The organism is Paracidovorax konjaci (assembly GCF_900112675.1).
Taxonomy (GTDB): domain Bacteria; phylum Pseudomonadota; class Gammaproteobacteria; order Burkholderiales; family Burkholderiaceae_C; genus Paracidovorax; species Paracidovorax konjaci.
On the sequence record NZ_FOMQ01000005.1, the window covers coordinates 111,093 to 167,703 of the forward strand.

Here is a 56,611-nt window from a genome sequence, read left to right on the forward strand (position 1 = left end):
CAGCATGTTCTTGGAGCGGGCGAGGCCGCCGTAGAACAGGGCCAGGCCCGGGATGGTCATGAGGATCACGAGCAGCGTGGAAGTGAGCATCCACGCGGTGTCGCCGGAATCGAGCTTGGGCGCCGGTGCGGCGGCGGGGGCGGCCGGCTCGGAGGCGGCTGCGGCCGCAGGCGCTGCGGCGGCCACGGGGGCAGGGGCCGCCGCAGCGGGTGCCTCGGGCGCCGACGCCGTGGCGGCGGCCGGTTCGGAAGCCGCGGGCGCCTGGGCCAGCGCGGCGGTGCCGGTGGCCAGCAGGCTCATCCCCAGCAGGAAGGAAGCAAGCAGTTTTTTCATGGTTGTGTCTCTCGGAATGCGTTGATCCGTTGGGCTGCTCGAAGCCGCTCCCTCAGAGGGCTTCCTTGCCGGTTTCACCGGTGCGGATGCGCACCACCTGCTCCAGGTGGCCGACGAAGATCTTGCCGTCGCCGATCTTGCCGGTGCGCGCGGCGCCTTCGATGGCTTCGATGACGCGCTCGACCAGGTCATCGGAGACAGCGGCCTCGATCTTCACCTTGGGCAGGAAATCGACGACGTACTCGGCGCCGCGGTACAGCTCGGTGTGGCCCTTCTGGCGCCCGAAGCCCTTGACCTCGGTCACCGTGATGCCCTGCACACCGATGTCCGACAGGGCTTCGCGCACCTCGTCGAGCTTGAAGGGTTTGATGATGGCTGTCACCATTTTCATGTTCGGATCTCCGTAGTGGGCGCCCCTCGGCCCCCGTTGCTGTTGTGGTGGTTCAAAGGGTTTTGGTGAGCGTGACGATCAGCCGGTTCTTGTTCACCGGGCCGAAGAATTCCTTCTTGTTGGCGCCCGTCACCGCCGCGGTGAGCGACAGCCCGGAGCCGAAGTCGTAGGCACCGCCCACGCTGTAATCGACATAGTTGGGCACGCCCAGGTCCTTGATGTCGCTCGCGAAGCGCGTGAAGCCCACCGACGCCTTGAGCGTGGTGTTGGGCGCCACTTCCTGCGCGAACGCCACGTTCAGGTAGCCCGTGTTGCGGCCGCGGTTGCCGGAGGTCTTGGCGCCTGCCCAGCCGAAATAGTCCTTGGAGACGGTGTGCGAGTACTTCGCCGTCACCGGCCCGAAGGTCGCGGCGCCGTACAGCTCGGTAGTGTTGCCGGTGGTGTTGCCCGGGTAGACGTAGGTCAGCGCGCCCACGTCCAGGTCCATGCCGCCGGCCTTGAATTTGTAGCCGCCGTAGAAATCCATCTCGACCGAATTGCCGGGCAGCCAGTCCACGGTGGAGTTCCAGTTGCCCAGGTAGAAACCGCTGTCGCCGAAGCTGTAGTCGATCCCGCCCTGCACGGCAGGCTTGAACGCCCGCACCTTGCTCGTGTCCTGGTCCTGGCCACGGAACTTGTAGTTGCTGGTCAGGCTGATGTTGCCCGTGAGCTGGGCGCTGGCCCAGAGGGGGGTGGCAGCCAACAGGCCGAGGCACAGGGACTTCAGAGCACGGTTCATGGGGAATTCCTCCAGAAGAAACCAACGATGCGGGTGGGTTTGCCCTAGCGCAAAGCAGGGAACGTGCCATGTGCGCTGCCGCCCGGCGTGGGTACGCTCCGAATGGGTGCGCGCGGTACATTCCATCCCCAACGATCGTTACAACACTGACGCGCCGAAGCATGATGCACCCGAATGGTGCATCTTTCCCGGGTATTCCGCAGCCCGGCAGCGCACCCAAGTGGGGAGGAGGGATTCATGAGTCTTGCATTGGTGCAAAGCCGCGCATTGCTGGGCCTGCAGGCGCCGGCCGTCACGGTGGAGGTGCATCTGGCCAACGGGTTGCCGAGCTTCACGCTCGTGGGCCTGGCGGATGTGGAGGTGAAGGAGGCGCGCGAGCGCGTGCGTTCGGCGCTGTTGAACGCCGGCCTGGAGTTTCCGCACAACAAGAAAATCATCGTCAACCTGGCGCCGGCCGACCTGCCCAAGGATTCGGGCCGGTTCGACCTGCCCATCGCGCTGGGCATCCTCGCGGCGAGCGGGCAGATCGACGCGGCGCGGCTGGCGGGCTACGAGTTCGCGGGCGAGCTGTCGCTGTCGGGCGGGCTGCGGCCCGTGCGCGGCGCGCTGGCCACCACGCTCGCGCTGCGGTCGGCCGGCGAATCCACCCGCATGGTGCTGCCGCCGGGCAGCGCCGAAGAGGCCGCGCTGGTGCCCGGCACCGAGGTCTACCGCGCCCGGCACCTGCTGGATGTGGTGGCGCGCTTCCTGCCCCCGCAGAGCAACGAGGCCGATGCCGATGCCGGCGATGGCTGGTGCCGCGTGCAGGCCGCGCCGCCGGCAGCCGGCGCGCCGGCCGACGACCTGGCGGACGTGAAGGGCCAGGCCGCCGCGAAGCGGGCGCTGGAGATCGCCGCCGCGGGCGGCCATGGCCTGCTGATGGTGGGGCCGCCCGGCTCCGGCAAATCGATGCTCGCGCACCGCTTTGCGGGCCTGTTGCCGGCCATGTCGGTGGACGAGGCGCTGGAGAGCGCGGCGGTGGCCAGCCTGGCGGGGCGGTTCACGCCGGCATCGTGGGCCGTCCGTCCGACGAGCAGCCCGCACCACACGTGCAGCGCGGTGGCACTGGTCGGAGGCGGCTCTCCTCCGCGGCCCGGAGAGATTTCGCTCGCCCACCACGGGGTCCTTTTTCTGGATGAGTTCCCGGAATACGCCCGCAGCGCGCTGGAAGCGCTGCGCGAGCCGCTGGAGACGGGGCGCATCGCCATCGCACGGGCCGCCCGGCGCGCGGATTTTCCGGCGCGCTTCCAGCTCCTGGCGGCGATGAACCCCTGCCCCTGCGGCTACCTGGGCTCCAACCAGCGCGCCTGCCGCTGCTCGCCCGATCAGGTCGCCCGCTACCAGGGCAAGCTGAGCGGCCCGCTGCTGGACCGCATCGACCTGCACGTGGAGGTGCCCGCCCTGCCGGCCGATGAGCTGCTCGCCACCGCACCCGGCGAAGCCTCCGCCGCCGTGCGCGGCCGCGTCGCCGCCGCCCGCGAGCGGGCCGTGGCGCGCCAGGGCAAACCCAACCAGGCGCTGCAGGGCCGCGAGATCGACGAGCAGTCGGGCCTGGACGATGCGGCAGCCCGGTTCCTGCAGGCCGCGGCCACGCGCCTGGGCTGGTCGGCGCGCAGCACGCACCGGGCCCTCAAGGTGGCCCGCACCATCGCCGACCTGGCGGGCGAGGAGCGCATCGGGCCGGCGCAGGTGGCGGAGGCGGTGCAGTACCGGCGGGTGCTGCGCAGCGCCGCCTGAGTGCGCACGGGGCCCCTGTCGCCAGGCTCATCCCGCGGCACGTCCGCGGGACGGGTCCATCCCGGTCCGGGAAGCACCAAAGGAGAACAGTGCGTCATAGAGGATCGGGATCAGGCCCAAAGTGACCAGCGTGCCCAGCGCCAGCCCCCCGATCATCGTGATCGCCATGCCCGTCCACAGCGGGCCGGCGAACAGCATCAGCGGAATCAGCCCGACGATGCAGGTCAGCTTGGTCATCACGATGGGCCGCAGGCGCTTGACCGCCGCCGAGACCACCGCCTCGCGCCGGGCCAGGCCCGCGGCCAGCTCGGCCTCGATCCGCTCCAGCAGGAGCACCGCGTTGTTGACGATGATGCCGGCCAGCGCCAGCAGCCCGAAGGTCGCCATGAAGCCGAACGGGTAGCCCGTGATCCAGAGCGCCGCGGCTGCGCCGATGAGCACGAACGGGATGCTGGCGATCACGATGAACAGCTTGCGGAACGAATTGAACTGCCAGATGAAGAGCAGCAATATGGCGCCCAGCGCATGGGGCATGTACTGCAGCAGGGCCTGATTGGCTTCGGCGGAGTCTTCGATCTCGCCGCCCAGCTCGATGCGGTAGCCCGGCGGAAGGGTGATCTGCGCCACCCTGGTCCGCAACGCCGCCACGATCTCACCGGTGGTCAGCGAGGCGTTGTGGCCCGTGACCGTCAAGGCGCGTCCCAAGTTGCGCCGAACGATGGCGGAGGGTTCGCTGGCGCCGCTCACCTGGGCGATCGCCGAGAGCGGCACGGGTGCGCCGCCACCCGGTGGATATACCAGGGTGTCCGCCAGCGTACCGCGGGCGTCGCGGTCGGCCGCGTCGCCACGCAACACGATCGGCGCAGAGGCGCCGTCGTCGCGGATGGCCGAAGCGGTGATTCCGCCATATCGCCACTGCAGTGTCTGCGCGACGTCCTCGCTGCTCAAGCCGGCGCGGCGTGCACGCAGCGGATCCACCTGCACGACGTAGCGCGGCACACGGGCCATCCAGTCGTCATACACGTCCCCTGCGCCAGGCAGGCTGGCCAGCGCCTGGGCGATCTGCCCGCCGACGCTGCGCAGCGTCGCTTCGTCGGGGCCGACCACCCGGTAGATGGCCACGCCGGCCTCCGTGGTGCCCAGGGAGAAGCGCTTGGGCTCCGCCCGGACATGGGGAAACGCTTCGCGCAGATGCTGGCGCGTGCGCGCGATCACCTGGTCGATGTCGGTACCGGGGCGCACGCTGACCGTGAAATACGCGATGTTCGCCGCCGGCAGCGGGGGCGCCAGGCCCAGCACGATGCGCGGGCCGCCGTCGGCGACGTAGCCGATGCTGTCCACGACTTCCGGGTTGGCGCGCGTGTCGGCGAACCAGCGGCCCATCTGCCCCACGGTGCGAAGCGTCTCGCGCGAGTCGCTGCCCGGCTGCAGGGTCACGGGCATCTGGAACTGCAGGCGATCAGACCGCGGCAGGAAGTCATACGGAATCGAGGCCAGGATGGCCACCGCACCCGCCAGCAGGACAAGCATGCTGCCGACGAAGAGCGCCTTGTGCTGCAGCAAGCGGGAGATGACGGCGCGGTAACCCCGGTAGAAGGCAGAGTCGTAGTGGCCTTCGCCTTCGGCATGGCCCGCGTGGGGCCGGGCGAAATGGAAGCACAGCAGCGGCGTCACCGTGATGCTGAGCAGCCAGGACCCGAGCAGGGTCACGGCCAGCACGATCGCCAGCGAACGCAGGTACTCGTTGGTCGATGTCTGACCGAAGAAGAAGGGCGAGAAGGCCAGCACGATCACCAGCGAGGAGGTCAGCAACGGCACCGCCAGCGTGCGCCCGGCCTCGATGCAGGCATGCCGGCGCTCTTCGCCGCTGGCGAGGCGCCGCTCCATGTCCTCCGCGATCACGATGCCGTTGTCCACCAGGAGGCCCAGCGCCAGGATGATCGCGGCGATCGACACGGTCTGCAGCTCCACGCCCAGCCCCCGCATGGCGATGAGCGAGCCGAGGATCGTGAGCGGCACGATGGCGCCCACGATCAGGCCGGTGCGCCACCCCAGGAACAGCATCACCACGGCCATGACGATGACCACCGTCTCGCCCATCACGTGGTGCATCTTGTCCATCTCGCGCTCGACGACATCGGGCTGGAACGTGACCACGTGCTGCTCGAAGCCGACCGGCAGCATCCGCCCGGTCTCCTGCAGTCTGGCGCGCAGCGCCTGGCCGAAAGCCCCGATGTTGTAGCCCTTGGCCATCGACACGGCCACGACCACCGCGGGCTGGCCCTGGTATATGGCCGCGCTTTCCGGCGGGTCGGCGGGCATCACCTGCACGCGGGCCAAATCGCCCAGCGGCATCTCGCGCGTGCCGCCCGCGGCGGGAACCGAGACCAGCGTCTGGCGCAGGTCTTCGGCACTGCGGATCTCGCCCGACGTGGCGACCGTCATGGCCAGCCCGGAGGCGGACACGAGCCCGCCCGGGGTGACGACGTTCTGCGCCTGCAGTTGCTGCACCAGAGCCGCCGGCGCGAGACCCGCCGCGGCCAGGCGGGCGCGGTCGAAGGACACGTAGACCCGGTCTTCCTGCAGGCCGTGGATGCTCACTTTTTCCACGCCGGGAAGCGTGTAGAGCTGCTCGCGCAGGTTTCGGATGGGGCCGCGCATCTCGCTCATCGAGAAGCCCGGCGCGGTGACCGCGACAGAAGCCACGGCCACGCGGCCGAAGTCATCGTCGACGAACGGCCCGAGCGTTCTTGTAGGCAGCGCTGCGCCGGCCTCGCCGGACTTGGCGCGCACGCGCTGCCACAGTCCGGGCAGATCCTTCACGTCGTCATAGGCCGTCAACTGCAGGATGGCGCTGCCCGGACGCACGGTGGTCACGATCTTCTTCAGGCCGGCCACCTCTCGCAAACGCTCTTCCAGCGGCTTGGCGAGCAGGGTTTCGACCTGTTCGGCAGGCATGCCCGCCATGGCGACGGACACCAGGGCATCCCGCACGGTGACCGAGGGCTCTTCCTGCGAAGGGAAATGGAGGAAGGTGAAGACACCGCCCAACAGCAGCAGCACGGCTGCAAAAAAGGTGAGGCGGCTGGCGCCCATGGCAGTGCGGGTCAGGTTCACGAGCCACCTCCATCGGCCAGGCGCGATTCGGACCGGAAGGGCTGCACCTTCTGGCCGTCGGCCAGGAACGCCGCGCCCGCCACCACGACCCGGTCGCCCTTCTTCACGCCCGCGGCCAGTTGCACGCGCTCGCCCTCCACGGGACCGAGTTCCACGGCCTGTTGCCGGACCGTTCCGGCCTGGGGGTCGTAGAGGTAGACGGCACCACGGCCCTGCGCAGGCTGGGGAAGCACGGCCGCCAGCGGCACGGAAAGGGGCCGCTCCGGGCCCGCCAACGCCAGCAGCAGGCTGTCTCCGCTGCGAAGGGGCCCCGCCGCCCGTGCGATGTCGAAGAGCACCTGCACGCTCCCCGCGGTGTCCAGCCGCTCGGAGACGCTGCGCACGCGTAGAACGATGGGCCGCGGGGTCTCGGCGCGTTGCGCCGGGACTTCCTGCCCGGGGGCCAGCGTCCGGGCGGTGTCCTGCGGCAGATAGGCCGTGGCCTGCGGCCGGCCCTGCCCTTCGATCTGCAGCACCGCCTGGCCGGCAGCGGCATCTGCCGCCGGCTGCAGCAGCCGGGCCACGACGCTGCCGTCGAACGGCGCGCGCAGTGCGGCCTGGCCCAGCGCCCGCTGTGCCAGCGCACGGTCTGCGCCGTCCGCCTCCCACTGGGCCTGGGCCGTGTCCAGCGCCACGCGGGCGCTCGTGAGCGTGGCCTGGGAGATGGCGCCGTCAGCGAACATCGCCTGCTGCTGGTCGAGCTGGGAGAGGCGCTCGGCACGCTGCGCCGCAGCGGAACGGAGGCTGGCCTCCGCCTGCTGGAGCCGCAGGCGGATCGGCTGCTCGTCCAGACGGGCCAGCACCTGCCCTTGCCGGACCCGGTCACCGACTTCCACGCCGATGGCGGCAACGCGGCCCCCGGCCTCGAAAGCCAGCGAAGCGCGCTGCTCCTGGCGCACGCTCGCCACGAAGCGGGCCTGTGACTGGCCGGCGAGACCGATGGTTTCGAGCTTGACCGCGCGCGGGCTATCGACCGGTGGCAGGGCGCGCTCGCCGCAGCCGGTCAGCCAGGCCGCCGTGCAGAGGCCGGCAGCACAAAGAAAAAGGTGGAGTTTCACGGGGAATCCTGGGCGTGCGCCGATCAGTACGAATAGGTCAGCGCCGCGGTCGCGGCCACGGTGTTGTCCTGCTTCACGACCGGGCTCCGGGCGGCGTTGTCGAGATAGTGGGTTCCCACCACCTGCAGCGTGCCGGCCCAGTGCGGCGCGAAGCGGTGCTCCCACTGCATGCCCACCGAACCCGCATACAGGCCCGCTCCGGTCGTGAAGGCCTGCAAGCCGGTACGGCCGGCCTGTGCCGCGGTAACGCCGAAGTACGCCTGGTTGAAGCGGCGATCGCCGCCATGGGCATCCAGCGACGCCGAGACAGTGTCGCTGCCGGTCTGGAGCAACTGCACCTCCATGCCCACGCGGTAGCGGTTGCGCCGCGCTGTGTCTCGCAGCGCGAACTCGGCCTCCGCGCTGAGGGACAGCCGCGAGCCGATCTGCTGCACCAGCAAAGTGCGCGCGGTCACCGATCCGGGAACGCGGCCCATCCCCAGCAGCTTGACCGATCCGGGCCGCCAGTTGCTGTCGCGCTCCTGCCGCCCCAGGTCGTAGTGGATCGACTGGGAGAGGTACAGGCCGGAATCGAACTGGTACTGCAGTCCCAGCCCGCGCGAGGTGTCGGCGAACAGGATGCCGCGCTGCACCGACAGGACGGGCACGGGGAGCATGCGCGCATCGCCGGAGCCGGCGTAGCGCGGCGCCCAGGCCGCACCAGCACCGATCGCCAGCTCCGTCTTATCGCCGAATAGCGAATCCTGTGCAGCCAGGGCAGGGCCTGCCGTCGCCAGCAGGGCCAGCACCACCGAACCGGCATGACCGATCCGGGCGGAACGAAGAAGGAACAAGGGTGGCATGGGGAGGACTCCTGGGACGGTTTAGAGGGAAGAAGGAAGGGGCACGCCATAGAAGGCACGAAACAAGTCGATGCGGTTCAGCGCCAGGCTGCGCTGGGCCTGCAGCCGGGACATCGCCGATTGCTCCGCGGCGATGCGCTCCGACAGCAGTTCGGTGCGGTCGGCCTGCTGCGCCTGGGTGCGCCGCGCCCAGCGATCCACGCGGCTTTGCACCCGCGCGTCCTGGTCCGTCTGGCGGCGCAGGGCCTCCACCAGCGTGGTGTGCGCATCGAGCGCATCGGCGACTTCACGGAAGGCCACCTGCACCGCTCTCTCGTACTCGGCCACACCGGCCTGCTGCCGGGTCCACGCCAGGTCGAGGTTCGCGCGGTTGCGGCCGCCATCGAAGATCGGCAGCGCCAGTTGCGGCATGAACGACCACACCCCCGTGCCGCTGCCGAACAGGCCGCCCAGGCTCTGGCTGGCCGTGCCCGCCGAGGTGGTCAACCGGATGGACGGGAAGAACGCTGCCCGCGCGGCGCCAATGTCGGCATGGGCCGCCTGCAGCTCCGCCTCCGCCTGGCGGATGTCGGGACGCAGCAGAAGCTTCTGCGAGTCGAGGTCGCGCAGCGCGTCGAGCGGGGCCTGCGGCCCGGCCAGCGCCTCCATGCCGCCGCCGTCGGGAACGACGTCATAGCCCGCCAGCACCTGAAGCGCGCGCAAGGCCGCGCGATGGGCGTCGGCCGCCTCCAGGGCCGCCACGCGCGCCTGGTCGGACCGGGCCTGCTGCCGGTGCAGGTCGTCCCGCGAGATCAACCCCACCTCGTGGCGACGCACGGCAAAGCGCAGCATGCTGGCGCTGTCGGCATCGATGGCTTGCGCGTGCTCCCGTTCCTGGGCCGCGGCCCGCTCCATGGCGTATGCCCGCAGCACCTCGGCGATCAACGCACCGCGGGCGGCCTCCTGCCCCCGGCGGGAGGCCAGGAAACGCTCCCGGGCAGCATCCGAGAGCGACTTCACCCGGCCGAAAAAGTCCAACTCGAAATCCCCGATGCCCAGCGTCGCGGTGCGCAGGTTCTGCTGGTAGCGCGCATCGAGGTCGGCGTTGTCGAACCTCTGGCGGGCCTGCGCCAGGCCCGCGCTGAGCGCGGGCACGCTGTCGGCACGCTGGATGCGGTATTGGGCACGGGCCGCGTCCACCCGAAGCGCGGCCAGGCGGAAATCGGGGCTGTGGGCCAGCGCGCGGGACACCAGCGGCGCGAGGTCGCGATCGGGTGCGAACGCGGCCAGGAACGCCATCTCCTCGGTGTGGATCTCGGCGCCGGCCCCCGTGCCGCGGGTCGCTGCGGCCAGCGTGTCGCCGGAGAACGTGGAGGGCACGGGCACGATGGGGCGCTCGTAGACCGGTGCCAGCGAGCACCCCCAGAGCGCCCACACGGCCAGCCAAGGCATCACCCAAACGCACGCACGCCGATACCGGTGGCCGATGAAGTGTGGAATCATGATCATGGGTCTGTCGTGTCGAACGGGACCGCAGTGTCATGACCCAAGGTCAAGGTTGCCTTGGCGATTTTTCAAGATTTCATCAAGGTCCGATTCCGATGACGGGAAAAAAAGTGCTGGTGGTGGAGGACGACGCGGACTGCGCGAGCATCCTCGACGCCTATCTGCGCAAAGACGGCTTCGCCATTGCCATTGCCGGCGACGGAGAGCAGGCGCTGGAGCTCTTTCGGCAGTGGCGGCCGGACCTGGTGCTGCTGGACATGATGCTGCCCAGGCTCAGCGGGATCGATGTGCTCTCGGCCATCCGGAGGGCCGGGGACACGCCGGTGATCATGGTGACGGCCATCGGCGACGAGCCGGAGAAGCTGGGCGCGTTGCGCTATGGCGCGGACGACTATGTCGTCAAGCCCTACAGCGCCAGGGAGGTGGTCGCGCGCGTCCATGCGGTGCTGCGGCGGGCCGCGCCGGCCCGCACCGCCGAAGGGCCGCTGCGCCATGGCCCGCTGACCGTCGACATGACCGCCGTCCGTGCGGCGATCGCCGACACCGGCGGCGGGCCGGACACCGTGCTGGACCTCACTCCGACGGAGTTCAACCTGCTCGCCCTGCTGCTCAGGACGCCGTTCAAGGCGTTCACCCGCAGCGAGCTACTGGAGTCCTGCCTGCCGGAGAGCGAAGCGCTCGAACGCGTGGTGGACACGCACATCCACAACCTGCGGCGCAAGCTGGAGCAGCACGGCATCACCGGCGTGCTGGTGACGGTGCGCGCCATCGGATACCGGTTCCAATGAGACTGCGGTGGTTTCGGCGCCCGCAGGAAGCCACGCCGCTGTGGCGGTGGATGGGCGTGCGGATCAGCGCCCTCGCCATCGGTGCCGTGCTGGCCATCGCCGCAGGCATGTGGACCTATTTCCAACTGCGCGAACTGCGCCTGCTGCAGCAATTGCCGGTGCCGGTCAGGGCCGAAGCCCAGCAGCTCCTGAAGCACCCGCATGACAACCAGGCCGCGCTGTGGAGCCTGTTCGAGCGCTACTACGACATCGACTACGTTCTTCCCGGGCTGAGCAATCCGGACTGGCTGACGCTGCTCGTCATGCTCGCGTGCGCCCTGCCTTTCCTGATCCTCTTCGGGCTCCTGGTTTCGCGGCCGCTGTCCCGCCAGTTCAGCCAGGTGGCCCAGGCGGCCCGCCGGGTGGCCGCGGGGGACTTCCGCGCGCGGGCGCAGGTGATCGACAGCGCCCCGCAGGAGCTGGCCGGGCTGGCCGTGGACTTCAACGACATGACCGCGAAGCTGGCGCAGTACGAGCGGGAGGTGCGCGAGTCGAGCGCCATGCTGGCCCACGAGCTGCGCACACCGCTCACGGCGGCCATGGGGTGCGTGCAAGGCATGATGGACGACGTGTTTCCCCGCGACGAGGCCCAGCTGCAGCTCGTGCACCGCCAGCTCGAGCAGATCAACCGGCTGGTCGGCGACCTGCACCTGCTGTCGCTCGCACGGGCCGGCCAGCTCCACCTGGAGCCCGAGCATTTCGACCTGGGAAGCCTCGTGCGGGACCGCTTGCAGTGGGTGCAGGCGGGCTTGGAGAAAGCGGAATTCCGCGTGCAGGTGATGGTGCCCTCCCTCCAGGTCCTGGCCGACCGCGACCGCATCGGCCAGGTGGTGTCCATCCTGATCGACAACGTACTACGCTACGCCGCCAGCGGCCGGTCTCTCGATATCGCGGCATCGGTGGCGCCCGGCACGGTGGTCCTGGCCTTCAGCGACCGCGGCGCCGGCGTGCCCGCGGAGGATCTGCCTCGGCTGCGCGACCGGTTCTGGCGGGCCGACCAGTCCAGGGCGCGGCATTCCGGCGGCTCCGGGCTGGGCCTCGCCATCGCCGCAGCGATATGCCAGGCGCACGGCGGCGCACTGGATTTCCGCGCGCGGCCGGGGGGCGGACTCACGGCGCTGGTGCACCTGCCCCGGGCCTAGCGCCGGCCCGGGCGTCCGGTCTCTTGCTAGGGCTTCTCCGCGTCGCGCCCCGCCCCGCCGCCCGGCGCGATCCCGTGCCGCTGCAGCTTGTCGTACACCGTCTTGCGCGGCATCTTGAGGAGTTCGGCGGCGCGGGCCACGTTGCCTTGCGTGAGGCCCAGCGTGTCGCGCAGCAGCTTGCGTTCGAAGGCATCCACGCGGGCAGCGAGCGAGGGGGCGGATTCGGGGCCGCCGTCCACGGGCTCGACGGGCAGGCCTAGGCACAGGCGCTCCGCGGCGTTGCGCAGTTCGCGCACGTTGCCGGGCCAGTCGTGGGCCAGCCAGGCCGCCAGGTCGCGGTCGTTCCACGCGGGCTCCGGCCGGCCGTGGCGCGCGGCGGCCTGCGCGAGGAAATGGGCCATGAGCAGGGGGATGTCCTGCGGCCGATCGCGCAGCGGCGGCAGGTCGATGGTGGCCACGTGCAGCCGGTAGTAGAGGTCGGCGCGGAACTGGCCGCGCGCCACCCATTGCTTCAGGTCGGCCTTGGCCGCGGCCACGAATCGGCAGGTGATGGGCACGCTCTGGTTGCTGCCCAGGCGTTCGATCTCACGCTCCTGCAGCACGCGCAGCAACCGCAGTTGCAGGGCCTGCGGCATGGATTCGATCTCGTCGAGCAGCAGCGTGCCTTCGTTGGCGTGTTCGATCTTGCCGATGCGCCGCCGCGTGGCGCCCGTGAAGGCCCCGGGCTCGTGGCCGAAGAGTTCGCTCTCGATGATGGTCTCGGGCAGCGCGCCGCAGTTGATGGCCACGAAGGGCCCCGTGCGGCCGCTGGCCGCATGCAGCGCGCGCGCCACCACCTCCTTGCCGGCACCGGTCTCGCCATGCAGCAGCACGTCCACACCCAGCGGCGCGAGCGCCGCCACGCGCCGCCGCACTTCGGCCATGCCCGGCGACTGGCCCACCAGGCCGGCCAGCGGATCGCGCGCCTCGCCCGCGCCGCGCGCGCGCAGCCGCTGCAATTCGTCGGACAGGGCCCGGCGCTCCAGCGCGCGGCGCACGGTGACCAGCAGGCGCTCGGAGGAGAAGGGTTTTTCGATGAAGTCGTAGGCCCCGTCCCGCATGGCCTCCACCGCCATCGCGACGTCGCCGTGCCCGGTGACCAGCACCACGGGCAGCGCGGCGTCCCGCTGGCGCAGCAGGCGCAGCAGCTCCAGGCCGTCCACGCCGGGCATCTGGATGTCGGTCACCACGGCGGCGGGCGGGTCCTCGGCATAGGCATCCAGCGCGGCCTGCGCGTGGGGGAAGGGGCGCACCGGGAAGCTGGCCAGTTCGAGGGCCTGGCCGTAGGCACGGCGCACCAGCGCGTCGTCCTCGATCAGGTAGACGGGGCGCGTGCCCGGGCAAGGGCCATCGGCATCGAAGGTCGCGGTGTCGGTCATGGGCGGGAATCCTCGGGCATGGAACGGGGGGTCAGGTGTCGGGGTGGGCCAGCGGCAGGGCGACGGTGAACTCCGCGCCGCCCTGCGGCAGGTCGGCGGCGGCCAGCGTGCCGCCCATGCCCTCGACGATGATGCGCGAGACGGCCAGCCCCAGGCCGAGCCCCTCGCCCGCCTTGGTGGTGAAGAACGGCTCGAACAGCCGCTCGCGGGCCTCGGGCGCGATGCCGCCGCCGGTGTCGGACACGCGCAGCCGCACCGTGTCGCCCGCCCCCGGGTCGTCCACGGAACAGGCGAAGCGCACCTCGCGCACCGGCCGGTCCTGCACCGCGTCCAGGCCGTTGCGCAGCAGGTTCACCAGCACCTGCTCCAGGCGCGTGGCGTCCGCGCGCACGCACAGGCCGGCGCTGAATTCCTGCACGTCGATGCGCGCCCGCACGGCCGTGCAGCGCGGCGCGAGCAGCATGAGGGCGTGGTCCAGCGCGTCGCGCACGCTGCAGGCCCGCAGCACGGGCGCTTCCTTGCGCACGAAGCTCTTGAGCTGGCGCACGATGCGGCCCATGCGGGCCGCGAGCTGGCCGATCAGGTGCAGGTTCTCGGCCACGTCCTCGCGGCGGCCCTGTCGGTCGAGCGCGATGGCGTTGTCCGAGAGGGTCTGGAGCGCGGCCAGGGGCTGGTTCAGTTCGTGGCTCATGCCGGCCGCCATCTGGCCGAGCACGGCGAGCTTGCCGGCCTGCACGGCCGCGTCGCGCGTACCGCGCAGGATGTGTTCGGCATGCTGCAGATCGCGCACCCGGCCCTGCAGTGCGGTGTTGGCCTCGGTGAGGTCGGCGGTGCGCCGCGCGATCTGCGACTCCAGCATGTCGTGGGCCGCCTGCAGGCGCGCGGCGCTGGCGCGGCGCTCGGCCTGGCCCTGCTGGTCCAGCCGCTGGTAGAGCGCCAGGCCCAGCAGCAGCGCGGCGCAGAGCCCTCCGGCCAGGCCGGCCACCAGGGCTTCCTGGCGGGCCGGATTCTGGTCCACCAGCAGCAGCATCTGCCAGCCCAGCGGGCCGACGTCGCGCGCGGCGAGCAGGAAATCGCGTTCCTGCCCCGCGCGCCGCAGCCGCACCGCCGTGCCGTCGGCGGGCCGGGTGCCGTGGCCATGGTCCAGGGGCAGCAGCGCGTGGCTGCCGTATTGCTGCGCGCCTTCCAGCCGAGCGCGCGCACCGGCGCCGAGCGGGGCGAGCGTGCGGTAACGCCAATCCGCCTCGGTGCTGAGGAAGACGACGCCCTCGCGGTCGGCCAGCAGCACGGTGTCGCCGCCCGCAAAGAGCGCGGCCTCGAACGCGTCGAGCGACATCTTGACCGCCACCACGCCCTGCGCGGGCGCCCCGGCGGGCAGCGGCGCCGCGATGAAATAGCCGGGTTTGCCGGTGGTGGCGCCCACGCCGTAGAACCGGCCGGTCTGCCCCGCCATGGCGGATTCGAAGTACGGGCGGAACCGGTAGTTCTGGCCCACGAAGCTGCTGACCTGCTCCCAGTTGCTGGCGGCGATGGTGAGGCCCCGGGTGTCCATCAGGTAGGCGGCTTCCACGTCGGCCAGGGCCGCGGCCTGCCCCAGGAAGGCGTTGGCGGCCCGCAGGTTGGCGGCATTCGGCCGGCGCAGCGCGGTGCCCACCCCGCCGTCGAGCGCCAGCAGCGCGGGCAGCGCTTCGTTGCGGTGCAGGAGCGATTCGAGGCTCTGGGCGGCGAAGGCCAGCCGCTGGGTGGCGGCGCGCTGCTGGCCGGCGAGCTGGGCCTCCAGCGACCAGCGGTAGGCCAGCGCCCCTGCGCACACGCAGGCGAGCACCGCCAGGCCGGGGATCAGAAGGGAGCGATCGGGTTTCACGCGGAACGGGGAGGAGGCAGCAGGGGGGCGCATCCGGCCGGCGGAGCAGACCGGGCCGGGCCACCGGATGGCGGACGAGGGCGCATTGTGGCGGGAGGTGCGCAGCGCCGGGCGGAGGCTATCACCGTTGACAGGCCCGCCTGTCCGGAAATCCGCACGGGCGGGCGGGCCGCGTGCGGAAAACCGCCGCACATGGCCGGCCGCGGCATCCGCCCCGCGCACGCCGCGCGCCCGCCGGCCCCAATGGCGGCGCGCCCCGGGGGCTCATCCGGCGCGGGGGCGCGCGGCGTGGCACGCAAGCTGCAAAGCATCCGGGCCGCCGCGGCACGCCTTCGGGCCCCGGCCCGCGGCGCCAGCGCATTGATGCACACCCCCCAGGAGACATTCGACATGAAGACGACCCCCGCCACCCCACTCTGCAGCGCCGTGCTGGCCGCCGCCGGCCTGCTGGCCGGCGCAGCCCCCGCGCTCGCCCAGGACTACCCCACCAAGCCCGTGCGCCTGATCGTTCCCTTCGCGCCGGGCGGCACGACCGACATCGTGGCGCGCGTGGTCTCGCAATCGCTCTCCACCACGCTGGGCCAGTCGGTGGTGGTGGACAACAAGGCCGGCGCGGGCGGCGTCGTCGGCGCGACCGAGATCGCGCGCTCGGCACCGGACGGCTACACGCTCGGCGTGGCGACGGTGTCGTCCGTGGCGTCCGCGCCGGCCATCAACCCGGCCGTGAAGTACGACCCGCTGACCGATTTCACGTCGATCGTGAACATGGCGGCCACGCCCAACGTGCTGGCGGTGCACCCGAGCTTCGCGGCCAAGGATTTCAAGTCGTTCATGGCCGAGGTCAAGGCCAAGCCCGGCAAATACGCGTTCGCCACGTCCGGCACGGGCGGCATCGGCCACCTGCAGATGGAGCTGTTCAAGTCGCTGTCGGGCCTGGAGCTGGAGCACATCGGCTACAAGGGCGCGGGCCCGGCGCTCAACGACGCCGTGTCCGGCCAGGTGCCGATGATCTTCGACAACCTGCCCTCCGCCCTGCCCTTCATCAAGGAAAAGCGCCTGATCGCCATCGCCGTGGCGGCGCCGCAGCGCCTGCCGTCGATGCCCGACGTGCCCACGTTCAAGGAAGTCGGCTTCGAGCCCGTCAACCGCATGGCGTTCTACGGCATCCACGGCCCCAAGAACCTGCCGCGCAACGTGGTGGACAAGATCTCGCAGGCCGTGAAGAAGACGCTCGAAGACCCGGCCGTGCGCCAGCGCATCGAGGACACGGGCTCGCTGGTCGTGGGCAACACGCCGGCGGAATTCACGGCGCAGACCAAGGCCGAGTACGAGCTGTACAAGGGCGTGGTCGCCAAGCAGAAGCTGAAGCTGGACTGATCTCGGATGCGGGTCCGCAGGGATGGAGGGCTTTCGGGCCCGCCGGTAACATCGGCTTACGAGTCCTCGCCCTGCTTTCCACCCCCCACCGCACCAGGCAATCGAACATGACCGCATCCAGATTCCTCACCCTCCTCCTCGCGGCGGGGCTGGCAGCCACCAGCGCATCGGCCCAGTTGCTCATCGGCCAGACGGCGGGCTTTTCCGGGCCGGTGGCCGCGGGCGTCCAGGAGGTGACCAAGGGCGCGAAGCTCTACCTCGACGAGGTGAACGAGAACGGCGGCGTGGGCGGCCAGAAGGTCGAGCTGGTGTCGGTGGACGACCGCTTCGATCCGAAGGTCTCGGCCGAGAACGCCCGCAAGCTCATCGAGGAGACGGGCGTGCTCGCGATGTTCCTGACGCGCGGCACGCCGCACACCGAGGCGGTGCTGCCGCTGCTCGACAAGCACGGCGTGCCGCTCGTCGGCCCGTCCACCGGCGCCATGGTGCTCCACCAGCCCGTGCGCAGGCACGTGTTCAACGTGCGGGCTTCCTACCAGCGCGAGGCCGAGCGGGCCATGGGGCACCTGGCGGGCATCGGCATGAACCGCATCGCCCTGCTCACCGTGGACGACAGCTTCGGCAACGACGCGCTGCAGGGCGCGCTGCGCGGCCTCAAGGCCGCCAGGCTGGAGCCGGCCGTGCAGGCCACCTTCGCCCGGGACAAGCCGGATTTCAGCCACATCGCCCCGGCGGTCGCCAAGGAAAACGCCCAGGGCGTGCTGATTGTGGGCACCGCGCTCGCCGTGGCCGACGGCATCGCGGCGATCCGCGCGGCGGGCTCGAAGGCGCAGCTGGTGACGCTGTCGAACAACGCGACCGCGGGCTTCATTGCCGGGCTGGGCGCCAACGCCGCGGGGACCATCGTGACGCAGGTCTTCCCGAACGAGCGCTCCGTGGCGGTGCCGATGGTGAAGGAAGCGCAGGCCCTGGCCAAGAAGCGCGACGTGGCCGGCGGGCTCAGCGGCGCCATGCTGGAAGGCTATGCCTCGGCGAAGGTGCTGGTGGAGGGCTTGCGCCGCGCCGGCCCCAAGCCCACGCGCGCCACGCTGCAGGCATCGCTGGAAGGCCTGCGCAAATTCGACCTGGGCGGCCTGGAAGTGGGGTACACCCCCACGGACCACAGCGGCCTGGACTTCACCGACCTGTCGATCGTCGGCGCGGACGGCCGCTTCCGCCGATAGGCACCCGCCGCCGCGCGGGCCACGCGGCCGCTGGCGCGGCCGTGCCTGCGCTTTTTTCTTCGATCCCCCCGCATGCCGGGCCGGTGCCGCGGGCGCCGCCCTCAAGCTGCCACGCGCGGTGCCGATAAGCCTCCACGGCGTGCCGGCGCCGCGCCCTGCGGCCCTTCGTGCACGGCCGAGCCGCAGACGCAGCGCCGGCGCCGAAAGCCCGTTGCGGCGCGGTGCGGCGCGCGGCGGCGGCAGTTCCCCTTTCGATCTCCGAGACACACAACCATGCGAAATTTCTCTATCGGCGCGCGCCTCGGCGGCGGCTTTGCCCTGGTCCTGGTCCTCATGGCCCTGATGACCGCCTTCGGCCTCTGGCGACTGCAGACCGTCGCGCAGGCCACGCACGAGATGACCCAGCAGCCGCTGGCCAACGAACGCATGATCAGCGACTGGTACCGCTACGTGGACAGCGCCGCGCGCCGCACCACCGCCATCGTGAAGAGCACCGACCCGTCGCTGGCGGCCTTCTTCGCCGAAGACTCGGCCATGACCACGCGCGAATCCGCCAAGCTGGTCGAGAAGATCGAGCCGCTGCTCGACAGCCCCGCCGAGAAGGCCGTCTGGGCCGACATCTCCAAGGCGCGCGCCGCCTACCTGGCCTCGCGCGACCAGGCCGTGAAGGCCAAGGCCGCCGGCCAGGCCGATGAGGCCGAGCGCATCCTGAACCAGGTCTACCTGCCGGCCACGAAGGACTACGTCGCGCTCATCCAGAAGCTGCTGGACCTGCAGCGCTCCGACATCGACGCCACGGCCGGCAACATCCAGGGCATCTATGCGCAAAGCCGCCTGCTGCTGGTGGTGTTCGGCCTGCTCGCGCTCGCGCTGGGCGCGGCCTGCGCGCTGTGGCTCACGCGCGGCATCGTGCGGCCGCTTTCCGAGGCCGTGCGCGTGGCGCGCGCGGTGGCGGCCAGCGACCTGACGAGCCACGTCACCGTCGAGACCTCCGACGAGACGGGCCAGCTCCTGCAGGCGCTCAAGGACATGAACGAGAGCCTCGCGCAGGTGGTGGGGCGCGTGCGCTCGGGCACCGACAGCATCGCCACCGCCTCCAACGAGATCGACGCGGGCAACCAGGATCTGTCGTCGCGCACCGAAGAGCAGGCCAGCTCGCTGCAGCAGACCGCGGCCTCCATGGAAGAGCTGACCAGCACCGTGCGCCAGAACGCCGACAACGCGCGCCAGGCCAACCAGCTCGCGTCGTCCGCGTCGGAGACCGCCACCAAGGGCGGGCAGGTGGTGGCCGGCGTGGTGGACACGATGGGCGCCATCCACGAAAGCAGCCGCAAGATCAGCGACATCATCGGCGTGATCGACGGCATCGCCTTCCAGACCAACATCCTGGCGCTGAACGCGGCCGTGGAAGCGGCCCGCGCGGGCGAGCAGGGCCGCGGTTTCGCCGTGGTGGCCAGCGAAGTGCGCGCCCTGGCGGGCCGCAGCGCGGCCGCCGCCAAGGACATCAAGGGCCTCATCGGCGACTCGGTGTCCAAGGTGTCGGAAGGCTCGCAGCAGGTGGCCGAGGCCGGCCGCACGATGGACGAGATCGTGCAGAGCGTGCAGCGCGTGAGCGACCTCGTGGCCGAGATCAGCGCCGCGAGCGAAGAGCAGAGCCGCGGCATCGACCAGGTGCACCAGGCCGTCTCGCAGATGGACCAGGTGACCCAGCAGAACGCCGCGCTGGTCGAGGAAGCCACCGCCGCCACGGGCTCGCTGAAGGCGCAGGCCTCGCAGCTCGCGCAGGCGGTGAGCGTGTTCCGCATCCCGGCGGGTGTGCAGGCCGCCGGTGCGGTGGCCGCCCGCCCGGCACCCGCCCCCGCATTCCGCGCGCCGGCCGTGCAGGCGGCACGCCCGGCCGTTGCCGCCGCGGCACCGCGCGCCGCTGCCGCGCCCCTGCCCGCCCGGGCCCCGGCCGCGCCGGCCCTGCCGCGCACACCGGCAGCGCCATCGGCCGGCGCATCCCGACCTGCCGCGGCACCCCCCGCCGCACGCGGCGGCGACGACGACTGGGAAACGTTCTGATCCGGCGGTCGGTCCGTCGCCGTCATTGCTATTCAATTGATAGCAAACTATTGAATAAAACCGGCGGCATGGAGCCCAAAACCCTCGGATCGGTGCGCAGGCCTCACAGGAACATGCCGCCCGACGCCTCGATGCGCTGCGCGTTGATCCAGCGGCTGGCCGGCAGCAGCAGCGCGGCGACCACGCCGCCGATGTCGTCCGGCCGGCCCACGCGCCCGAGCGCCGTCTGGGAGGCGATGAAGGCGTTGAGCTGCGCGTTGTCGCGCACCGCGCCGCCGCCGAAGTCGGTCTCGATGGCGCCCGGCGCGACCACGTTCACGGCGATGCCGCGCGGCCCCAGCTCCTTGGCGAGGTAGCGGCTCAGCACTTCCACGGCGCCCTTCATCGCCGCATAGGCCGCGTAGCCCGGCAGCGAGAACCGGGCCAGGCCCGAGGACACGTTCACGATGCGGCCGCCGTCGTTCATGAGCGGCAGCAGCGCCTGCGTGAGGAAGAACACGCCCTTGAAGTGCACGTTCACGAGTTCGTCGAACTGCGCCTCGGTGGTTTCCGCGAACGGCGCGTGCACGCCCATGCCCGCGTTGTTGACGAGGAAGTCGAAGCGCTCGCGCTGCCAGTGCCGGACGAGCACGCCGCGCACCGCCCCGGCGAAGTCCGCGAAGCCGGCGCTCTGGCCCACGTCCAGCGGCAGGGCCACGGCGCGGCGGCCCAGCGCCTCGATGGCGGCCACCACGGCCTGGGCTTCGTCGGCGCGGCTGCGGTAGGTGAGGACCACGTCGATGCCCTGCGCCGCGATCTGCAGCGCCGCATCGCGCCCGAGTCCGCGGCTGCCGCCAGTGACGAGGGCGATGGGTGCGGCGGGGGAAGAGGCAGCGGGGATGGAGGTGAGGGGTGCAGCGGTCATGCGGGCCTTTCGAAAAAGCGGAAAAAGAATGGCGCCAGTCTATTGATCGATTCACTTGCGATAAATCGGCAAAAATCGATCTCTTTGTTCGACCAGAAAGAACAATGGACCCCTTTCAGCGCATGCAGGTGTTCACGCGCGTGGCCGAGCTGGCCAGCTTCACGCAGGCTGCGCTGGCCCTGGCGCTGCCCAAGGCCAGCGTCTCGACGGCCGTGCAATCCCTGGAGTCGGAACTCGGCACGCGGCTGCTGCACCGCACCACCCGGCGGGTGCAGCTCACGCAGGACGGGCAGGCCTATTACGAGCGCTGCAAGGACCTGCTGGCGGACGTGGACGAGCTGCAGTCGATGTTCCAGCACGCCGACGGTGCCAGCCTGCGCGGGCGCGTGCGCATCGACATGTCCACCGGCATGGCGCGCAACGTGGTGGTGCCGCGCCTGCCCGAACTGCTGGCGCGCCACCCCGCGCTGGAACTGGAGCTGAGCAGCACCGAACGCCGCGTGGACGTGGTGCGCGAGGGCTTCGACTGCGTGCTGCGCACGGGGTCGGTGGTGGACAGCAGCCTCGTCGCGCGGCCGCTGGGCGATGCGCGGCTCGCCAACTGCGTGAGCCCGGCCTACCTGCGACGGCACGGCGCGCCGCAGTCGCTGGCCGATCTGGCCGGCCACCGGCTGGTGCACTTCGTCAACACGCTGGGCGCACGCTCCACGGGCTTCGAGGCCGTGGTCGATGGCACCCTGGTGCTCACGCCGATGCAGGGCGCCATCACCGTGAACAACGCCGAGGCCTACATGGCCAGCTGCCTGGCGGGGCTGGGCATCATCCAGGTGCCGCGCCTGGGCGTGGTGGACCTGCTGGCGCGGGGCGAACTGGTGGAGGTGCTGCCCGCGCTGGTCGCGCCACCGATGCCGCTCACGCTGATGTACGCCAACCGCCGCAACCTGCCGCGGCGCGTGCGGACCGTGATGGACTGGCTGGCCGAGGTGGTGGCGGAGCATTGCAGGGAGCAGGACCTGCCGGCGGCACCGCTGGCGCCGTCCTCCCCGGGCCCGTCAAGGCTTCCACCATGAGAGGCCGGGCGGAGCCCCTTCGATCTCCACGACCGAGTGGGAGGACGACCGCGCGGGCGACGCCTCCTCTTGAATCTCCCCTCCGGCCGGGGCCTCGGGCAGCGAAGCGGGCGGCGGGTCCCGTGGTGCGTCTGCCAGTGGCCGCAGGTTCATCGCTTCCTGCCTCGCCAGGACTTTCTCCCGCTGGGCGGCTTTTTCCTTCTGGTCTTCCTTCGCCTTCTGCTTGCGTTCGGTGTAGATCTGCCTCAGCTCCTGGGCAGGCATGAAGTCATGGTAGGTCGGGACGGGGGGCGGGAGTGTTGCGATGTCCACCGCCGCCAGCAGCATCCCGACGTCCTTCACCCCGTCCACGTATTGCAGCTCATGCAGCCTGGCCAGCTCCGGGTTCGGCACGTGGACCGCGGAGGCTTGGGGCAGATCGGGCAGATCGGGCAGGTCCGCAAGCCGCGGTCCCTGCAGACGGGCGAGCCCCGCGCCCGGCGGTGGTTCCGATGGCCCGGCCGCGGGCCGGAAGCACGCGGTGGCGCTGCGGGTGAGCGCGCGGGCCGTGTCGGCCGACGGCACCAGCGCGCGGAAAGAGCCCGCGAAGCGGTTGGAGATGCTGCGGCCCACGGCCCTGCCGTGCGGGTCCGCTCCCGGACGGTGTTCCGCGGGCAGGCTCGCGGGGGCGTGCGCACGGTGCCTGGACGCGTTGGACAGCAGCGACCGGATCGAGCCGGTCATGCGCTCCGAGAACGTGCGGCGCACGGCCCTGCCGGAATCGGAAGGGGTGGCGGAGGGGGCGGAAGGGCGGTCGCGCTCCAGAGAGGGATGGGAGGTGGCGCGGCGCTGGTCTGCGCCCGAAACGTTGGTCACGGCAGGGACTCCGGGGAGGGGGCTCCAGCTTGCCGGTTCCGGAGCGCACGCCGGCCCGCCTCGCGAAGCGCTGCGCCTGCCAGCGAAGTCCGGCGCGCCCGACCGATGGCGCACGCAACAGGCTAGACCCCGAGGAACGACGCGCGCAATGCGGCGTCCGCCGCGAACTGCGCCATCGGCCACTGGCCGCGCACTGCGCCGCGCTCCAGCACACAGGCCCGGTCGGCCACCGCCTCGGCGAACGGCAGGTTCTGCTCCGACAGCAGAATGCCCACGCCCTGCGCCTTGAGCCGCAGGATGGCGCCGGCCATCTGTTCGACGACCACGGGCGCCACGCCTTCGGAGGGCTCGTCCAGCAGCACCACGAGCGGCTGGCCCATGAGCGTGCGCGCCACGGTGAGCATCTGCTGCTCGCCGCCGCTCATGCGCCCGCCCGGGCGCCGCGGCATCTCGCCCAGGTTCGGGAAGAGCGCGAACAGCGCCTCGGGCGTCCACACGGGCGCGGCGGTGCCGTCGGGCCAACGGCGCGGCGGCTGCCGGCCCACGTCCAGGTTCTCCAGCACCGTGAGGTCGGTGAAGATGCGGCGGTCCTCGGGCACGTAGCCCAGGCCCGCCCGCGCGATGCGGTAGGGCGGCAGTGCGGAGACGTCGCGGCCCAGCAGGCGCACCGTGCCCTCGCGCCGCGCGATCAGCCCCGCGATCGCCTTGAGCGTGGTGGACTTGCCCGCGCCGTTGCGCCCCATGAGCGCCACCACTTCGCCGCGGCCCACCTCCAGCGCCACGCCGTCCAGGATCTGCGCGGCGCCGTACCAAGCGCATAGCCCCTCGACCTGCAGAAGCGGCGGCGGCGCGCTCATGACGCGGCCTCCGCGCGCGCCTGGGCCAGCCGCCCGCTGCCCAGGTAGGCGGCCTGCACGCGTGCATCGGCCTGGATCGCGGCGGGCGGCCCTTCGGCCAGCAGCCGGCCGCGCACCAGCACCAGCACCCGGTCGGCATGCCGGAACACGACGTCCATGCTGTGCTCGGTGAACAGCACCCCCATGCGGCGTTCGGTGGCCAGCGCGCGCGTGAGCGCCATGAGCGACTGGCGCTCGGCCGGCGCCATGCCGGCCGTGGGCTCGTCCATCAGCAGCAGCTGCGGGCCGTGGGCGAGGGCCATCGCCAGCTCCACGCGCTTCACGTCGCCATAGGCCAGTTCGCGGCAGGGCCGGTCGGCCTGTGCGCGCAGGCCCAGGCGCTCCAGCAGGGCCAGCGCGTCGTCCGGCCGGTGGTCGGTGGCGCGGCGCCAGAAGCGGAACACCCGGCCATCGGCCGCGAGCAGCGCCATCTGCACGTTCTGCAGCACGCTGAGCGAGGCGAAGGTCTCGGCGATCTGGAACGTGCGCCCCACGCCCCGGCGCCAGATGGCGCGCGGCGGCAGGCCGGTGATGTCGCGCCCCGCCAGGCGCACCGTGCCCGCATCGGGCGCGAGCTGGCCGCCCACCAGGTTGAAGGTGGTGGACTTGCCCGCGCCGTTGGGCCCGATGAGCGCGAGCAGCTCGCCCGGCGCCACCGTGAACCCCACGCCATCCACCGCCTGCACCCCCCCGAAGGCCTTGGCGAGGCCGCGCACTTCGAGCAGGCTCATGGCGCGGCCTTCCGGCGCCGCGGCAGCGCGCCCGCGATGCCCCGCGGAAACAGCAGCACCAGCGCCAGCAGCGTGCCGCCGAGCACGGCGCGCCAGTAGTCGGTCTCGCGCGCGAGCGTGTCGTGCAGCCCCGTGAACACGGCCGCACCCACGAGCGGCCCGGCCAGCGACTGCACGCCGCCCAGCAGCACCATCACGAGGCCGTCCACCGACCGGCCGACCGAGAGCGCTTCGGGCGAGACGCCGCCCTTGGAGAGCGCGTACAGCGCGCCGGCCAGCCCGGCGGCCATGCCCATCGCGACGAAGGCCGCCCACTGCAGGCGCCGCACGTCGATGCCGATCGCATCGGCCCGCAGCGCCGAATCGCGCGCGGCGCGCAGCGCCATGCCGAAGGGCGCATGCAGGAGGCGCCGCAGCCACCACACGCCGCCCGCCACGCAGGCCAGCGTGAGCAGGTAGAAGGCCGGCCCGCGGGCCAGCCAGCCCTCGGGCCACACGCCCGTGATGCCGTTGCTGCCGCCGGTGACGGCGTCCCACTGGAAGGCGATGGCCCAGGAAATCTGCGCGAACGCGAGCGTGAGCATGGCCAGGTACACCCCCGAGAGCCGCACGCAGAACCAGCCGTAGACCACGGCGAAGAGCCCCGCCGCCACGGGCGCGAGCGGCAGCGCGGCCGCCGCCGGCAGGCCCGCCGCGCGCACCAGCAGCGCCACGGCATACGCGCCGACCCCGAAATACGCCGCGTGGCCGAACGAATGCAGGCCCGCGGGCCCCATCAGCGCGTGCAGGCTGGCGGCGAAGAGCGCCGCCACGAGCACGTCCTGCGCGAGCACCGTGGCGTAGGGCCAGGCGCCGGCGGCGAGCGGCAGCAGCGCCAGAGCCGCGACCAGCACTGCCCAGCCCGCCCGCGCGGCACCGCGGGCGGATGCCGCGGGCGGCGCCTCCCCGCCCGCGTCGCCCGCCACGCGCTGCGGCACCTGGGCGCGCCCCAGCAGCCCCCAGGGCCGCCAGACCAGCACGGCCGCCATCACGAGGAATTCGACCACCAGCGTCAGCTTGGAGAACGACACGGCCACGCCCGCGATCTCCACCACGCCGAGCCAGATGCAGACCGCCTTGAGCTGCGCGACGAGCAGCGCGGCCACGAAGGCGCCGGGCAGCGAGCCCATGCCGCCCACGACGACCACCACGAAGGCCGAGCCGATGGTGTTCAGGTCCATCTCCAGGTTCGCGGGCTCGCGCGGCAGCTGCAGCGCGCCGCCCAGCCCGGCCAGCAGCGCGCCGAGCGCGAACACCGAGGTGAACAGCCACGCCTGGTTCACGCCCAGGGCGCCCACCATCTCGCGGTCCTGCGTGGCCGCGCGCAGCAGCGTGCCCCAGCGCGTGCGGTGCAGCAGCAGCCACAGCAGCGCCAGCACCACCGGCCCCACGGCGATCAGGAACAGGTCGTACGCCGGGAAGCGCCGGCCCAGCAGGTCCACGGCGCCCTCCAGCCCCGGCGCACGCGGGCCGAACAGTTCCTCGGGCCCGAAGGCCCAGAGCACGGCATCCTTGATGACCAGCACCAGCGCGAAGGTGGCCAGCAGCTGGAACAGCTCCGGCGCGCGGTAGATGCGGCGCAGCACCGCCATCTCGACCACCGCGCCCAGCAGCCCGACGGCCAGTGGCGCAAGCAGCAGCGCCGGCCAGAAACCGAGGGTGCCGCCCAGGCGCTCCACCAGCGCATAGGCAGCGTAGAGGCCGAGCATCGTGAACGAGCCGTGCGCGAAATTGACGATGCGCGTCACGCCGAAGATGAGCGACAGCCCCGCCGCCACGAGGAACAGCGTGGAGGCGCCCGCCAGCCCGTTCAGCAGCTGGAGCGCGAGGCCGGAGAGGTCCATGCGGCGCGGGCGCGGTGCGCGGTCAGTCCGCGGCCTTGCGCAGCGCCTTGACCTCGGCGTCGGAGGGCTGGAACTTCGCCCCATCCTGGTAGCGGAAGTCCACCATCACGCCCTTGCCGCCCTGGTTCTTCGTGCGGCCCACGTAGGCGCCCATGGTGGACTGGTGGTCCTGCGCGCGGTAGGTGATGGGGCCGAACGGCGTGGAGACCTCCAGGCCGCGGAAAGCGGCGATGAGCTTTTCGGTGTCGGCGGAGCCGCCCGTCTTGCGCAGCCCCGCCGCGATCGACTGGATCGCGTTGTAGCCCACGATGGAGCCGGCGCGCGGCGTGTCCTTGAAACGCGACCGGTAGGCCTCCAGGAAGGCCTGGTGCTCGGGCGTGGCGATGCCGTACCAGGGGTAGCCGGTGACGATCCAGCCGTCCGGCGCGTCGCCCTTGAGCGGATCGAGGTACTCGGGCTCGCCCGAGAGCAGGCTCACCACGCCGCGCCCCTCGAAGAGCCCGCGCGTCCGGCCTTCGCGCACGAAGCGCGCGAGGTCGGACGCGAACAGCACGTTGAAGATCGCATCGGGCTTGGCGTCCGCCAGGGCCTGCACCACGCTGCCGGCGTCCACCTTGCCGAGCGGCACGGCCTGCTCGGCCACGAACTCCACGCCGGGCTGCGCGGCCGCCAGCAGCTTCTTGAAGGTGGCCACCGCCGACTGGCCGTATTCGTAGTTGGGGTACACGATGGCCCAGCGCTTTTTCCGCAGCGCCGCCGCCTCGGGCACCAGCATCGCCACCTGCATGTAGGTGGAAGGGCGCAGGCGGAAGGTGTAACGGTTGCCGTTCTCCCAGACGATCTTGTCGGTGAGCGGCTCGGCCGCCAGGAAGAACACCTTGCGCTGGCGTGCGAAGTCGGTGAGGGCCAGCCCCACGTGCGAGAGGAAGCTGCCCGTGAGCACCTGCACCCGTTCGCGCGCGAGCAGTTCCTCGGCCGCGCGCACGGCGTCGCCGGGGTTGCCGTTGTCGTCGCGCGTGACCAGTTCGAGCTTCGCGCCGCCGATGCCGCCGGCCGCGTTGACCTGGCCGACGGCCAGCTCCATGCCCTTGCGGTAGGGCTCCAGGAAGGCCGGCTGGGCCTTGTAGCTGTTGATCTCACCGATCTTGATCGTGCCCTGGGCGTGGGCCAGGGAGGCGGCGAGGCCGAGGGCGGCCAGGAGGAAGCGGGCGGGTCGGAGCATGGGCAAACCTGATTTCCGAATGACGTTCTGCGGGCTTGAAATGTACCTGCCGTCCGGGTTTGTCCGACAATGCGGGGGTTTGCCCGCTTGGCAGGGGGCAGCCAGGGTGCCCACGAGGCAGTCCGCACGAGCCACCGGCCCTGCCCTTGAAGGCCACGCGCCCCTCCCGTCTTTCACTTTCCTGCCATCCATCCATGAGTGCATTCAACGAAGAGCGAGTCCTCACCGTCCACCACTGGACCGACCGCCTGTTCTCCTTCACCACCACGCGCGACACCTCGCTGCGGTTCTCCAACGGCCACTTCACGATGATCGGCCTCCGGGTGGACGGCAAACCGCTGCTGCGGGCCTACAGCATCGCCAGCGCCAACTACGAAGAACACCTGGAGTTCCTCTCCATCAAGGTGCCCGACGGCCCGCTCACCTCGCGCCTGCAGAACATCCAGGTGGGCGACAGCATCGTGGTGGGCCGCAAGCCCACCGGCACGCTGCTCATCGACTACCTGCTGCCGGCCAAGCGCCTCTACCTGATCTCCACCGGCACGGGCCTGGCGCCGTTCCTCTCGGTGATCCGCGACCCCGACACCTACGAGAAGTTCGAGGAAGTGGTGCTGGTGCACGGCGTGCGCCAGGTGAACGAGCTGGCCTACCACGACTTCGTCACGCAGGAGCTGCCCCGGCACGAGTTCCTGGGCGAGACGGTCTCCCGGCAGCTCAAGTACTACCCCACGGTCACGCGCGAGCCCTTCCGCAACCAGGGCCGCATCAACGACCTCATCGAAAGCGGCAAGCTGTTCACCGACCTGGGCGTGCCCCCGCTCGACCCGCTGGTGGACCGCGTGATGCTCTGCGGCAGCCCCGAGATGCTGGCCTCGCTCAAGGCCATCCTCGAAAAGCGCGATTTCGAAGAGGGCAACACCACCAAGCCCGGCGACTTCGTGATCGAGCGCGCCTTCGTCGAGAAGTGACGCACCCCCGGCGGTCAGTGGGCCAGGAAGGCTCGCCTGCCCGCCCGGTTGGAACCTTGGAGTCTTTTTGCCTCCATGCCGCCGTATCCATTGAATAGTTTGCTACATATTCAATAGCAAATATCCTGGGGCGCAGCCCCCATGAAAACGGGCGGCCCGCAGGCCGCCCGTCCGGGTGGAAAACGCCGCGGCGCGCCGGCGGCAGGGCTGCCGCACGCGCCGGGTGCCGTCAATAGCCGTTGTCGACCACGCGCACCGACTGCGGCGCCTGGGCGTAGCCGCCGCCATAGCCGCCACCGTAGTTGCCGTTGTCCACGCGGAAGCTGCGGCCTTCCACCCGCACCGCCGTACCTTCGGCCACCGGCTGCGAACGGGTGAAGGTGCGCACCGCGCCATCGTCCATGCGCACGCGGATCTGGTAGGCCGTGGTCGTGCGGGTGCGCTGCTCCACGGTGTGGCCCAGGTAGCCGCCGCCCACGGCGCCCAGCACCGTGGCCGCCGTGCGGCCCGAACCCTTGCCCACCTGGTTGCCCAGCACGCCGCCGAGCACGCCGCCGGCCACCGCGCCGATGCCCGTGGCCGGCGCGGCCTGCTGGACGGCCTGCACGGATTCCACGCGGCCGCAGGTGGCGCACACGGGCGCCGCGGCGCGCTGCATGGCGACCGGCTGGCCCTGCGAGCCCGGGTAGTACGAAGAAGAAGGAGCCCCCTGCGCCGACCCCTGCGATGGGGCGCGCTGGGCGATGTTCTGCGCCGGTGCCGGAGCGCGCGGAGCGGCATTGGCCACCGGGGCCTGCGTGCCCTGCGGCGCGAAAGCCGCGCCGGGAGCGCCGGCCAGCGGCTGGGCGGCATCGGGTGCCGCCGCGGTGGCCGCAGCGTCGGGCGACTGGCCGCGGTGCTGGACCGCCAGCGTGGCCCCGAGGGCGAGCACGCTGACACCCAGCGCGCCGATCGCAGCCCAGAGCCATTTCACCGAGGCACCGCCAGCGGCAGGGCCCGAATCGGAGTTGGAGCGGACAACGAGAGTCATGGTGTTCCCTTTCTATGGGTGTTATGCCCGCAGGGTACACGCAGCCCCGGTTCACATAACGCCCGGTTCTGTAAACACCGTAAAAAGCTGTAGAGCTGCCCGAATCCGTCCGACAGGTGCCCGGGTTTCCAGCCGTCAGCCCGCGGCCGGCACCCTCATCACAGTCGGCGCCATGGGCACCAAAGCGGCGGCGGCCGCACAGATCCGCATCGGCGTTTCCGGCTGGCGCTACGCACCGTGGCGGGGCGTCTTCTATCCGGAGGACCTGGTCCAGGCCCAGGAGCTGGCCTTCGCGTCGCGGCAATTCCCGGTGATCGAACTCAACGGGTCGTTCTATTCGCTGCAGCGGCCCTCCAGCTACGCCGCCTGGGCGGACAGCACGCCCGAAGGCTTCGTCTTCACGGTGAAGGCGCCGCGCTTCATCACCCACATCCTGCGGCTGCGCGAGCCCCGCGCGGCCGTCGCCAACTTCCTGGCTTCGGGGCTGTTCGCGCTGGGGCCGAAGCTGGGCCCCATCCTGTGGCAATTGCCGCCGAGCCTGCCCTTCGATGCGCGGTTGCTGGACGACTTCCTGGCGCTGCTGCCCCACGACACCACGCAGGGCGCGGCGCTGGCCCGGGAGCGCGAGCCGCGCATGCGGGGCCGCGAATGGCTCGCGCCGCCGCCGCAGCCCTGGCGCATCCGCCACGCCCTCGAAGTCCGGCACGGGAGCTTCGCCTGCGCCGAATGCATCGGCTTGCTGCGCCGCCATGGCGTGGCGCTGGTGGTGGCCGACACTGCCGGCCGCTGGCCCGAGCTGGGCGATGTGACGGCCGATTTCGTCTACCTGCGGCTGCACGGCGCGCAGGAGCTGTACGCGAGCGGCTACAGCGCCGCGCAGATCGGCACCTGGGCCGAGCGCATCGGCGCCTGGCACCGCGGCCGTGCGCCGCGCGGCATGGCGCTGGCCGGCCCCGCCGCACAGGCCCCTGCGGCGCCTGCGGGCGGGCGCGACGTGTTCTGCTTCTTCGACAACACCGAGAAACTGCACGCGCCCGAGAACGCCCACCACCTCGCCCGGGCCCTGCGCCTGGACCCGGCGACGCTGCGCCCCGCCGCCCGCTAGCGGGCCGGTGCCGGAGCGGGCGCCGGGGGCACGGCCTGCGCGTGCTCGGCGTCCAGCCGCCGCCCGAGGTGCTCGGCCCGCGCTTCCTGCAGCGCGCGCGCACAGGCGGCGGAAAACAGCAGCACGGCCGAGGAGAAGTAGATCCACATGAGCAGCACCACGAGCGAGCCTGCCGCGCCGTAGGCCGACACCACGGCCGCCGTGGCGAGGTAGAACGCCAGCAACTGCTTGCCCACGGTGAAAAGGATGGCCCCCACCACGGCGCCGAATACCAGACAGCCCATCGGCGGCTTGGGGCCGGTGCCGATGCGCATCAGCCCCACGAACAGCAGCACGGCGATGCCGAAGGCCACCAGTTCGTTGACCAGTTGCAGGAGCGGCCCGGAGGCCACCGGCAGCCTGGTGGTGGCCCAGGTGGCCACGACGTGGATCACGGTCGAGACGACCAGCGAGATGAGCAGCAGGAAGCCGATGGCCAGCACGTAGGCCAGCCCCCGCAGCCGCAGCGACGCCATGCGCCACCACGCCTTGTTCTCGGGTGCGGGCGGGTGGCCGGAGGTCCAGAGCCGCTCCAGCGCGGACTGCAGCTCCACGAACACCCCGGTCGCACCGGAAAGCAGCAGCACGAAACCCGCGATGGAGGCGATCCGCCCTTCGGACGGCTCGCGCGCGCTCGACAGCGCGAGCTTCACCACCTCGGCGCCACGCTCGCCCATCACGGCCTGCACCTGCGCGATGAGGTTGGTCTCCAGGTACGACTTGTCGATCCACCAGCCCATCACGCCGACCAGCAGCAGCAGCAGCGGCGCGAGGCTCAGCATGCCGTAGAACGACATGGCCGCGCTCATGCGCAGGCCATCGGCATCGAGCCAGAGGTTGGCGGCGCGCACCAGCGGCATGACGGGCTGGACCAGGCGCTTGGCGCGGTCCACCCAGGGGGTGAGGAACGAAGAAGGCATCGGCCCATTGCAGCGCAAAGATGAGTCCGCGGGTGTCGGCGCACTTCGCCAGTCGCCTGGTCGCCGCTTCCGCGCGGCGCCCGCGCCGCCACGGACGGGCAGCGGCAGAGTCAGGATTGCGTGGTGCCGTCCGACGAAGCCCCGCGCGGGGCCCGGAGACCATTGCACTCGGATGCCCAAAACAGGCATCATGGGACCGCTCCTCTGGCAAGGCACCGGCTGACGGGCGCCCGCCATTGCCGGAAATAAGAACAGCCTGCCCGAAGCCTGGGAAAAGAGCACGCATGAAGAGGGATTTCCTGCCATCCGCATCGACGAGCCGGTTTCTGGCCGTGCTCGTGCTGACCTTGACGGCGGCCCAGTTGGTGGCCTTCGTTTTCCTGCACTTCTCCAACCGGAGGATCGCCATGGAAAGCGTGGACGCCGCACTGGAGGCCGGCGCACAGACCTTCGACTACACCGCCGCCACGCGCCGCGAATTCCGCCGCGCGACCTCGGAGCTGATCGCCAAGGACTACGGCCTGCAGAACACCGTCTTCAACGAGACCAACCGGGCCACCGTGGAATCGGCGCTGTTCAACCAGCTCGCGCGGTCCGGGGCCGAACTGATCGTGCTGACCGACCTGGACAACAAGGTGATCGCGCGGGCCTCCGTGACCGGTTTCCTGAACGAGCGCGACCAGGCGCTGGACGAGCAGTTGGGGAAGCTGGTGACCGGCATCCAGGAGACCGGGCGCAACATGCGCACCCTGTTGGGCGGCGACGGGCGCCTGGTGCTGCACAGCTGGGTGAAGGTGACGATGCGGGCGCCGGTGCCGGTCGCGCACATCTACCTGGCCTACCGCATCACGCCCGCAGGCGTGGCACAGTTCACGCGCATGACGCAGCTCCAGATGGCTTTCGTGTCGCGCAACGACGAGCACGACTACACCGTCCACGCGAGCACGCTGCCGTCCTCCATTCCCCTGGCCGACATCGAACTCAACGAGAGGACGCGCGAGCCCTTCTCCGCCGCGGACGCCGAGGGCGCGGGCTACCGCGTGAAGGTCATCACGCTGGACGATTCGGCCGGCTACCCGATCTCCGCCATCGTGGCCAAGCCGTTCGCACCGGTGTTCTCGCCGTTCCTCAAGCTGGAAGGCCTGTTCGGGTTCAGCGTGCTCTTCAGTTCGTTCATCTCGATCGTGGCCGTCAAGGTGGTGGCCAGCCGCCTGGTGTCGCCGCTGGAGGACGTGGCGCAGAAGGACCCGCTCACCCGCCTGGCCAACCGCCGCGCTTTCGAGACGCAGCTGCTGCGCGCCGAGCAGGACGAGAAGAAATCGCGCGCGGGTTATGCCGTCATGCTCATGGACCTGGACAAGTTCAAGTTCGTGAACGACGAATACGGGCACGAATCGGGCGACGTGGTGCTCAAGGAGGTGGCTGCGCGCATCCGCAAGATCATCCGGGCGTCCGACACGCTCGCGCGGCTGGGCGGCGACGAATTCGCGATCCTGGTGCGCTCGGACGACGAGCAGACCCTCACCGGGATCGCCTCGGCCATCGTCGACGTCGTGCGGCAGCCCATCGCGCTGCCGCAGCAGGACGTGTCGGTGCAGGTGGGCACCAGCATCGGCATCGCGTTCTCGCCCGCGCACTCGCGGCACGGCGCCGAGGTGATGCACCGCGCGGACCTGGCGATGTACGCGGCCAAGCGGCGCGGCGGCGGCTTCGCCATCGCGGAGCGGGGGACGCCGGGCCACGCGTGACCGGCAGTGCGGGACCGGAGGCCGGAAATGCAGGGGACCGTTGAATTCTGTGGTTTCCATGGGCCCCATGCCGCCGTATCCATTCATTTCTTTGCTATTTTTTCAGTAGCGCATCGGATGTACGGCAGACACAGGAGCGCGGCGGCGCCCTCACCCACCCGCGCAGGGCGTCAGCCGGCCTGGCCCATGGCCGGGTCGGACACCGAATCCCTGCCGGTTTCGATGCGGCCGGCGAACCGCCGCACGAAGGCGGGCGCGGCGCTGCAGCGCGCGGCGAAGTCGTACCAGTTGCCGCTCTCACCCAGCGGCCAGGCCAGTTCGTCCACCGCGCCGGGCCCGACATTGCGGGTCCACGGGCCGTCCGTGCGATAGGCCTGCGGCTCCACGGAAAAGGTCAGGGTGCTGCCGGTGCGGTTGTACAGCTTCACGCGCACCTGCGGCGGATCGCACAGCTCGTAGCAGACCTGGATCTCGGGGCCGCCGCTCGCCGGCTGCTGCGCCAGGTCCCCGGCGAAGCTGCGGTGGTAGCCGTTCGGGCCGAGCACCCAGAGGTCGTACGCGCCGCCGTCGGCGGCCGTGTTCCAGACGCCGCTGAGGCTCTTGCCGGGCTCCACGACGTAGCGGCGCGGAATCGCGTCGAGGTGCTTCCTGTCGTACACGTGGAACACCGCCGCCGCGGCGCCCGCCTTCCCGGTGTGGGAGAACAGCAGCGTGACCGTGCCGGCGCCGGTGCTGGCCTGCGCCGTGGTGTGCAGCTCGTAGGGCAGCGCGCGCGAGGGCCGCACGCCGGGGGCCTGCTGCGGCAGGGCGGCGTCGACGCTGGCCGTGGGCTGGGGCAGCCTGGCGGCCTGGCCTTGCGCGGCCACCCGCGCATCCACCGCCGCCTTGGTCGTGCGCCCCGAAAGCGTGGGCAGGGTTTCCGTGTTGGGGTTCACGAAGTTGAAGCAACTGGTCAGGTCGCCGCAGACCGCGCGGCGGTAGGGGCTGATCTGCGGCTCGGCGACGCCGAAGCGCTTTTCGAGAAACATCAGCGTGGAGGTGTGGTCGAACACCTGGGAATTGACCCAGCCCCCGCGGCTCCAGGGCGACACCACCCACATGGGCACCCGCGGGCCCGGGCCATAGGGCCGGCCGTCCGCCGGCGGCTGGCTCGGCGTGGCGGGTTGGAAGTCGTGGTATTCCACGGCCACGTCGGCGGCGGGCAGCGTGCAGGCCCCGGCCAGGCTGCCGTCCGGATTGCGCGAAGGCGCCGCGGGCGAGGGCAGGTGGTCGAAGAAGCCGTCGTTCTCGTCGAAGTTGATGAGCAGCACGGTCTTGCTCCAGACCTCGGGGTGGGCCGTGAGCGCATCCAGCACCTCCTGCACGTACCAGCCGCCCTGCGCCGGGCTGGACGGGCCGGGGTGCTCGCTGTAGACCGAGGGCGGGATGATCCACGACACCGCCGGCAGCGTGCCCTGGCGGATGTCCTCGCGGAAGGTCTCCAGGAAGCCCTGCGGCATCGTGTTGCCGAAGCCCTTGGCGAGCGGGCTCAGCGCGTCGTCGGTCTTCGCGTCGTAGAACGGCCCGGCCAGATCGACCGGCTGCGTGATGTCGGTCCTGGCCACATAGACCGGCTTGCGGTCGGCAGGCATCTTCTCGATCTCGGCGCGCCAGTGGCGAAAGCCCATCATCTCGTTGCAGCCGAAGTTGTCGATCAGGCTCTGGTAGACCTTCCATTGCACGCCGGCCTTCTGCAGGCGGTCGGCATAGGTGGTCCAGGTCCAGCCGTCGGTGGAGGCGCCGATGTCGTTGCCGCCGTTGAACTGGTTGTTCAGGCCCGCGACGCGGACCCGCGAGCCGTCGATGGGGCTGGTGCCGTTCGGGCCGTTGGTGCCCGTCCAGTAGAAGAGCCGGTTGGCGATGGTGCCCGTGTGCATGCCGCAGTGGTAGTGGTCGCACAGCGTGAAGGCATCGGCCAGCGCGCGCTGGAAAGGCACCTCGGCGGTCTCGTAGTAACCCATCGACAGCGGCAGCTTGGCGTCGGGCCACCGGTTCATGCGCCCGTGGTCCCAGGCGGCCTGCGAATCGACCCAGGTGTGCGGCGTGCTGCCGGCCCGCTGCGCATTGCCCTTGGCCTCGTCCAGGCGGTAGGGCACGTAGGTGACCGGCGGCGAGGCCTTGGTGTAGGTCTGGTAGAAGGCGTTGCGCCCGCCGGGCGTGGGAATGGCAAAGCGGTCGCCGAAGCCGCGCACGCCCTTGAACGTGCCGAAATAGCTGTCGAACGAGCGGTTCTCCATCATCAGCAGGACGACGTGCTGCACGTCCTGGATGGTGCCGGTCGCGTTGTGCGCCTCGATGGCCAGGGCCCGCCGGATGGCCGGCGGGAACGCCGTCAGCGTGGCGGATGCCGCGCCCACGCCGAGCGCGGTCGCGAGGAAATTGCGTTTGGAGGGATCGACGGTCATTTGGAGGAGTCTTTGTTGTCCGAGGGGCAAGGGGGCAGGTGCGCGGCTCAGGGCCTGGGTGCGCAGTGCGTATCCGGGCTGCCGCAGGCGGCGGCGGAGCCCACGGCATTGCCGGAGCCGCCGGAACCGCCGCAGCCGGCCACCAGCAGCGCCAGCGAGAGCGTGCAGGCGCCCAGCAACAGGCGGCCCATTCCGGACAGCAGAGAGTGCTGCGTGTACATGGTCATGGCGTGGGGAAAAGAAAATTGAAGGGACGGAGCCCTTCATTTTTCCGGCCGACCATGGCGCCTTGGTGACGTCGATGTGACGCGGCCGCGTTGCCGCGCGGCCGCTCAGAGATTGGGCGAGAGCAGGCGCCGCAGCGCGCCTTCGTCCATGCCGCGCCGCTGGGCCATGTCGGCGAGCTGGTCCTCGCCGATCTTGCCCACGTTGAAGTACGTGCTTTCGGGGTGGCCGATGTAGAAGCCGCTCACGCTGGCGGCGGGGGTCATGGCCAGGCTTTCGGTCAGGCCCATGCCGATCTCCTGGCACTGCAGCACGCGGAACAGCGCTTCCTTGGCGCTGTGGTCGGGGCAGGCCGGGTAGCCGGGCGCGGGGCGGATGCCCTGGTACTTCTCGGCGATCATCTCGTCGTTGGACAGTTGTTCGCCGGCCGCGTATCCCCACAGGTCGGTGCGCACGCGCTGGTGCAGGCATTCGGCGAACGCCTCGGCCAGGCGGTCCGCCAGGCTCTTGAGCATGATGGCCGAGTAGTCGTCCAGCGCATCCACGAAGGCCTGCTCTTTCTTCTCCACGCCCAGGCCGGCCGTGACGGCGAAGAGGCCCGCATAGTCGGCGATGCCGCTGCCCTTGGGCGCGACGAAGTCGGCAAGGCACCGGCTGGGGCGGGTCACGCCGTCGATCACCTGCTTCTCGGTCTGCTGGCGCAGGCCGTACCAGGTCATGGCGACCTCGGTGCGCGATTCGTCGGTATAGAACTCGATGTCGTCGCCCACGCTGTTGGCGGGGTACAGCGCCATCACGCCGCTGGCGCTGAGCCAGCGGCCTTCGACCAGCTTCTTGAGCATCGCCTGGCCGTCGGCGAACACGCGCGTGGCCTGCTCGCCCACGATCTCATCGGTGAGGATGGCCGGATAGGGGCCGGCCAGGTCCCAGGTCTGGAAGAACGGGCCCCAGTCGATGTAGCGGGCCAGCTCGTTCAGATCGAAGTTCTTGAACACCCGGCGGCCCAGCAGGCGCGGCCGGGGCGGCTGGTAGGCGCTGAAATCGACCGGCGTGCGGTTGGCGCGGGCTTTGGCCAGTGGCCACATGGGCGTCTGCTTCTTGTTGGCGTGCTGCGTGCGCACCTTGTCGTAGTCGGCGTTCAGCTCGTCCACATAGGTCTGCGCGCCGTCGCCCAGCAGGCTCTGCGCCACGCTCACGCTGCGGGACGCATCGGGCACGTAGACGACCGGGCCTTCGTAGTGCGGCGCGATCTTCACGGCGGTGTGCACGCGGCTGGTGGTGGCGCCGCCGATCAGCAGCGGGATCTTCTTGATGCGGAAGTGCTCGTCCTTCTGCATCTCGCCGGCCACGTATTGCATCTCTTCGAGGCTGGGCGTGATGAGGCCCGACAGGCCCACGATGTCCGCGCCCTCGACCTTCGCCCTGGCCAGGATCTCGTGGCACGGGACCATCACGCCCATGTTCACCACTTCGAAGTTGTTGCACTGCAGGACCACGGTGACGATGTTCTTGCCGATGTCGTGCACGTCGCCCTTCACCGTGGCGATGACAATTTTTCCCTTGCTGCGCACATCGCGGCCGGCCAATTCGTCCTGGCGCTTTTCTTCCTCGATGTAGGGGATCAGGTGCGCCACGGCGGACTTCATCACGCGCGCGCTCTTGACCACCTGCGGCAGGAACATCTTGCCCGCGCCGAACAGGTCGCCCACCACGTTCATGCCGTCCATGAGCGGGCCTTCGATCACGTGCAGCGGGCGGCCGCCCTTCGCCAGGATCTCCCGGTAGGCCTCTTCCGTGTCTTCCACGATGAAGTCGGTGATGCCGTGCACCAGCGCGTGCGACAGGCGCTCGCCCACGGTCCTCGGATGCTCGGGCGTGCCACGCCATTCGAGCTTCTTGCTCTCGTCCTTGGCGCCGCTCTTGGCGGTCTCGGCCACTTCCACCAGGCGCTCGCCGGCGTCGGGGCGGCGGTTGAGCACCACGTCTTCCACGCGCTCGCGGAGCTGGGGCTCCAGGTCGTCGTATACGCCCACCATGCCGGCGTTGACGATGCCCATGTCCATGCCCGCCTGGATGGCGTGGTAGAGGAACACGGTATGGATGGCTTCGCGCACCGGGTCGTTGCCGCGGAAGCTGAACGACACGTTCGAGACACCACCTGACACCTTGGCGCCCGGCAGGTTCTGCTTGATCCAGCGCACGGCCTCGATGAAATCGACCGCGTAGTTGTTGTGTTCCTCGATGCCCGTGGCCACCGCGAAGATGTTGGGGTCGAAGATGATGTCTTCGGGCGGAAAGCCCACCTCGTCCACCAGCACGCGGTAGGCGCGCTCGCAGATCTCGATCTTGCGCGCGTAGGTGTCGGCCTGGCCCACCTCGTCGAAGGCCATGACCACGGCAGCGGCGCCGTAGCGCTTGACCAGCCGCGCCTCGTGCTTGAACTTCTCCACGCCCTCTTTCATGCTGATGGAGTTGACGATGCCCTTGCCCTGGATGCAGCGCAGCCCGGCCTCGATGACGTCCCACTTGGAGCTGTCGACCATGATCGGCACGCGCGCGATGTCGGGCTCGGAGGCGATCAGCTGCAGGAACCGCACCATGGCCGCCTTGCTGTCCAGCATGGCCTCGTCCATGTTGATGTCGATGACCTGGGCACCGTTCTCGACCTGCTGGCGGGCCACGGCCAGCGCTTCCTCGAACTGCCCGTTGAGGATCATGCGGGCGAAGGCCTTGGAGCCGGTGACGTTGGTGCGCTCGCCGATGTTGACGAACAGCGTGCCTTCGCCGATGGACACGGGCTCCAGGCCCGAGAGTTTCATGGGAGGCGGGGAAAGGGGGGCGGACATGGGGCTCACCTGCGCGTACGGTGGGGTTACAGGTGAGCGTCGTTCGGGGGCTTCATCGCACCCCCCGAGCCTGACGGCGCGCCCGCGGCCGTCGTGGCCGACGGCGCCGGGCGGACCGCTGCAACGCTCCTCGGAAGGCCGGGCGGATTTTAGAACGGGTTGGGGCGTTCCGAGGGACGGGCTTCAGCGCACCGGCAGGAACTGCAGGAAGCTGCCGCCCATGAAGCCCTGCAGGTAGCTGATGGCGGCGCGCCGGTACTTCTCTGCGGCCATGGCCGCCATCAGGTCGAGGCGGCCGATGATCTTGCCGAACTCGCGCTCGAAGCTCAGGTTGCGCTCGCGCTCGTTGATCTCGTCGGCCAGCAGCAGCGGCCGGCCCGCAGCCGTGCGGCGCTGGGCCAGCACCCACGCGGCGGATTCGACATTGCGGGCGGCGTTGTAGAGGTACTGCGCATCCAGGCTGTCGATCAGAAAAAACTCGGTCTTGCCGCCATGGGCGGTGATGAGCATGTCGGCCGTGGCGTGGATGAAGGCGGCCACGCGGTCGCCCGGGAACTCCGGTGAGAGCGCGAACGCCATGGCCGCGATGTCGCGGCGGCCCTGCAGCGGTGCCCACGGCTGCCGCTGCTCGATGGCCTCGCGCACCTGGGCCAGCGCCTGCTCGCGGCTGGCGGCCGCGCCCCTGCGCCACTCGGCAGGGTTGCGCCGGTAGAGCTTGTCCGCGAGGCGGTAGAGGCTGTCGAGGTTGTCGCGCATGGCCAGTGTGGCCATGCGGTTCACGTCGGACTGCGCCAACTCGCCCGTGTGCGTGGGCGCGGCCTGCACCTCGCCGCGTGCGGTGGGTGCCGGTGCCGCGCACCCCAGCAGCCCGCTGGCGCACGCGCCCATCGCCCAGGCCAGGACCGGGCGCCTGGGCACGGGGAGGTCCGCCGCGGAGAGCAGGTGTGCGCGCATAGAGCGCCGCATTATCCCGGCGTGCGGCGGCGGCCCCGCCGCGCGCAAGGACCGGCGCCGCGCTGCTGCGGAAAACGCCTATGCATTGCTGAAAATCTTCCAAGCGCACGGGCCGCCGGAGCGGCAGCCGGGCCTATGGTGGCGCCTTTGCCGCCCTGCGCCCCTTACCCACCTTCCTGCCATGCCCGACTTCTCCACTGCACCGACAGCCACCCGCCCCGATGTTCCTGCTGCCGATGCGGCCACCGTGCGCGGCTGGCTGCAGGACGGCCAGGAAATCGCCCTGCTGGACGTGCGCGAGGCCGGGCCCTTCGGCGAGGGCCACCCCTTCCTGGCCATCCCCGCGCCCTACAGCCGACTCGAATCCGAGGTGACACGGCTGGTACCGCGCCGCACGGTGCGCACCGTGCTCCTGGACGGCGGCGACGGTGTGGCCGAGCGCGCGGCGCTGCGGCTGGCGGCGCTGGGGTACAGCGACCTGCATGTGCTGCGCGGTGGCGCACCTGCCTGGGCCGCCGGCGGGCGGGCGCTCTTCAAGGGGGTGAACGTGCCCTCCAAGACCTTCGGGGAACTGGTCGAGCACGCTTTCGGCACACCGCACATCGGCCCGGGCGAGCTGCGGCGGCGCCAGCAGGCGGGCGAGCCGCTGGCGTTGCTGGACGGGCGGACGTTCGCGGAGCACGGCCGCATGACCGTGCCAGGCGCCGTGTCGGTGCCCAACGGCGAGCTGGCGCTGCACTGGCGCTCGCTGGTTCCCGACGAACGCACGCCCATCGTGGTCCACTGCGCCGGCCGCACGCGCAGCATCATAGGCGCGCAGATCCTGCGCAGCCTGGGCATTCCCAACCCCGTCGTGGCGCTGGAGAACGGCACCCAGGGATGGGCGCTCGAAGGCCTGGCGCTGGAGCACGGCAGCACGCGCCGCCCCGCGGCACGCGCCCCGGCCAGCGCAGAGGACCGTGCGGCCGCCGAGCGCCTGCGCTCGGGCACGGGGGCGGTACGGCTGGCCGCTGCCGAGGCCCAGGGCTGGATCGACGATGCGGCGCGCACCACCTATGTGCTCGATGTGCGCAGTGCGGAGGAATTCGCCGCCGCCACCCTGCCCGGCGCGATCCATGCGCCGGGCGGACAATTGCTGCAGGCCACGGACCAGACGATCGGCGTGCGCAACGCCCGGGTGCTGCTGCTGGACGACGAGGACGTGCGCGCGCCGGTGATCGCCGCGTGGCTCTGGCGCCTGGGCTACGAGACGGCCACGGTGGAAGGCGGTATCCGTGCGCCGCTGCGGTTGCCTTCTCCGCCGGCCGTGGCGCCCACCCTGCCGCCCGCGCCGCAGCGCATCGCGGCGGAGGCATTGGCCGCCTGGCATGCCGCGCACGGCCCGGCCGTGCTGGACCTGCAACCCTCCCAGGACCACCGGCGCCGCCATGCGGTCGGGGCCCGCTGGTCGATCCGCCCGCGGGTGGCGGACGACGCACTGGCCGCCGGCTGGCCCGCGCGGCCCCTGCTGCTGCTGGCGCCCGATGCCGGGACGGCGGCACTGGCCGCCGGGGAACTGGTGCCGCACGGCGCCGGCACGGTGGCCTGGGCCCGGCTGCAGGACTGGGCGGACGCAGGCCTGTCCGAAGAATCCACGCCCCAACTGCCGGACGATGCGCAGTGCATCGACTATCTGTTCTTCGTGCATGACCGGCACGACGGCAACCTCGACGCGGCACGCCGCTACCTGGAATGGGAGACCGGCCTCATCGCCCAGTGCGCACCCGAGGAACTGGCGGGCTTCCGCCTGCCCCCGGCCAGCTCCCAGACGGCGCAGTGAGGCGGGCGCCGGCCAATCGGCGCATATCGATCCTCGGAAAGTTTTGTTGCCGGTGTGCGCGCCGCGCCGGAAGATGACCTCGGCCCGGGAAAGCCCGTCCCGCGCCGGCACTGCGGCTCTGCGCCGCTGCACCCCTCTTCCTTCCGACCCCTTTCCCGCCATGCGCCAAGCCTTCCGCTCCTTGCCCTTCCTGCTTCGTCTCGCTGCCGGCGCCGCTGCCGCCGTGCTGCTCCAGCCCGCCCACGCCGACGCCACGCTCGACAAGGTGAAGCAGCGCGGCAAGATCACCATCGGCGTGCTGGTCAATGGCGGACCCTTCGGCTCCATCGACCCCGCCAACCAGCAACTCGTGGGGTGGAACCCCGACCTCGCCCGCGCCCTCGCGAAAGGCCTGGGGGTGGAAGCGGATCTGGTGCAGGTGCAGACGGCCACGCGCGTGCAGTTCCTGCAAGGCGGCAAGGTGGACCTGCTGATCGCGTCCATGGAACTCAATCCCGAGCGTGCCGAGATCCTGGGCTATGCGCCCACACCCTTCTACCGGGTCGGCGGCACCGCCGCCGTGCGCAAGGACAGCGGCATCGCGAAGTGGGAAGACCTGCGCGGCAAGCCGGTGTGCGTGTCGCAGGGCAGCAGCTATGCCAAGCCGCTGGCGGCCGATTACGGCGCCGAAGTGCGTGGCTACAAGACGGCGTCCGAATCGCTGCTGGCATTGAAGGGCGGCAACTGCGTGGCGGCCGTGCACGACAGCACACTGATCCACCCGCTGCTGCAGGGCAACCCCGAATGGTCGCAGTACGCGGCCCCCATCGGCAGCACCATCCTGCCGGCGCTGTCGGTGGTATGGACGCGCAAGGGCGAGGCCGACACCATCGCCGCCGTGGACAAGGTGGTGCAGGAATGGCACCGCACGGGCTGGCTGATCGCCACGGAAAAACGCATCGGCATCGAGCCCGCCAATCCGCTGCTGCCGGAACTGCAGGCCAAGTACCGGGCCGCAGCGAACTGAACCACACACCGGGGCGGCCGCGCCGCCTGCAGCCGCCTCCTTCCTCCATCCCCTCCGCCGCGCCCCCATGCCTTCTCGCCCTGCCCGCTCCCTCGCGCTCGTTCTCGCGGCCCTTGGCCTCGCCGCCACCGTCCCTTCGGCACGCGCCGATGCCACGCTCGACAAGATCAAGGAGCGCGGCAAGCTCTCCGTCGGCATCGACGGCGCGAGCCCGCCGTTCGGTGTGCTGGACACCGCCACCGGCAAGGTGGGCGGATACCAGACCGATCTGGCCGCCGACCTGGCGCGCCGGCTGGGCGTACCGCTGGAAACCGTGACCGTCACCGCCGCCACCCGCGTGCAGTTCCTGCAGACCGGCAAGGTGGACCTGCTGATCGCCAACATCCAGTGGACGCAGGAGCGCAGCGAGATCCTCTCGTTCGCACCCACTCCCTACGATCTGATCGGCGGCGGTGCGCTGGTGGCCAAGGCGAGCGGCATCCGCAGTTGGGAAGACCTGCGCGGCAAGGTGGCGTGCGTCTCGCAAGGCAGCAATTTCGCCAGGCCGCTGGCCGAAAAATACGGTGCCGTGGTGAAGGGCCTTCGCGGCATTCCGGAATCGCTGCTGGCGCTCAAGGGCGGCACCTGCGCGGCGTCCGTGCACATCCAGCCCGCGCTCTACGAAAAGCTCCATGGCCCACACGCCGCGGAATGGAAGGACTTCACGCTGGCAACCGAGGACCAGCTCATCCCCTCGCCCACGGTGGTGTGGACGCGCCGCGGCGAGAACGACACGGTGGCCTTCGTCGACCAGGCCATTCAGGACTGGCACCGTTCGGGCCTTCTGCTGGGCGCCGCGCGCAAATACGGCGTGCCGGACACCTGGATCGCGCAGCGCCATGAACGCGCGCTGCAGGGCCGGTTCGACAAGGCGCCCCACGACTTCGCGGTCTACGCCGAGGCGCAGGCCGCCGCGAAGAAACCATGACCGGGCGCCCGCTCCAACGGCTGGCGTTCGCGGCGCTGGCCCTGCTCGCCACCGCGGCGGCCTCCCAGGCCCATGCCGACGCCACGATCGACAAGGTCCGGGAGCGCGGCCGCCTCATCGTGGGCGTGGTCCTCTCCGGCCCGCCGTTCGGCACCATCGATCCCGCCACGCGCCGGCACGTGGGCTACAACGTGGACTTGGCAGAGGGCGTGGCCAAAGGCCTGGGCGTGGCGGTGGAGACGGTGCAGGTGCAGCCGTCCAACCGCGTGCAGTTCCTGCAGCAGGGCAAGGTGGACATCCTGATCGCCAACATGCAGTGGACGCAGGAGCGCAGCGAAATCCTCTCGTTCGTGCCCACCCCGTTCGAGGAAGTGGGCGGCGCCGCTATCGCCCGCAAGGGCAGCGGCATCGCGCGCTGGGAAGACCTGCGCGGCAAGCCCGTGTGCGTCTCGCAGGGCAGCAACTTCACCAAGCCGCTGGCCGAGCAGTACGGCGCCCAGGTCAAGGCGTTCCGGGGCCAGCCCGAATCGCTGCTGGCGCTGCAGGGCGGCCAGTGCGCAGCCGCCGTGCACGTGAGCCCCACGCTGCGCGAACTGGTGGCCGGCAATGCCGACTGGAAGGATTACGCGATCGCCTCGCCTGCCGACCTGATCCCGTCGCCCTCGGTCATCTGGCTGCGCAAGGGAGAGGCCGACACCCAGGCCGCCATCGACCGCATCGTGCAGGACTGGCACCGCTCCGGCTGGCTCATCGATCTGGAAAAGCGCCACGGAATGACCCCCACCCCCCTGCTGCACCAACTGCACGAGAAATTCAGCAAGGCGCGCACCTGACGGCGCCGCCGCCCCTGCACCCATGACCCTTGAAGCCCGTTTCACCGCCGACAGCCTGCGTGCGCAGACCCGGTCCCTCCTGCATGCCTGGGGCATGCCGGAAGAGGCGGCCCGTACCACGGCCGCGCTCATGGTGGACACCGACCTGTGGGGTGTGGAGTCGCACGGCGTCTCCATGCTGCCGCAGTACGACGCGCTGCGTGCCGCCGGGCGCCTGCGCCTGGACGCCCTGCCACGCGTGCTGCGCGACGGCCCGGCCACTGCGCTGCTGGACGGCGGCGGCAGCCTGGGCCACGCGGTCTCCGCACAGGCCATGCAGCTCGCGGTGGACAAGGCCCGCGTGAGCGGGATCGCGCTGGTGGGCGTGCGCAACTCCCACCACTTCGGTGCCGCCGGCATCTACGCGCGCATCGCGCAGCGCCAGGGGCTGCTCGGCTTCGTGACCAGTTCGGCCCAAGGCATCCTGCTGGTGCCCACCCGTGCCGCCGAGCCGGTGCTGGGCACCAATCCGATCGCTTTTGCTGCGCCGGTGCCTGCCGGTTCGCGCAACCCGCCCTTCGTGCTCGACATGGCCACCACCACGGCGGCGGCCAACCGGGTGAAGGTGAAAGCCCTGCGCGGAGAGGCCGTCCCCTCCGGCTGGGTGGTGGACGGCCGCGGCCGGGCCGTGACCGCGCCCGAGGCCGCACGTGCCCAGGTGTTCGACGCACCCGACGGTGGACTCACGCCGCTGGGCGGCAGCACGGACGGCGGCAGCCACAAGGGCTACGGCCTTTCGCTGCTGGCCCAGGTGCTGGGCGGCACGCTGCATGGCGGCGCCTTCGCGCCGCTGCACCGCCGCAGTGCGGGCCCGCAGGACCCGGCCAACGTGGGCCACAGCTTCATCGCCATCGATCCGGGCTTCTTCGGAGAGCCCGGCGCCTTCGAGCAGGACCTGGACGCCATCCTCGACGTGCTGCACGCCGCCCGCCCGGCGGACCCGGCGCGGCCCGTCCTCGTGCCCGGAGATCCGGAGGCTGCTCAACGCGAGGATCGCCTGAGGCACGGCATTCCCCTGCCCCAGCCGCTGGTACGGCATCTCCGCGCGCTCGCCGCTGCCGCCGGCGTGGCCGATGTCCTGCAGGCAGCGGCGCCGCAAGGAGTGCCCGCATGACGCACAGCCTCATCGATGAACTGCGGGACGCGCTGGGCGCGGCCCACGTGCTCACCGGCACGGATGCCGCGGGCTATCTCACCGACCAGCACGGACGGCTGACCGGCCGGGCGCTGGCCGTCGTGCGCCCCGCCGATACGGCCGAGGTGGCGCGTGCGGTGCGGCTCTGCCGCGCGCACCGCACGCCCGTGGTGCCGCAGGGTGGCAACACCGGGCTGATGGGCGGTGCCACGCCCGATGCGAGCGGAAGCGCCGTGGTGCTGTCGCTCGGCCGGCTCAACCGGGTGCGCGCCATCGATACCGACAACGACACGCTGACCGTGGAAGCCGGCGCCGTGCTGGCCCGGGTGCAGCAGGCCGCGCAGGACGCCGGCCGCCTGTTTCCCCTCAGTCTGGGTTCGGAAGGCAGCTGCACGATCGGCGGCAACCTGTCCACCAACGCCGGCGGCACGCAGGTGCTGCGTTACGGCAACGCACGCGAACTGGTGCTGGGACTGGAGGTGGTCACGGCCGAGGGGCAGGTCTGGGACGGCCTCAAGGGCCTGCGCAAGGACAACACGGGATATGCGCTGCGCGACCTCTACATCGGCAGCGAGGGCACGCTGGGCATCATCACCGCGGCCACGCTGCGCCTGTACCCGCCGCCGCGGGCGCAGCACACGGCGCTGCTGGCATTCGGCTGCATCCGCGATGCGGTGGCCTTCCTGTCCATTGCGCGCGAAGGCTTCGGCCCCGCGCTCACGGCGTTCGAGCTGCTGTCCGACGCCGCCGTGGGGCTGATCGAGCGGCACGTGCCGGAACATCCTCTGCCCCTGCCGGCCGGGGCGCCGTGGTTCGCACTCGTGGAGCTGTCGGATGCCGAGGGCGAGGACCACGCCCGCGCGCGCTTCGAGGACGTCCTGGGCCAGGCCTTCGAGGACGGCCTCATCGCAGACGCCGCCATCGCCGAGAGCCTGCCGCAGAGCCAGGCCCTCTGGCGCCTGCGTGACGAGGCGCTGGGCACGGCGCAAAAGCGCGAGGGGCGCAACATCAAGCACGACGTGTCGGTGCCGATCTCGCGCATCCCCGATTTCCTGCACGCGACGGCGGCGGCACTGCAGGTCCGCTTTCCTGGCGTCCGGCCCATCGTGTTCGGACACCTGGGCGACGGCAACCTGCATTACAACGTGGCGCATGCCGAAGGCGACACGCCTGCCGACGTGCTGGCCGTCGAGGATGGCATCCACGCCGTGGTGCACGACAGCGCCCACGCCCACGGCGGCTCCATCAGCGCCGAGCACGGCATCGGCCAGACCAAGCGCGACCTCCTGCCGCTCTACAAGAGCCCGGTGGAGCTGGACCTGATGCGCCGGCTCAAACAGGCGCTGGACCCGCTGGGCCTGCTCAACCCCGGCAAGGTGCTGGGGTTCGCTCCGCTGCGCCTGCACGAAGACCAGGACGCCACCCCCGCAACGGCCCCTTGACCCCTGCCCCGACGAACCGATGACCACCCCCCGCCCCTTCCCACTGTCCCGGCGCGTGCAACGCGTGCGCCTCTCGCCCAACGCCGCCGCCAGTGCCCGCGCCGGCGCCCTCGCGGCCCAGGGCCGCGACGTGATCTCGCTCACCACCGGCGAGCCGGATTTCGACACGCCCGAATTCATCAAGCAGGCGGCCGTGCAGGCCCTGCAGCGCGGGGAGACGAAGTACACCCCCACGCAGGGCACTGCGGCGCTGCGCCGCGCCATCGCCAGCAAATACGAGCGGGAGAACGCCCTCGCTTACGGGCCGGACCATGTCATCGTGAGCAACGGCGGCAAGCAGGTGATCTACAGCGCATTCGCGGCCACGCTGGACGCGGGCGACGAAGTCATCATTCCCGCACCGTACTGGCCGTCGTTCCCGGACATGGTGCAGGTGAACGACGGAACGCCCGTCATCGTGTCCTGCGGTATCGCGGCAGGCTTCAAGCTCACGGCCGCCGCGCTGGAGTCGGCCATCACGCCGCGCACGCGCTGGCTGGTGCTCAACACCCCGGGCAACCCCTCGGGGGCCGTCTATGCGCGCAACGAACTGCAGGCCCTGGCAGAGGTGCTGCGCCGCCATCCGCACGTGCATGTGCTCGTGGACGAGCTGTACGAGCACATCTGGTTCACCCCGGAGGCCCCCGTGCACTGGCTGCACGTGGCGCCCGACCTGGCCGACCGCACGCTGCTGGTGAACGGAGCCTCCAAGACCTACGCCATGACCGGCTGGCGCATCGGCTGGGGCGCAGGGCCCGCGGCGCTGGTGCAGGCCATGGTGGTGGTCCAGTCGCAGGTGTCCTCCGGGCCGAACGCCGCGGCCCAGGCCGCCGTGGCGGCTGCGCTGGCATCGCCCGACCAGGGCTTCGTGGCCGACGCACGGGCCGCCTATGCGCGCCGTGCGCGCTTGGTGGAGCAGGCGCTCGGCACCGTGCCCGGCCTGTCGCTGCGACCTCTGGAGGGTTCGTTCTTCGCCTTCGTGCACTGCGGCGCGCTCATTGGCCGGGTGCGGCCCGACGGGCGTGCCATCGGCTCCGATGCCGACCTGGTCGAATGGCTGCTGGAATCCGAGGGCGTGGCGGCCGTGGACGGCGGCGCCTATGGGCTCTCACCCTACTTCCGCCTCTCCACGGCCGCGGCCGACGACCGGCTGCAGGAGGCCACGCAGCGCATCGCCCGCGCCGTGGCCGCGCTGCGGCAGGCCGGCGCGCATGTGCCGCGCGAGGAGATCGCCGCGTGAACGACGCATGGCTCGTCCATGGCGTGGAAGCCCTGAAGGGCCTGGGGCTGAACTATGCGTTCGTGCTCGACGCGGGCGAGCGCAACGCCTTCGTCCGGGGCCTGGGCGTGACCCTGCTGCTGTGCCTGTGGACCATTCCGTGCAGCCTGGCTGCAGGCGTGCTGCTCGCCGGCATGATGGCCTCGGGGCGTGCCTGGCTGGCCCGCCCCGCCCGCGCCTTCGTCGAAGTGACGCGCAACACGCCCACACTGGTGCAGCTGTACTGCGCATTCCTCGTGCTCAACATGCTGATCACGCAGCAACTGCGCGACTGGGGCGCCGGGCAGAACCCGTTCACGCCCTTCGTGTGGGTGGTCATCGTGGTCTCGCTGCACAAGGGCGTGTTCCACGCCGAGGCGCTGCGTGCCGGCATCGAGGCCGTGCCCGGCACCACGCTGGAGGCCGCCCGATCGCTGGGGTTCTCGCGCCGCCAATTGCTCGTGCGCGTGGAGCTGCCGCTGGCTGCACGCTTCGCCCTGCCTTCGCTCGTGAACAACCTGGTGGACCTGGTCAAGATGACCGCCGTGGCCTCGGCCATCGCCGTGGGCGATGTGACGTATGAGGCCATCATGATCTGGACGCAGCGCGACAACGTGCTGGAGTTGCTGCTCCTGATCCTCGCCTGGTTCGGCCTGCTCACCTGGCTGGTGAGCGTGGCGGGACGCTGGCTCGAACAACGCCTGAGGATGCCCGGCTATGGCCAATGACGCGACGCTGCCCCTGCCCGCGGATTCCCCGCGCGCGGCCTCCGTCCGGCGGCCCTGGCCCGGCGTGCTGCGCAGCCCCTGGCTGCTGTCCGCCCTGGCCGGCCTGGCCCTGGTCCTCGGCTGGCAGGCCACCGGCACCACGCCCGCAGCCTTCAAGCACCTTTGGCAATGGCTCCCCACGCTGTTGCGCGGCATGTGGGTGAACATCGAGATCAGCCTGCTGGCCGTGGCGCTGGGCACTGTGGTGGGGCTGGTGGTGGGTGCGCTCTCGCTCTCGCCGGTCGCGGCCGTGCGCGTGGGAATGCGCTGGTACGTGCAGATCTTCCGCAATGCGCCCATCCTGGTGCTCATCTACTTCACCACCTACGTGTTCCCCTTCGAGGTGCGGCTGGCGTCCTGGACCTTCCCCTTCCCCGACTGGGTGAAAGTCGTGCTGGGCCTGGCCCTGCCCACCAGCGCCAACGTGGCCGAGATCTTCCGCGGGGCCATCCAGTCGATTCCCAGCACGCAATGGGAAGCAGCGCAATCGCTCGCCTTCCGACGCGCACAGATCTTCCGCCTGATCGTGCTGCCGCAGTGCCTGCGGCGCATGCTGCCGCCGTGGATGAACCTCTATGCCAGCATCACCATGAGCACCTCCCTGGCGTCGCTGGTGGGCGTGCACGATGTGGTGGACACGGCCCAGATCGCCAGCAACACGGTGGCACGCACGGATTTCACGATCCTGGTCTATTTCACGCTGCTGGCGCTGTTCTTCGCTTACTGCTATCCGATTGCCCGCGCCACGCGCGCGCTGGAAAAACGCCATGAACGCCACTGACGCCTTTATTTCTTCCCTGCAGGCCCCGGTGGCGGCCTCCGCCCCCCCGCTGGTCCACCTGAAGGACGTGCACCTTGCCTTCGGCGACAACGCGGTGCTCAAGGGCATCGACGTCGAGGTGCACCGCGGCAAGGCCGTGTCCATCATCGGCCCGTCGGGCTCGGGCAAATCGACCATCCTGCGCTGCATCACCGGCCTGCTCAGGCCGCAGCGCGGCGAGACCGTGGTGGGCGGAACGCGCGTGGATACCCTGCGGACCGAGGCAGAGCTGATCGCACTGCGCAAGCGCGTGGGCTTCGTCTTCCAGCAATACAACCTGTTCCCCCACCTCACCGTGCTGGAGAACCTCGTCATCGCGCCCACGCGGGTTGCCGGCCGCGGCCGTGCCGAGGCGGTCCGGACGGCCCGGGCGCTGCTCGAGAAAGTGCGCCTCGGCCACAAGGAGGGCGCATACCCCGGCGAGCTGTCGGGCGGCCAGCAGCAGCGCGTGGCCATTGCGCGCGCCCTGGCCATGCAGCCCGAGCTGATCCTCTTCGACGAAGTGACCTCGGCCCTGGACCCCGAGACCGTGGGCGAGGTGCTCACGGTGATCCGCGATCTGGTGGAGGGCGGCATGACCTGCGTGCTCGTCACGCACGAGATGCGTTTCGCCGAGGAGGTCAGCGACCAGGTGTATTTCACCGAGGCGGGCCGCATCGTCGAACATGGCCCCGCGGCCCAGATCTTCGGCAACCCGCGCAGCGAGCGCACGCGCGAATTCCTTCAGCGCGCGCTCGGCGAAGGCGCCCGCGCCCGGCCCGTCGCCGCCAGTGCTCCCCTGCCTTTCAACCAACTGCGGTTCGCCCTCTGATCCGCAGGCACACCACCACGAGGCCCACGCCATGAGCACCACCCCCTCCTCCCCGATCGCGGCGCAGCGCCGCCAGGCCGTCGACGCCACGCTGGCGGAAGTCCGACGCCTCATCGAGCCCGGCACGCCCGACCGCGCCACCCTGGCGGCCATCACCGCACGGCTGGAAGCGCTGGCCGGAAACAAGGCATTGTTCAGCCGCGCCGACTTTCCCCCGCCCGCTGAAACCGAGGGCGTGGGCGCCTCCACGCGCTACCGCCTCAATCCCGAAGGCGGCGACGGCGGACTGGCGCTGTACCTGAACTCCATCAACCCGGGCAAGACCACCGCACCGCACAACCACACCACCTGGGCCGTGATCGTGGCAGTGGAAGGCCAGGAGGTGAACCGCCTGTACGAACGCACGGACGACCGCAGCGACCCGGCGCGTGCGCAGATCCACGTGGCCAGCGAATTCACCGTGCAGCCGGGCGCCCCCATCGCCTTCCTGCCGGACGACATCCACAGCATCCACGTGGTGGGCACCGAACCCACCCTGCACTTCCACCTGTATGGCCAGCCGCTGGAGACGCTCACGGCCCGCGTGGCCTTCGACCCGGAAACCGGCGAGGTGAAGAACTACAACGCGGCCTACTTCCGCCCCAGCGAGGCCGTGGCATGAGCACCCCGCACCCGGCCTCTCCCCTGGGCGCCGCCACGCGGCTTCTGCATGCCGGCGCACCCGCGCTGCGTGGCGGCTCCGGCCCCGTGAACGTTCCCGTGGTGCGCACCAGCACCGTGCGCTTCGAGAACACCGCGGCCTACGCCGACCACCACCACCGGCGCACCGCCGGCGAGCGCGTGGCCTCCTACGGCCGCCATGGCCTCGACACCCACCGCGCGCTGGAGGATGCCGTCACCGCGCTCGAAGGCGGGCACCGCGCCTTCCTGGCGCCGTCGGGCCTGTCCGCCATCACGCTGGTGCTGGTGGCACTGCTCTCGCCCGGCGACCACGCCCTGGTGGCCGACAGCGTGTACTCGCCCGTGCGCCGCGTCGATGCCACGCTGCTGCAGCGCCTGGGCATCACGCTCGAATACTTCTCGCCTTCGCAGGACGACCTGGCCGCGAAGATCCGGCCGAACACCCGGCTGGTGTACCTGGAGTCTCCCAGCTCGCTGCTCTACGAGGTGCTGGACCTTCCCGCGCTGGCCGCCACGGCGCGCGAGCGCGGCATTCCCGTGGCCGCCGACAACACCTGGAGCGGCGGCTGGTTCTACCAGCCCCTCGCGCTGGGCGCCAACCTGTCGATCCAGGCGGCCACCAAGTACATCGCCGGGCACTCCGACGTGATGCAGGGCATCGTCGTCACCGACTCGGCCGCGCTGTCGGAGAAGATCGGCACCGCCTACGAAGCCCTGGGCCTGACCATCGGCGCGGACGACGCCTACCTGGCCCTGCGCGGCGTGCGCACGCTGCCCGTGCGCCTCGCGCAGCACCAGCGCCACGCCACGCAGGTGGCCGAGTGGCTGCAGGGCCAGCCCCAGGTCGGCCGCGTGTTCTATCCGGCGCTGCCTTCCGACCCGGGCCATGCGGTCTGGAAGCGCGATTTCAGCGGGGCGAGCGGGCTCGTGTCGTTCGCGTTCGAAGACGGCGCGGATGCGCGCACCGCCAACGCCTTCATCGACGCGCTGCGCTTCTTCGGCATCGGTGCGTCGTGGGGCGGCTACGAAAGCCTGGCGCTGGTCGCCTCGCCCGAGCGGCTGCGCGAACACAGCGCATGGCGGGGCACACAGCCCGTGGTGCGCCTGCACGTCGGGTTGGAGGATCCGCAGGACCTGATCTCCGATTTGGACCAGGCCTTTGCCCGCGTGGCGTCGCGCCGGCGGCTGGCGGCTGCGGCTTAACTGAAGGCGGGCAAGCAGGAGGCGGCGGCCGCCGCCTCCGCCTCAGGCCTGACCCCGGGGGGGCAGCTCGGCCGAGGCCAGGAACCCGCGCACGCCGCGCAGGTAGGCACTGCGGTGCTGCTCGCCGCGCCAGTCTTCGATGATCTGCGCGCGCGGTGCCAGCGCGGCCAGTTCGCGCGAGACTTCCAACGGATGGTGGATATCGTTGCCCGCCAGGACCAGCAGTGGCGCAGAGATGCCGCGCACGAAATCGCGCGACACGCTGAAGACGAAATCTTCGTTGCCGAAGAGGTTGTGTTCGAGCGCATGCAGGTGTGCGGCCGGCACCCCGGCCAGGCGCCCGCCCGCACTGTCCACCCAGGCCTGGAAATTCTCGCGCCGCAACGGCGCGTTGCGCGGCGTCCAGCCGATGGGCTGCTGCAGCACGGCGGAAGCCACGCGGTGCGGAGCCCGCTCCACCAGGCGCAACGCGAACGACGCGCCGATGCAGGCACCGAGCACATGGAACCGATCGATGCCCAGCGCGTCGAGCACGCCCAAATGGTCGGCAGCGAACGTGTCCCAGCCATCGTGCGGCCCCACGGGAGCGACCGACAGCCCGGCGTTGCGCTGGTCCACGGCGATCACCCGCCGATCACGCGCCAGCTCCACGGTGGGATCGGGCCAATCGCGCGCGCGCCCATCGTGCGTGTGCCGCCACAGCCCGATGCGCGACCGCAGCCCCCCGGGCGCCAGCAGCAGCACGGGCAGGCCCGTATTTGCCGATGCCGCCGGGCCATAGTCTTCCCAGTGGATCTGCGCGCCCAATGCAAGTGTCGGCATGTCGGCTACTCCACGCGGGCGCCGATGCTTTTGAGCAAGGGCGGGAAGGAGGCCACGTCGCGGTCCAGCTGCTGCGCGAACGCCTGCGACGAACTGCCCACGGGCTCGAAGCCCTGCCGCACCAGCTGCATCCGGAAATCCGGGTCGGCCAGGGCTGCGGTCACGGCCTGGTGTACGCGTTCCACCACGGCCGCGGGTGTCCCTGCCGGGGCCAGCAGGCCGAACCAGCCATTGTCGAGTTCGATCGTGATGCCCGCTTCGGCGAGCGTGGGTACCTCGGGCGCGAGGCTGGTGCGCCGTTCCTGCACCACGGCCAGCGCGCGCAGCCGACCGGCCTGGAGATGGGCCTGCGCAGCCGGGAGCGCCACGATGGCCGCGTCCGTCTCGCCGCCCAGCAGCCCGACCAGCGCCGGGCCGGCACCTTTGTAGGGAATGTGGCGCCAGTCGCCGCCCTGGGCACGTTGCAGCTTCACAAGCGCCAGATGGTTGCCGTTGCCGAAGCCGGGGGTGCCCACGCTGATGCCGGTGCTCCGCGCACGGGTCGCCAGGGCCGCCATTTCCCGCGCGGGCGCATCGCTGCGGACCACGATCACCGTGGGCGAACTGGCAACGATGCTCACGGGCGCGAAGCTGCGCACCGGGTCGTAGCGGACACGGCCCTCGAACAGCGTGACATTGGCCACCAGCGCATTGCTGGTCAGCAGCAGCGTCTGGCCGTCGGGCTTTTCTCCGGCCACCAGCTCATGCGCCAGATTGCCGCCCGCGCCCGCGCGGTTTTCCACCACGACGCTCGCGCCCAACCGCTGGCCCAGCCCGTTCGCCAGCCCGCGCCCCAGCACGTCCATGGCGCCGCCAGGCGCCAGCGGCAGGACGAGACGCAGGGTGCGGGCGTCGCCCACCGCAGCACGGGCGGGGACCCCGGTGCCGAGCGCGGCCCATGCGGCGGCCCACTGAAGCAGTGCACGCCGCGAGGGTATGTTCGGTGCCGTCATCTGCGCCGCCCCTCCCGCTCAGACGGCTGCCGGCAGCAACCGGATGCTCGAAGAGCCCTCGCGCTCCAGTTGCGCCACCAGCCCGAGTTCCCAGTCCAGGTACTGCTGGAACCCGGCATTGCGCAGCCGCAGGTCGCTGTGTGCGTAAGGGCTGTACCAGTGGTCGTCGTCCCCGGTCAGCACGTCCTCGGCGCCCTGGGCCACCGGCAGGCCGCTCGCGGCCCAGGCGCCGGTGCCGCCGGCAATGGCCCGTACGTCGCGCCCGGTGCGTGCCGCCAGTTCGGCCGCCACGCTGTGTGCCAGCACGCCGTCGGCCGAAGTGAGCAGCACGGTGCGCTCGGCCGGCAGGTCCGCCACGAAGGCAGCCAGGCGGTCGGGCACGGCGAAGCGCGCACCGTCGATGTGCTGGCGCTCGAACGCGGCACGGCGGTCCACGTCGAAGGCCACAGCGCCGCCGGCCTGCAAAAGGTCCCGGGCTTGGTGCGGCGACACCGTCGGGGCCGGCACGTGCGATGCCAGCACGCGCAACGGCTCCGGGCCCGCAACCAGCGTCGGCAGCGCGGGCGGCGTGAACACGTAGACCTCGTAGCCTCCGAGCTGGGCGAGCCAGGCGCCGGTGGTGAGCGCACGCACGCCATCCCAGTCGGCCAGCACGATGCGGGCGCCGCGCGTGCCGGCGTATTCGTCGGTGGCCTGCACGAGCTGCCCCCCGGGGGCCCAGCGCCAGCCCTCCAGGTGGCCGGCCAGGTATTCGCCCTGCGTGCGCACGTCGAACCGGTAGAGCGTGCGCTCCTGCGCTTCGGCTTCGAAGCGGGCCAGCGCGGCCGCGTCGATGCGCTGCACACCGGCCCGGCGCGCCACGTCGGCCGCGCGTTCGCGTGCCGTGGCGAGCGTGCCGGGCGAAGGCTCGGGCAGCGGCGTGGCGCGGCCATGCGCCAGCGTGCGCCCGGTCAGGAGCCAGTCCATGGTGCCGTTGCGCAGCGAGGCCACGCGGTTGGGAATGCTGGCATCGATGAGCGTCTGCGCGCCGACGATGCTGCGCGTGCGGCCTGCGCAGTTGACCACCACGAAGGTGTCCGGGTCGGGGGCGATCTCGCCGATGCGGTAGACCAGCTCCGCCCCCGGCAGGCTGTGCGCGAACGGCAGGCTGAAAGCTGCGAACTCCTCGGGCGTGCGGCTGTCGACCACCACGATGTTGTCGCCGCGCCCGACCCGCTCGTGCAGTTCCTGCGAGGTGATCCAGGGCGTGTGCTTCTCGTGCTCGATGACCTCGCCGAACGCCTTGCTCGGCACGTTGGTGCCGCTGAAGATCTCATAGCCCGCACCGGCCCAGCCGTCGGTGCCGCCCGCCAGTACCGACACGTTGCGCCAGCCCAGGCGCACCAGCTTGGCGGCGGCCTCGTGCGCGATCGTTTCGTCGCCGTCCACCAGCACGGTGCGCGTGCCGCGCCGGGGCACGAGGCGGTCGATGAGCAGCTCCAGACGCCATGCCGGTGCGGATGCCGCGAACAGAATGTGGCGGTGTGCGAACACACCGGTCTCGCGCACGTCGAGCACGGCGATCTCTTCGCCGTCGGCCAGCGCGGCCTTGAGCGCCTGCGGGGTGATGACCGGATGGTGGATGGATTTCGGCGGTGCGAAGGTGCGGTAGGTGCCGCCCGCGAGGCCCTCGAACACCACGCGCCCGGGCATGCGCTCCAGGCCGCGGCCGTAGAAGTGCAGATGCAGGCCCGGCTCGTCGCCCACCAGCTCGATGGTGTGCACGTCGGTGGGGGACAGCTGCACCGACACACCCGGGACCACGTCCACCGTGCGCTCGGCGGAGAGCGCGTCGCGCAGCGGGTCGGCCGTCGTGTCGCGCCGGTAGAAGACGTTGCGCTCGTTGCCGCGGATGCCCGCGATCAGCGCCCAGGTGGTGTGGTCGTGGGGTGGCTGGGCCTTGCCGGGCAGGCCGGCCGAAACGTAGAGCGCATACCGGCCGCCCGGCTCTTCGCTCAGGCGGTACACCTGCGCAGGATGGTCTGCCGAGACGGGGAAATGCTCCGGCGGGAACAGCTCGCGCTGCAGCCCCAGCGCCTCCAGGGCCTGCGCCACGCCGCGCAGCTGCTCGGGTGTGGCGCCTTCCGGATCGGGCACGAGGCGGCGGGCGGTGGCAAGGAACGCGGCGACGGCCGAGGCGCGGCGGCTGGCGAGATCGCTGCCCGAGAAATCGAGGGAGACGTGGGTCTGGGTCATGGCGGTGCGGTGCCGGATAGGAAGAGGGGAGGAAGCAGCCCACGGTACGGGCCAGGAGGCCCTGCGGCAACGACCGAATCCGTCTATGGATATGCGCCGGCCTCGCGCTGCGGCGGGCATGCGGTGCATGCGCGCATCGATGACCGATATGCGCCTTTCTTCGTTCAC

At 71.0% G+C, this 56,611-nt stretch carries 46 protein-coding genes and 1 riboswitch (1 of these 47 running past the window's edge); of the genes, 22 read left to right on the top strand and 24 right to left on the bottom strand.

Annotated features, from left to right (window positions below; translation table 11 throughout):
* The 3 genes in view from BM144_RS09060 to BM144_RS09070 are tightly spaced (at most 52 nt apart) and all read right to left on the bottom strand, a layout consistent with a single transcriptional unit that may run on beyond the window.
* Positions 1–333: the start of an ammonium transporter gene (locus BM144_RS09060; protein ID WP_092951360.1), read on the bottom strand. Its footprint begins 1,110 nt before the window's first position; only the first 333 of its 1,443 coding nucleotides appear in the window; its start codon is at positions 331–333; the stop codon falls past the left edge of the window.
* A gap of 52 nt (positions 334–385) precedes the next feature.
* The gene (glnK, locus tag BM144_RS09065) at positions 386–724 is read right to left on the bottom strand and encodes a P-II family nitrogen regulator (RefSeq protein ID WP_056664993.1); all 339 of its coding nucleotides are present in this window, start codon (positions 722–724) and stop codon (positions 386–388) included.
* Between the two features lie 52 nt (positions 725–776).
* Complete coding sequence (locus BM144_RS09070) at positions 777–1,502, bottom strand: TorF family putative porin (protein ID WP_092951362.1); 726 nt, start codon at positions 1,500–1,502, stop codon at positions 777–779.
* 237 nt (positions 1,503–1,739) lie between these two features.
* Here BM144_RS09070 and BM144_RS09075 point away from each other — a divergent pair, with 237 nt between their 5' ends.
* Entirely contained in the window at positions 1,740–3,278 is a 1,539-nt protein-coding gene (locus BM144_RS09075) for a YifB family Mg chelatase-like AAA ATPase (RefSeq protein WP_092951364.1), read from the top strand.
* 27 nt (positions 3,279–3,305) lie between these two features.
* On the opposite strand, the gene BM144_RS09080 is transcribed toward BM144_RS09075, so the two are convergent.
* The 4 genes from BM144_RS09080 to BM144_RS09095 are packed head-to-tail and all read right to left on the bottom strand — an operon-like array spanning position 3,306 to position 9,822.
* Complete coding sequence (locus tag BM144_RS09080) at positions 3,306–6,395, bottom strand: efflux RND transporter permease subunit (RefSeq protein ID WP_092951366.1); 3,090 nt, start codon at positions 6,393–6,395, stop codon at positions 3,306–3,308.
* Entirely contained in the window at positions 6,392–7,492 is a 1,101-nt protein-coding gene (locus BM144_RS09085) for an efflux RND transporter periplasmic adaptor subunit (RefSeq protein WP_092951368.1), read from the bottom strand. The genes BM144_RS09080 and BM144_RS09085 overlap by 4 nt, the downstream gene beginning before the upstream one ends.
* 23 nt (positions 7,493–7,515) lie before the next feature.
* Positions 7,516–8,334 (bottom strand): MipA/OmpV family protein, encoded by an 819-nt coding sequence (locus BM144_RS09090; protein ID WP_092951370.1) that lies wholly within the window; start codon positions 8,332–8,334, stop codon positions 7,516–7,518.
* A gap of 21 nt (positions 8,335–8,355) precedes the next feature.
* Complete coding sequence (locus BM144_RS09095; protein ID WP_217644337.1) at positions 8,356–9,822, bottom strand: efflux transporter outer membrane subunit; 1,467 nt, start codon at positions 9,820–9,822, stop codon at positions 8,356–8,358.
* A 92-nt stretch (positions 9,823–9,914) separates the two neighbouring features.
* Between BM144_RS09095 and BM144_RS09100 the strand changes: the two genes are divergently transcribed.
* Positions 9,915–10,607, top strand: a complete 693-nt coding sequence (locus tag BM144_RS09100; protein ID WP_092951372.1) for a response regulator — start codon at positions 9,915–9,917, stop codon at positions 10,605–10,607.
* Positions 10,604–11,788, top strand: a complete 1,185-nt coding sequence (locus tag BM144_RS09105) for a sensor histidine kinase (protein ID WP_092951374.1) — start codon at positions 10,604–10,606, stop codon at positions 11,786–11,788. The genes BM144_RS09100 and BM144_RS09105 overlap by 4 nt, the downstream gene beginning before the upstream one ends.
* Before the next feature lie 26 nt (positions 11,789–11,814).
* Here BM144_RS09105 and BM144_RS09110 read toward each other — a convergent pair whose 3' ends face one another.
* A complete protein-coding gene (locus tag BM144_RS09110) occupies positions 11,815–13,206 on the bottom strand; it encodes a sigma-54-dependent transcriptional regulator (protein WP_092951376.1) in 1,392 nt (463 codons plus the stop codon).
* A gap of 31 nt (positions 13,207–13,237) precedes the next feature.
* Positions 13,238–15,070, bottom strand: coding sequence for a sensor histidine kinase (locus tag BM144_RS09115; RefSeq protein WP_092951378.1), 1,833 nt, complete (start codon positions 15,068–15,070; stop codon positions 13,238–13,240).
* Between the two features lie 390 nt (positions 15,071–15,460).
* Between BM144_RS09115 and BM144_RS09120 the strand changes: the two genes are divergently transcribed.
* The 3 genes from BM144_RS09120 (at position 15,461) to BM144_RS09130 (ending at position 19,734) form a co-directional block, all read left to right on the top strand.
* Positions 15,461–16,447, top strand: coding sequence for a tripartite tricarboxylate transporter substrate binding protein BugE (locus BM144_RS09120; RefSeq protein ID WP_092951833.1), 987 nt, complete (start codon positions 15,461–15,463; stop codon positions 16,445–16,447).
* 107 nt (positions 16,448–16,554) lie between these two features.
* Positions 16,555–17,670: an ABC transporter substrate-binding protein gene (locus BM144_RS09125; protein WP_092951380.1), complete on the top strand. Its 1,116-nt coding sequence runs from the start codon at positions 16,555–16,557 to the stop codon at positions 17,668–17,670.
* Between the two features lie 273 nt (positions 17,671–17,943).
* Positions 17,944–19,734, top strand: coding sequence for a methyl-accepting chemotaxis protein (locus BM144_RS09130; RefSeq protein WP_092951382.1), 1,791 nt, complete (start codon positions 17,944–17,946; stop codon positions 19,732–19,734).
* A gap of 103 nt (positions 19,735–19,837) precedes the next feature.
* Here the strand turns inward: BM144_RS09130 and BM144_RS09135 are convergent, their stop codons facing one another.
* Complete coding sequence (locus BM144_RS09135) at positions 19,838–20,638, bottom strand: SDR family NAD(P)-dependent oxidoreductase (RefSeq protein ID WP_092951384.1); 801 nt, start codon at positions 20,636–20,638, stop codon at positions 19,838–19,840.
* A gap of 104 nt (positions 20,639–20,742) precedes the next feature.
* On the opposite strand from BM144_RS09135, the gene BM144_RS09140 reads away from it, so the two are divergent.
* Entirely contained in the window at positions 20,743–21,708 is a 966-nt protein-coding gene (locus BM144_RS09140; protein WP_092951386.1) for a LysR family transcriptional regulator, read from the top strand.
* Here the strand turns inward: BM144_RS09140 and BM144_RS09145 are convergent.
* The 5 genes from BM144_RS09145 to BM144_RS09165 all read right to left on the bottom strand — a co-directional run bounded on the left by BM144_RS09145 (position 21,691) and on the right by BM144_RS09165 (position 27,295).
* A complete protein-coding gene (locus BM144_RS09145; RefSeq protein ID WP_139225683.1) occupies positions 21,691–22,563 on the bottom strand; it encodes a hypothetical protein in 873 nt (290 codons plus the stop codon). The genes BM144_RS09140 and BM144_RS09145 overlap by 18 nt on opposite strands.
* A 122-nt stretch (positions 22,564–22,685) precedes the next feature.
* Complete coding sequence (locus BM144_RS09150; RefSeq protein ID WP_092951390.1) at positions 22,686–23,420, bottom strand: ABC transporter ATP-binding protein; 735 nt, start codon at positions 23,418–23,420, stop codon at positions 22,686–22,688.
* Entirely contained in the window at positions 23,417–24,190 is a 774-nt protein-coding gene (locus BM144_RS09155) for an ABC transporter ATP-binding protein (RefSeq protein ID WP_092951392.1), read from the bottom strand. Before BM144_RS09155 ends, BM144_RS09150 begins: the two co-directional genes overlap by 4 nt.
* A complete protein-coding gene (locus tag BM144_RS09160) occupies positions 24,187–26,073 on the bottom strand; it encodes an ABC transporter permease (protein ID WP_092951394.1) in 1,887 nt (628 codons plus the stop codon). The genes BM144_RS09155 and BM144_RS09160 overlap by 4 nt, the downstream gene beginning before the upstream one ends.
* A 22-nt stretch (positions 26,074–26,095) precedes the next feature.
* Complete coding sequence (locus BM144_RS09165; RefSeq protein ID WP_092951396.1) at positions 26,096–27,295, bottom strand: ABC transporter substrate-binding protein; 1,200 nt, start codon at positions 27,293–27,295, stop codon at positions 26,096–26,098.
* A 194-nt stretch (positions 27,296–27,489) separates the two neighbouring features.
* Between BM144_RS09165 and BM144_RS09170 the strand changes: the two genes are divergently transcribed.
* On the top strand, positions 27,490–28,263 hold the full coding sequence (locus BM144_RS09170) for a ferredoxin--NADP reductase (RefSeq protein WP_092951398.1): 774 nt from the start codon (positions 27,490–27,492) through the stop codon (positions 28,261–28,263).
* A gap of 229 nt (positions 28,264–28,492) precedes the next feature.
* Here BM144_RS09170 and BM144_RS09175 read toward each other — a convergent pair whose 3' ends face one another.
* Positions 28,493–29,293 carry an outer membrane lipoprotein gene (locus BM144_RS09175; RefSeq protein ID WP_092951400.1) on the bottom strand — a complete coding sequence of 267 codons (801 nt, stop codon included), beginning with the start codon at positions 29,291–29,293 and terminating at the stop codon, positions 28,493–28,495.
* Between the two features lie 172 nt (positions 29,294–29,465).
* Between BM144_RS09175 and BM144_RS09180 the strand changes: the two genes are divergently transcribed.
* Positions 29,466–30,398 (top strand): DUF72 domain-containing protein, encoded by a 933-nt coding sequence (locus BM144_RS09180; RefSeq protein WP_092951402.1) that lies wholly within the window; start codon positions 29,466–29,468, stop codon positions 30,396–30,398.
* On the opposite strand, the gene BM144_RS09185 is transcribed toward BM144_RS09180, so the two are convergent.
* Positions 30,395–31,357: a YihY/virulence factor BrkB family protein gene (locus tag BM144_RS09185; RefSeq protein WP_092951404.1), complete on the bottom strand. Its 963-nt coding sequence runs from the start codon at positions 31,355–31,357 to the stop codon at positions 30,395–30,397. The two genes, BM144_RS09180 and BM144_RS09185, sit on opposite strands and share 4 nt — an antisense overlap.
* 284 nt (positions 31,358–31,641) lie before the next feature.
* On the opposite strand from BM144_RS09185, the gene BM144_RS09190 reads away from it, so the two are divergent.
* Positions 31,642–33,105, top strand: coding sequence for a diguanylate cyclase domain-containing protein (locus tag BM144_RS09190; RefSeq protein WP_092951406.1), 1,464 nt, complete (start codon positions 31,642–31,644; stop codon positions 33,103–33,105).
* A gap of 170 nt (positions 33,106–33,275) precedes the next feature.
* On the opposite strand, the gene BM144_RS09195 is transcribed toward BM144_RS09190, so the two are convergent.
* The 4 genes from BM144_RS09195 to BM144_RS09210 form a co-directional block, all read right to left on the bottom strand.
* The gene (locus BM144_RS09195; RefSeq protein ID WP_092951408.1) at positions 33,276–35,549 is read right to left on the bottom strand and encodes a phosphocholine-specific phospholipase C; all 2,274 of its coding nucleotides are present in this window, start codon (positions 35,547–35,549) and stop codon (positions 33,276–33,278) included.
* A 47-nt stretch (positions 35,550–35,596) separates the two neighbouring features.
* Positions 35,597–35,776, bottom strand: a complete 180-nt coding sequence (locus BM144_RS09200; RefSeq protein ID WP_092951410.1) for a hypothetical protein — start codon at positions 35,774–35,776, stop codon at positions 35,597–35,599.
* A gap of 105 nt (positions 35,777–35,881) precedes the next feature.
* The gene (gene metH, locus BM144_RS09205) at positions 35,882–38,629 is read right to left on the bottom strand and encodes a methionine synthase (protein ID WP_245783601.1); all 2,748 of its coding nucleotides are present in this window, start codon (positions 38,627–38,629) and stop codon (positions 35,882–35,884) included.
* Positions 38,630–38,647: 18 nt separating this feature from the next.
* A riboswitch (S-adenosyl-L-homocysteine riboswitch) is annotated at positions 38,648–38,758 on the bottom strand.
* A 45-nt stretch (positions 38,759–38,803) separates the two neighbouring features.
* Positions 38,804–39,508, bottom strand: coding sequence for a hypothetical protein (locus tag BM144_RS09210; protein ID WP_175525991.1), 705 nt, complete (start codon positions 39,506–39,508; stop codon positions 38,804–38,806).
* Positions 39,509–39,755: 247 nt separating this feature from the next.
* On the opposite strand from BM144_RS09210, the gene BM144_RS09215 reads away from it, so the two are divergent.
* From BM144_RS09215 to metC, 12 genes are all read left to right on the top strand, one after another.
* Positions 39,756–41,393, top strand: a complete 1,638-nt coding sequence (locus BM144_RS09215; RefSeq protein ID WP_092951416.1) for a rhodanese-like domain-containing protein — start codon at positions 39,756–39,758, stop codon at positions 41,391–41,393.
* A 160-nt stretch (positions 41,394–41,553) separates the two neighbouring features.
* Positions 41,554–42,399 carry a transporter substrate-binding domain-containing protein gene (locus tag BM144_RS09220; RefSeq protein WP_092951418.1) on the top strand — a complete coding sequence of 282 codons (846 nt, stop codon included), beginning with the start codon at positions 41,554–41,556 and terminating at the stop codon, positions 42,397–42,399.
* Positions 42,400–42,466: 67 nt separating this feature from the next.
* Positions 42,467–43,366 carry a transporter substrate-binding domain-containing protein gene (locus tag BM144_RS09225; protein ID WP_092951420.1) on the top strand — a complete coding sequence of 300 codons (900 nt, stop codon included), beginning with the start codon at positions 42,467–42,469 and terminating at the stop codon, positions 43,364–43,366.
* Positions 43,363–44,199 (top strand): transporter substrate-binding domain-containing protein, encoded by an 837-nt coding sequence (locus BM144_RS09230; protein ID WP_092951422.1) that lies wholly within the window; start codon positions 43,363–43,365, stop codon positions 44,197–44,199. The genes BM144_RS09225 and BM144_RS09230 overlap by 4 nt, the downstream gene beginning before the upstream one ends.
* Positions 44,200–44,221: 22 nt before the next feature.
* Entirely contained in the window at positions 44,222–45,352 is a 1,131-nt protein-coding gene (locus BM144_RS09235; protein ID WP_092951424.1) for an Ldh family oxidoreductase, read from the top strand.
* On the top strand, positions 45,349–46,815 hold the full coding sequence (locus tag BM144_RS09240; RefSeq protein WP_092951426.1) for an FAD-binding oxidoreductase: 1,467 nt from the start codon (positions 45,349–45,351) through the stop codon (positions 46,813–46,815). Before BM144_RS09235 ends, BM144_RS09240 begins: the two co-directional genes overlap by 4 nt.
* A 19-nt stretch (positions 46,816–46,834) precedes the next feature.
* On the top strand, positions 46,835–48,094 hold the full coding sequence (locus BM144_RS09245) for an aminotransferase class I/II-fold pyridoxal phosphate-dependent enzyme (protein ID WP_092951428.1): 1,260 nt from the start codon (positions 46,835–46,837) through the stop codon (positions 48,092–48,094).
* Positions 48,091–48,840, top strand: a complete 750-nt coding sequence (locus BM144_RS09250; RefSeq protein ID WP_092951430.1) for an amino acid ABC transporter permease — start codon at positions 48,091–48,093, stop codon at positions 48,838–48,840. The genes BM144_RS09245 and BM144_RS09250 overlap by 4 nt, the downstream gene beginning before the upstream one ends.
* Complete coding sequence (locus BM144_RS09255) at positions 48,830–49,660, top strand: amino acid ABC transporter permease (RefSeq protein WP_092951432.1); 831 nt, start codon at positions 48,830–48,832, stop codon at positions 49,658–49,660. Before BM144_RS09250 ends, BM144_RS09255 begins: the two co-directional genes overlap by 11 nt.
* Complete coding sequence (locus BM144_RS09260) at positions 49,647–50,510, top strand: amino acid ABC transporter ATP-binding protein (protein ID WP_092951434.1); 864 nt, start codon at positions 49,647–49,649, stop codon at positions 50,508–50,510. Before BM144_RS09255 ends, BM144_RS09260 begins: the two co-directional genes overlap by 14 nt.
* Before the next feature lie 31 nt (positions 50,511–50,541).
* Positions 50,542–51,171, top strand: a complete 630-nt coding sequence (locus tag BM144_RS09265) for a cysteine dioxygenase family protein (RefSeq protein ID WP_092951436.1) — start codon at positions 50,542–50,544, stop codon at positions 51,169–51,171.
* Entirely contained in the window at positions 51,168–52,394 is a 1,227-nt protein-coding gene (gene metC / locus BM144_RS09270) for a cystathionine beta-lyase (RefSeq protein WP_092951438.1), read from the top strand. The genes BM144_RS09265 and metC overlap by 4 nt, the downstream gene beginning before the upstream one ends.
* A gap of 42 nt (positions 52,395–52,436) precedes the next feature.
* Here metC and BM144_RS09275 read toward each other — a convergent pair whose 3' ends face one another.
* From BM144_RS09275 to BM144_RS09285, 3 genes are read right to left on the bottom strand one after another with little or no spacing between them, the layout of a single operon-like run.
* The gene (locus BM144_RS09275) at positions 52,437–53,216 is read right to left on the bottom strand and encodes an alpha/beta fold hydrolase (protein ID WP_092951440.1); all 780 of its coding nucleotides are present in this window, start codon (positions 53,214–53,216) and stop codon (positions 52,437–52,439) included.
* 5 nt (positions 53,217–53,221) lie between these two features.
* On the bottom strand, positions 53,222–54,208 hold the full coding sequence (locus BM144_RS09280; RefSeq protein ID WP_092951442.1) for a tripartite tricarboxylate transporter substrate binding protein: 987 nt from the start codon (positions 54,206–54,208) through the stop codon (positions 53,222–53,224).
* Positions 54,209–54,226: 18 nt separating this feature from the next.
* Positions 54,227–56,443 (bottom strand): rhodanese-like domain-containing protein, encoded by a 2,217-nt coding sequence (locus BM144_RS09285; protein ID WP_092951444.1) that lies wholly within the window; start codon positions 56,441–56,443, stop codon positions 54,227–54,229.
* Positions 56,444–56,611 lie beyond the last annotated feature (168 nt).

What these genes read in the sequence shown, in the direction of transcription:
- glnK (WP_056664993.1), bottom strand. Translation starts at nt 724, where the DNA reads ATGAAAATGGTGACAGCCATCATCAAACCCTTCAAGCTCGACGAGGTG.
- BM144_RS09070 (WP_092951362.1), bottom strand. Translation starts at nt 1,502, where the DNA reads ATGAACCGTGCTCTGAAGTCCCTGTGCCTCGGCCTGTTGGCTGCCACC.
- BM144_RS09075 (WP_092951364.1), top strand. Translation starts at nt 1,740, where the DNA reads ATGAGTCTTGCATTGGTGCAAAGCCGCGCATTGCTGGGCCTGCAGGCG.
- BM144_RS09090 (WP_092951370.1), bottom strand. Translation starts at nt 8,334, where the DNA reads ATGCCACCCTTGTTCCTTCTTCGTTCCGCCCGGATCGGTCATGCCGGT.
- BM144_RS09095 (WP_217644337.1), bottom strand. Translation starts at nt 9,822, where the DNA reads ATGATCATGATTCCACACTTCATCGGCCACCGGTATCGGCGTGCGTGC.
- BM144_RS09100 (WP_092951372.1), top strand. Translation starts at nt 9,915, where the DNA reads ATGACGGGAAAAAAAGTGCTGGTGGTGGAGGACGACGCGGACTGCGCG.
- BM144_RS09105 (WP_092951374.1), top strand. Translation starts at nt 10,604, where the DNA reads ATGAGACTGCGGTGGTTTCGGCGCCCGCAGGAAGCCACGCCGCTGTGG.
- BM144_RS09110 (WP_092951376.1), bottom strand. Translation starts at nt 13,206, where the DNA reads ATGACCGACACCGCGACCTTCGATGCCGATGGCCCTTGCCCGGGCACG.
- BM144_RS09120 (WP_092951833.1), top strand. Translation starts at nt 15,461, where the DNA reads ATGAAGACGACCCCCGCCACCCCACTCTGCAGCGCCGTGCTGGCCGCC.
- BM144_RS09125 (WP_092951380.1), top strand. Translation starts at nt 16,555, where the DNA reads ATGACCGCATCCAGATTCCTCACCCTCCTCCTCGCGGCGGGGCTGGCA.
- BM144_RS09130 (WP_092951382.1), top strand. Translation starts at nt 17,944, where the DNA reads ATGCGAAATTTCTCTATCGGCGCGCGCCTCGGCGGCGGCTTTGCCCTG.
- BM144_RS09135 (WP_092951384.1), bottom strand. Translation starts at nt 20,638, where the DNA reads ATGACCGCTGCACCCCTCACCTCCATCCCCGCTGCCTCTTCCCCCGCC.
- BM144_RS09140 (WP_092951386.1), top strand. Translation starts at nt 20,743, where the DNA reads ATGGACCCCTTTCAGCGCATGCAGGTGTTCACGCGCGTGGCCGAGCTG.
- BM144_RS09150 (WP_092951390.1), bottom strand. Translation starts at nt 23,420, where the DNA reads ATGAGCGCGCCGCCGCCGCTTCTGCAGGTCGAGGGGCTATGCGCTTGG.
- BM144_RS09155 (WP_092951392.1), bottom strand. Translation starts at nt 24,190, where the DNA reads ATGAGCCTGCTCGAAGTGCGCGGCCTCGCCAAGGCCTTCGGGGGGGTG.
- BM144_RS09160 (WP_092951394.1), bottom strand. Translation starts at nt 26,073, where the DNA reads ATGGACCTCTCCGGCCTCGCGCTCCAGCTGCTGAACGGGCTGGCGGGC.
- BM144_RS09165 (WP_092951396.1), bottom strand. Translation starts at nt 27,295, where the DNA reads ATGCTCCGACCCGCCCGCTTCCTCCTGGCCGCCCTCGGCCTCGCCGCC.
- BM144_RS09170 (WP_092951398.1), top strand. Translation starts at nt 27,490, where the DNA reads ATGAGTGCATTCAACGAAGAGCGAGTCCTCACCGTCCACCACTGGACC.
- BM144_RS09175 (WP_092951400.1), bottom strand. Translation starts at nt 29,293, where the DNA reads ATGACTCTCGTTGTCCGCTCCAACTCCGATTCGGGCCCTGCCGCTGGC.
- BM144_RS09180 (WP_092951402.1), top strand. Translation starts at nt 29,466, where the DNA reads ATGGGCACCAAAGCGGCGGCGGCCGCACAGATCCGCATCGGCGTTTCC.
- BM144_RS09185 (WP_092951404.1), bottom strand. Translation starts at nt 31,357, where the DNA reads ATGCCTTCTTCGTTCCTCACCCCCTGGGTGGACCGCGCCAAGCGCCTG.
- BM144_RS09190 (WP_092951406.1), top strand. Translation starts at nt 31,642, where the DNA reads ATGAAGAGGGATTTCCTGCCATCCGCATCGACGAGCCGGTTTCTGGCC.
- BM144_RS09195 (WP_092951408.1), bottom strand. Translation starts at nt 35,549, where the DNA reads ATGACCGTCGATCCCTCCAAACGCAATTTCCTCGCGACCGCGCTCGGC.
- BM144_RS09200 (WP_092951410.1), bottom strand. Translation starts at nt 35,776, where the DNA reads ATGACCATGTACACGCAGCACTCTCTGCTGTCCGGAATGGGCCGCCTG.
- BM144_RS09210 (WP_175525991.1), bottom strand. Translation starts at nt 39,508, where the DNA reads ATGGGCGCGTGCGCCAGCGGGCTGCTGGGGTGCGCGGCACCGGCACCC.
- BM144_RS09215 (WP_092951416.1), top strand. Translation starts at nt 39,756, where the DNA reads ATGCCCGACTTCTCCACTGCACCGACAGCCACCCGCCCCGATGTTCCT.
- BM144_RS09220 (WP_092951418.1), top strand. Translation starts at nt 41,554, where the DNA reads ATGCGCCAAGCCTTCCGCTCCTTGCCCTTCCTGCTTCGTCTCGCTGCC.
- BM144_RS09225 (WP_092951420.1), top strand. Translation starts at nt 42,467, where the DNA reads ATGCCTTCTCGCCCTGCCCGCTCCCTCGCGCTCGTTCTCGCGGCCCTT.
- BM144_RS09230 (WP_092951422.1), top strand. Translation starts at nt 43,363, where the DNA reads ATGACCGGGCGCCCGCTCCAACGGCTGGCGTTCGCGGCGCTGGCCCTG.
- BM144_RS09235 (WP_092951424.1), top strand. Translation starts at nt 44,222, where the DNA reads ATGACCCTTGAAGCCCGTTTCACCGCCGACAGCCTGCGTGCGCAGACC.
- BM144_RS09240 (WP_092951426.1), top strand. Translation starts at nt 45,349, where the DNA reads ATGACGCACAGCCTCATCGATGAACTGCGGGACGCGCTGGGCGCGGCC.
- BM144_RS09245 (WP_092951428.1), top strand. Translation starts at nt 46,835, where the DNA reads ATGACCACCCCCCGCCCCTTCCCACTGTCCCGGCGCGTGCAACGCGTG.
- BM144_RS09255 (WP_092951432.1), top strand. Translation starts at nt 48,830, where the DNA reads ATGGCCAATGACGCGACGCTGCCCCTGCCCGCGGATTCCCCGCGCGCG.
- BM144_RS09260 (WP_092951434.1), top strand. Translation starts at nt 49,647, where the DNA reads ATGAACGCCACTGACGCCTTTATTTCTTCCCTGCAGGCCCCGGTGGCG.
- BM144_RS09265 (WP_092951436.1), top strand. Translation starts at nt 50,542, where the DNA reads ATGAGCACCACCCCCTCCTCCCCGATCGCGGCGCAGCGCCGCCAGGCC.
- metC (WP_092951438.1), top strand. Translation starts at nt 51,168, where the DNA reads ATGAGCACCCCGCACCCGGCCTCTCCCCTGGGCGCCGCCACGCGGCTT.
- BM144_RS09275 (WP_092951440.1), bottom strand. Translation starts at nt 53,216, where the DNA reads ATGCCGACACTTGCATTGGGCGCGCAGATCCACTGGGAAGACTATGGC.
- BM144_RS09280 (WP_092951442.1), bottom strand. Translation starts at nt 54,208, where the DNA reads ATGACGGCACCGAACATACCCTCGCGGCGTGCACTGCTTCAGTGGGCC.
- BM144_RS09285 (WP_092951444.1), bottom strand. Translation starts at nt 56,443, where the DNA reads ATGACCCAGACCCACGTCTCCCTCGATTTCTCGGGCAGCGATCTCGCC.